Genomic DNA, 57,671 nt, shown 5'->3' with positions numbered 1-57,671 from the left:
AGCATTACCCGAACATCGAAGTCATCGCCATCAACGACGGCTCGAAGGACAACACCGCCCAGATGCTTGATCGACTGGCGGCTGAAGACCCGCGCCTGCGCGTGTTGCACCTGGCAGAAAACCAGGGCAAGGCCGTGGCCCTGCGTATGGGCGCCATCGCGGCGCGCAGCGAATACCTGGTGTGCATCGACGGTGACGCGCTGCTGGCGCCGAACACCTGCGCCTATCTGGTGGCGCCGATGCTGGACAACGCCCGCCTCGGCGCGGTGACCGGCAACCCGCGCATCCGTACCCGCTCGACTCTGATAGGCCGGGTCCAGGTTGGCGAGTTCTCCTCGATCATCGGCCTGATCAAGCGCACCCAACGAGTGTTCGGACGGATCTTCACCGTGTCCGGCGTGATCGTCGCGTTCCGTCGCACCGCCCTGCACCGGGTTGGCTACTGGAGCCCGGACATGATCACCGAAGACATCGACATCAGTTGGAAGCTGCAACTGGATCACTGGAGCATCTTCTACGAGCCGCGCGCGCTGTGCTGGATCCTCATGCCCGAAACCCTGCGCGGCCTTTGGCGGCAACGGCTGCGCTGGGCCCAGGGTGGCGCGGAAGTGCTGTTCAAGAACATCCGTGGCATCTGGCAATACCGCCACCGCTACCTGTGGCCGCTGTTGTTCGAATATTGCCTGTCCACCGGCTGGGCGTTCACGTTCCTGCTGTCGGTGATTTTCTGGGGCGCCGGTAAGTTCGTCGAGATGCCAGCGGCCATCGCGGTCGATCACCTCATGCCGCCGGCCTTCACCGGGTTGTTGCTGGCGGTGGTATGCCTGCTGCAATTCGCGGTGAGCATCCTGATTGATCGGCGTTACGAAAAAGGCCTGTGGCACATCATGTTCTGGGTGGTCTGGTACCCGTTGGTGTTCTGGCTGATCAGCCTCTTCACCACCCTGGTGAGTTTTCCCAAAGTGCTGTTCGGGCAGCATCAGAAGCGTGCGCGCTGGATCAGTCCGGATCGCGGTATCAAACCGTTCGATGATCAGGAAGAGGAAGTGATCCGATGAAAATTATCAGGACCCGGCAACGGCCTTTTCTGGTGGTCATCGATGCGTTTTTCACCGTGCTGGCGTGGGTGGGGCTGTTGTACCTGCTGGTCAATGGGCTGTGGCCGCTGTTCGCGAGCCAGGCCGGTCCGCGCCCGGGAGGGTCTCTGTTCGATACCCTGGGGACCTTGCAGGTCTATGGCTGGATCGCCTTGGTCAACGCGGTGCTGTTGATTACCTGGGCGCGTTACCAACAGCGTAAAAGCCGCAGCTTCGCCCAGCGCCGGTCGACAGCCCCGGTCGTGAATGACCAGGGCTTGAGCGCCAGTTTCAAGTTGACCGACGAGCGCCTGGACACGCTGCGCCAGCCCGGCTCGAAGACTATTCACAACAACCAGGACGGCGACATCAGCCACGTCGTGCCGCACTTCCACTTGCTCAGCCCCGACTTGCAGCCACCGCCCCTGGCGCCAATGGAGCGGCCACGGGTTATCCATTTGCCGGCTGATCAGTCCGTGCATTGATGCAAGCCGCGCTGGCGCTTTCGCGAGCAAGCTCGCTCCCACAGGGGGATTGGGGTTGTGGCGGATATTTCGGTCAACACAAAACAAAACTGTGGGATGTGGGACAGATCTACGACGAGAAGTCCCGGATCAGCCGCCATGCCTCGTCCACCGGCAACGGTTGTTTCATGCGCTGGGCCAACGCCGCCATGGCCCGGCCTTCATCACAGGCCACCGCGGCGGCAACGAGACCGTCCTTGCCCAGCAGGGCAATAAAGGGCGGATGCTCGGGCGTGCCCTTGAATTCCACTTCGTCCCAGTGCTCGGCGTGGCCAAGATAGTCGTAGCGTTTGCCGAAGTGATAGGTCCAGAAAAACGGCACGTCCAGATAGTGCTCCTCGCCGCCGAGCATGTTCGCGGCGGCAATGCGCGCCTGTTGCTGGGCCAGGCGCCAATGCTCGATGCGCTGGGGCTGGCCGTTCAGGGGGAAGGTGGCGATATCGCCGACGGCCCATAAGCCATCGGTTACTCGCATGCCCGCGTCAACGGACAGTGACTGGTCCTGTTCCCGTGGCAATCCGGCGAAGGGCTCGGTGGCCGGGCGCACGCCGATGCCGATGATCACCAGGTCCGCGGCAACGCGCTGGCCGTTGTCCAGCACCACGGCTTCGACCTTGCCCGTGCCCTCGATCTGCACCGCTTCGCTGTCGGTGCGGTACACCACACCACTGGCCCGGTGTCGGGCCAGGATGGCCTGGCCAACGCTCTCGCTCAATTGTGCGGCGAACGGCACCGGATGCCGGGCCAGGACGGTGACGTTCAGCTCGCGCTTGCGCAGGGACGAGGCGACCTCCATGGCGATGAAACTGTCGCCGATGATCACCGCCTGTTGCCCGGGCCGGACCGTGTCGAGAATCTGCCGGGCGTGGGCGATCGAACGCAGCACGAAGACTTGCGGCAAATCGATGCCGGGCAACGCTGGCATCTTGGGTACGCCGCCAGTGGCGATGAGCGCGGCGTCGTAGTCCAGGCTTCGGCCATCGGCGAGTTGGATGTGCCGAGTATCGGGGGCCAAATGGGTGACCTCGCCGTGAAGCCTTTCGATGCGTTGCTGGGTGAAATAAGTTTCATCGCGCAGCGGCGACGTCTCGTTGACCGCCATGTCGCCGGCCAACACATACTTGCTCAGCACCGTACGGTCGTAGCCGGCTTCGGCTTCGCGGTCGATCATCAGGATTCGCCCGCCAAAACCTTTCTCGCGCAGCGCCGCCGCGCAAGCCGTGCCGGCAGCACCGGCGCCGATGATGACAAACGTGCGCGCGTCATCGGCCGGCGGGACTTTATCGGTTGGCAGTGGTTGATCGTCGACCCAGACGTCACCGTCCCGGACCTCGACGTGATAACGCGCCAGGCTGTCGAGGGCCGGTGGTTCGCACAGGGCGCCGTCCTCAGCCCGGAACGCGGCCTTGTGCCAGGGGCAAATCAGCCTTCCGTGGCACACCGCGCCCTTGGCCAGTGGTGCGCCGGCATGCGGGCATTTGCCCTGGAAGGCGCGCACCTGATCGCCGGAGCGCAACAGCAGGATGGACGTGTCGTCGATTTTGACTTCGAGGCCGCGGTCTTCACGAACGTCGACGAAACGGGCGACTTGATGCAGAGACATGGTCATTCTCCGGCAGGCGTTTTCCTTTGGAGTCGCAGGACCGGAACGAGTTTCAGCATAATTGTCACTGCAACCTTGGCAAAGCTGCGGCTATAGTTCGCAGGCCGTCCATGGCCAGACACGCACAAGGTGCCCCGGTATGACCCGATTGAACTCTCTCTCCCCTTGGCTGGCGGCCGTCGCCCTGGTGCTGTGCGCACAAGGGGCTGTCCAGGCCGAGGAGCGTTTTACCCTCAGCATCCCCGGTGTGTCGGACGACCGCCTCTTCACGGCGGCAGCAGCCAGTGATGCCAACACCTGTGGTGGCAAGAACATTTCTCCGGCCTTGAGCTGGAACGCCGGCCCGCCCGGCACCCTCAGCTATGCCATCGTCATGTTGGATCCGGACGGCCAAAGGGGCCAAGGTGTCGACCACTGGATCCACTACGGCATCAAGGCCACCACGCGGCAGATTCCGGCGGGCGCCGGCACCAAGTCCTCGTTGGAGGGCAAGAGCGGTATCAACAGCAAGAACACCCACGGCTACATCGGTCCTTGCCCGCCTGTCGGCGACAGCGCTCACCACTATCTGATTCAGCTTTTCGCCCTGGACCTGCCGCCGGAAGCCCTGCCCGCCGACCTCACACGGGCTCAACTGATGGAAAAAATCAAAGGTCACGTCCTGCGCAACAGCAGCGTAGTGCGCCGCTACCACCGCTAAACAACGCAATCCCCTGTGGCGAGGGGATTTATCCCCGTTGGGGCGTGACGCAGCCCCCTCACAATGGCGTCGCCAAGACACAAAATTGGCATCACGCGCCAAAAGCGAGCACTATCGAGCCCCTGTTCACTCATGCCGGAGGATGGCGATGACGCAGAAACCCGACGGCATCGCCCGCCTCCTGAACTGCCCCACCAAGGGCGACGAGATGCGCCGGGCCATCGCCCAGAGCCGCAAGGATTTCCTGCCTGTCGACGAGGCCGAAGACGCCGAGCCAGGCCAGCCACCGGTTGAACCGGTGATTAATGATCGCGACGACTGAGCCGTCGCCCTCTCTCAAACTTATTGTTCAAATCTGCCTATGATTGCCACCCCTGTTCTACCCGGTGACCGATTCAGCCGATCCGATTACAAGACCCTGGGCCTGGCCGCCTTGGGAGGCGCGCTGGAAATCTACGATTTCATCATCTTCGTCTTCTTCGCCCTGACCCTCAGCCAGTTGTTCTTCCCGCCGGAAATGCCCGATTGGCTGCGCTTGCTGCAAAGCTTCGGGATTTTCGCCACCGGCTACCTGGCCCGGCCCCTGGGCGGCATTCTCATGGCGCACTTTGCCGATCGGCTGGGGCGCAAGCGCGTGTTCAGCCTGAGCATCCTGATGATGGCCTTGCCGTGCCTGCTCATCGGCGTGATGCCGACCTACGCGCAAATCGGTTATTTCGCACCGTTGCTGTTGCTGGCGCTGCGTATCCTCCAGGGTGCGGCGGTGGGCGGCGAGGTGCCCAGCGCCTGGGTGTTCGTGGCTGAACATGCGCCGCTGCATCATCGCGGCTATGCCCTGGGTTTCCTCCAGGCCGGCCTGACTTTCGGCTACTTGCTGGGCGCCTTGACCGCAACAGCGCTGGCGCGGATCTACACACCGGCTGAGATTCTCGATTACGCCTGGCGCCTGCCGTTCCTGCTGGGGGGCGTTTTTGGCGTGATCGGCGTCTGGCTGCGTCGTTGGCTGAGCGAAACGCCGATTTTCATGGCCCTGCAAGCCAATCGCGAAGGCGCAGCGGAACTGCCGTTGCGCACGGTCCTGCGCGACCATCGCCAGGCCTTATTGCCTGCCGCGATCCTGACCTGTGTGCTGACCTCGGCCGTGGTGGTGTTCGTGGTCATCACCCCGACCGTGATGCAGAAAAGCTTCGGCATGACCCCCAGCCACACCTTCGCCCTGAGCAGCCTGGGCATCGTGTTCCTGAACATCGGCTGCGTCCTGGCCGGCCTCATCGTCGACCGCATCGGCGCCTGGCGCACCGTCATGCTCTACAGCCTGCTGCTGCCCGTGGGCATCGCCGTGCTCTACGCCAGCCTGATCAGCGGTGGCGCCTGGCTGGGCCTGGCCTACGCCGTGGCCGGGCTGGGTTGCGGTGTGGTCGGCGCGGTGCCTTCGGTGATGGTCAGCTTGTTCCCGCCGAAGATCCGCGTGTCCGGCATTTCGCTCACCTACAACATCGCCTATGCCCTGTGGGCCAGCATGACGCCGCTGATGCTGATCGCCCTGGTGCCGTGGAGCCCATGGGTGTGCGTAGCCTATTGCGGTGTGATGGGCGCGGTGGGTGTGGCTGCAGCGGCGTATTTTCCTGGGCGGCATGGGAAGGCTGCACAGCCGTCATTGGCCTGTGAGTCCTGATCCGGCTGTTCAAAGACGCTCGCGCAAAAAATCCACAAAGGCCCGGGTGCGTGCCGAGCGGCGTCGATCGTGACTGAACACGGCGCTGATGGGCAGCGCCAGTGGCTGGTAATCGGCAAGCACGGTGCAGACGCTTCCCTGGCGAATATCGGCCGCGAACAACCACTGCGGTGACAGCGAAACGCCCAGCCCCGACAGCACCATTTCCCGGATTGCCTCGCTGCTGTTGCAGGTAACGTTGCCCTTGATCGTGACGCTGTGCTGTCGGCCATCCTGGTCGAACCGCCAGACGTCGTAGTGCTCCAGCAGCGTGAACGCCAAACAGTTATGGCCGGCCAGATTAGCCGGTGCGAGGGGCGTGCCATGCTGTTGCAGATAGGCGGGGGAGGCGTACACCCGGCGCGGGCTGTCGCCGAGGGAAATCGCTACCAGCCCTTCGCTTTTTACCACGCCGATGCGAATGGCCAGGTCGATGTTCTCCTTCAACACATCCTCGTTCTGATCGCTTAGCCTCAAGTCGATCCGAAGCTGTGGGTGACGCGCGAGGAACTCGCCCACCAACGGCGCAATGCACAAGCGGCCGAAACTGACGGGCGCCGCCACGCGCAGAAGGCCGGCGATCTGTTCCTGCCCGCTGGCGAAACTGAGCCGTGCCGCGTCCAGGCTGGCGAGTATGTCCTTGCTTTCGGCGTAGAAGCGCTGCCCCTGATCGGTCAGCGCGAGATGGCGGGTGCTGCGGGCAAACAGCGCCCCGCCCAGGTGTTGCTCCAACGCGCGGATCTGCTTGCTCACCGCCGGTTGGCCCAGGTTCAGTTCCCTGGCGACGGCCGAGAACGAGCCGCGCTCCACCACCCGCACGAACACCTGCATTGCGTCGAACAGATCCATCAGGATTTAGCCTCTGCCTGGAATAAATCCTATCCATTGTTGCTCACTTATCGGAATGCGTCTTCCCTCGCACTATGAACCTGCCCACTCATTGGAGGTTTACCGTCATGAACAACACCATGTCCGCCGCCGTTGCCGAAACCGCTCAGGCTGCGCTGATTGTCCGTTCCATCTCCCGGCCCATTCCCGGCAAAGGCCAGGTATTAATCAAGGTGCATGCCGCCGGAATCAACCCGCTGGACACCAAGATCGCGGCGGGAGGCGGTACCCATGCACGCCAGCCGCTGCCTGCGGTATTGGGGATTGACCTGGCCGGGACGGTGGTTGAACGGGGAGAGGGCGTGAATGACTTTGCGCCTGGCGACGAGGTGTTCGGTATGGCCGGCGGGATCGGCGGGGCCCAAGGCGCGCTGGCCGAATACATCGCGGTCGATGCCCGCCTGATTGCGCCCAAGCCCCGCTCACTGAGCATGCGCGAAGCGGCCGCCTTGCCGCTGGCCTTCATCACGGCCTGGGAAGGCTTGGTCGATCGCGCCAACGTCCGGGCCGGGCAACAGGTGTTGATACATGGTGGGGCGGGCGGTGTCGGTCAAATGGCCGTGCAAATCGCCAAGGCCCGGGGCGCCGAGGTCTACGCCACGGGCTCGGCCAACAGCCAGGCTTTCATCCGCGAACTGTGCGCGTCAGCCATCGACTATCGAACCCAGGACACTGACAGCTACGTGCGCCAGTACACCGATGGCGAAGGCTTCGACATCGTCTACGACACCGTGGGCGGCCCGACCCTGGATGCGTCCTTCAACGCGGTAAAGACCTACACCGGCCATGTGCTCAGTTGCCTCGGCTGGGGCCAACACAGCCTCGCGCCGTTGTCATTCCGCGGGGCGAGCTATTCCGGGGTGTTTACGTTGATGCCGCTGCTGACTGGCAAGGGGCGCGAGCATCATGGTCAGATCTTGCGGGAGGCCGCCGCTCTGGTTGAGTCAGGGCAACTGCGGATCAAGCTGGATCAGCGCCGGTTTGGCCTGGAGCAAGTCAATGAGGCCTTTGCCCAGGTGGCCGAGGGGCGTGGGGCGGGGAAAACGGTAGTGGACATTGGGATCGAGTGAGACGGGACCGCACTCCGTCAGGGCCAGACAACTTGAGCGCGTGTCCAAACGCCGTAGAATGCAGCCGCCACTATGCCGCTACCTCTCAAGGACGAATTCAAACATGCGAGTTTTTACCCTGTTGCTGGCCCTCTGCCTTATGGCAGGTTGTGCTTCCAAGCCTGATTACTACATTTCCCCAGCGCCGGTGGCGATCCCCGAGACCGCCACCTATTGGATCGATACGTTCAACGTCGAAGTCGTCGGCAAAAACGAACGCTTTCTGCCCGACGAAAAGGTCCGTGACCAGTTGCACACCGACCTGATCGTCCGCCTGCTCGACGGCAATCGCTATGCCTCCAGCAAGGAAACCGCTGACTATCTGCTGGACGTCAACGCCGTCTATGCGCGCCGTATTCAAGACACCCAAGGTGGTTTCATGAACAAAATCGTCGCCGACGGTACGTACCTGGCCAGTGTCGATTTCAATTATCAGGTCAAGGTAAAGAGGGCCGGTGTCGAAGTGCTGCACTTTGCCCAGGCCCGCCAGGGGTTGATGCCGGGTGGGGCGATCGGGCAACTTGAGGTCCTGAAAGGCATGACGGGGGCGCTGACGAACAGAGGCAACTCCGATGTCGAAGACTATTACACCAGTCATTTGAGCGGATTCATCGCCGATGATCTGCGGGGCATTCCGTCCCGCTGACAATGCCTGCTGCAACGTGCTGGCGATGGGTCCGATCGCGGTAACGGCCTGGCCACTTTGGGGGTGCCGGCCCGGTTTTTTCAGCGCGTAAAAAATTTCCTGGTCGTTAACCCGAACCTCGTGTGCCTTGCGTCTGAGCTTGTGTACGAATCATTCATTCACGAGGTTCAGCCCATGTCCCGTCCACTTCCCTTTATGCGTCCTGCTGCCCAAGGCTTCGCCGTGACTTTGCTGGTGGCGTTGGCCGGTTGTGGGTTGTCCTCCCGGGAGGCTGCCAAGCCCTCCGAACCGGTAGCCGTGGCGCCCAGTGTCGTGCCGCAGGGCGAGATCGCCGAAGTGCGCCAGTCGACGGTCAAGCGCACGCTCATGAAGCCGGCATCGATGCCCGCCCCGAGCGTGGCGAACGATGCCATCGCCGGGGGGTACCGCGCCGAGCCGCGTGAACAGTACGAAAAGCTTCCGGAGAACCCGATTCACAGCGTGGCCGAAACGCCGGTCTCGACCTTCAGCGTGGATGTCGACACCGGCAGCTATGCCAATGTGCGACGTTTGCTCAATCAAGGCAGCCTGCCGCCCGAAGGTGCCGTGCGGCTGGAGGAAATGGTCAATTATTTTCCGTATAACTATGCCCTGCCCACTGACGGCTCACCCTTTGGCGTGACCACCGAGGTGGCCCCATCGCCGTGGAACCCCCACACCCGCTTGTTGCGCATTGGCATCAAGGCCAGCGACCGCGCCGTGGCGGACCTGGCGCCGGCCAACCTGGTGTTCCTGGTGGACGTTTCCGGTTCCATGGACCGTCGCGAAGGCCTGCCGCTGGTCAAGAGCACGCTGAAATTGTTGGTGGATCAATTGCGCGATCAGGACCGGGTATCCCTGGTGGTCTATGCCGGCGAATCCAGGGTGGTGCTCAAGCCTACTTCGGGGCGCGACAAGGTGACCATCCGCAACGCCATCGATCAACTCGACGCCGGTGGTTCCACCGCGGGCGCCTCGGGTATCGAACTGGCCTACCAGATGGCTCGGGAGAGCTTTATCGACAAGGGCATCAACCGCATCCTGCTGGCCACCGATGGCGACTTCAACGTCGGCGTCAGTGATTTCGACAGCCTCAAGCAGATGGCGGTGGACCAGCGTAAAAGCGGCGTTTCCCTGACGACGCTGGGCTTCGGTGTGGATAACTACAATGAACACCTGATGGAGCAATTGGCTGACGCCGGTGACGGTAACTACGCCTACATCGACAACCTGCTCGAAGCGCGCAAAGTCCTGGTCGACCAGCTCAGCTCCACCCTGGCGGTGGTGGCGCGGGATGTGAAGTTGCAGGTGGAGTTCAACCCCACCCAGGTCAGCGAATATCGCCTGTTGGGTTATGAGAACCGTGCGCTCAAGCGTGAGGATTTCAACAACGACAAGGTCGATGCGGGCGAGATCGGTGCCGGGCATACGGTGACGGCCTTGTATGAAATTGTCCCGAAAGGCCAACCGGGCTGGTTGGAGCCGTTGCGCTATGCCAGTACACCCCAGCCGGAAGGTAAGTCAGGCGAATTGGCGATGTTGCGCGTACGCTACAAACCCGCTGAGGGCGGTAGCAGTCGATTGATCGAGCATCCGATTGCGGTCGCGCAGGACGAATACAAGGCCAGCGATGACCTGCGCTTCTCGGCCGCCGTGGCGGCCTTCGCCCAACAGCTCAAGGGGGACGGGCGCTACACTGGGACGATGAGCTTGAAGGACACCGCGCAATTGGCACGCTCGGCCCGCGGCGATGATCCGTTTGGGCTGCGTGCCGAGTTTGTGCAGTTGGTGGAACTGGCCCAGAGCCTCGAGCCCGCGGCCAAGCGCTGATCCCGAGCGCAACGGGGATCAAAATGTGGGAGCGAGCTTGCTCGCGATAGCGGTGGATCGATCAGCATCATCATTGACTGAGCCGACGTCATCGTCGGATCGCCGCCCGGAGCAAGCTCGCTCCCACAGTATTCTCTTGTCGCCTGCCAGAACTGTGTTGACCGCAAAGGAGTTCGTCACCCACATGCCCGCTGCGCTTGATTCTCCCAGCGACGAATCGCTGCTGGCCCGCTACCGCGATGGCGATGGGGCCTCTTTCGAAGTCCTCTACGCCCGCCATCGGCAAGGGCTCTACCGTTTCCTGGTGTCCTTGAGCAACAAGGCCGAACTGGCCGAAGAAGTGTTTCAGGACACCTGGCTCAGCCTGATTCGCAGCACCACCCAGCCACAAGGCCGGGCGAGTTTTCGCACCTGGCTGTTCCAGATTGCCCGCAACCGCTTGATCGACCACTGGCGCAAGCATGGTGTCCACAACCCTTTGCACGACAGCTATGACGAGCAGCTTCACGTCCAACCCGACGACACCAGCAGCCCTGAGCGACAGTTGACCCTGAGTCGAGACCAGGCGCGTCTCGACGCTGCATTGCAGGCTTTGCCCGAAGATCAGCGGGAAGTCTTCCTGCTGCGCCTGCACGGCGACCTGGAGCTGCCACAGATTGCCGCCTTGACCGGCGCCCCGCTGGAAACGGTCAAGAGCCGCTTGCGTTACGCCCAGCAGAAACTGCATCGCCTGCTGGCCGAGGAGGTACCCGCATGATCGACCCCAAAAACACCCCGGCCCCCGACGATGAAATGCTGATCGAGCATTTCCGCCAACACGCCAGCGCCGAGCCGCCGGCCTCCCTGGACGCCTTCATCCTGGCCGCCGCCCGCCGTGAAGCCCCGACGCCCGCGCCAAGCCTGTGGCAGCGCTGGCTACAGGCCTGCCAACGGCCGCGCTGGCAAATGGCATTCGCCACGGTCGCCGGCGTGGCGCTGATGATCGGCCTGGTACTGCGTTCGCCCGTGACCCACGACGAACTGTCCGCACCCGCCTCGATGGAGTTTTCCGCCGATCGGCAAGCGCCCGCCGTTGCCGCCGCACCGCCGCCGGCCGTGCCCGCCCCCGCACCGATCACCGGCATGGCGCCTCAAGGCGAATTGGCCCGAGCCCCGGCAAGCCCGATGCAATCGTTGGCGGAAAAACCTGCGGCGAAAATGAGCAAGTCGGCGCCAGCTGCACTGCCATCGCTGGAGCAAGGCTTGCTGGAGATATTGCGCTTGCGTGAGGCGGGTGAGAGCAAGGCGGCTGATGAGAAGCTGCTGGCGCTGCATCAGCGCTTTCCCGAGGAGGACTTGCCGGCGCGGTTGGAGGCGTTGCGCAAGCGTTGAGTAAGATCAGCGCCCACAAAAAAGCCCCAGGCCTTGCGACCTGGGGCTTTTGATTTTCCATGTATGGTGCACCAGGCGGGATTCGAACCCACGACCCCTGCCTTCGGAGGGCAGTACTCTATCCAGCTGAGCTACTGGTGCGACGCGGGCGCCATGATACTCATATGCATCGCGGGCGTCCATGCTGCTGATTTGCCGGTGTTTTCATAAGGCTGGGCGGGCATCGGCTACGCTGATCAGAAAAAACGGGCAAATTCGGTTTTTTCGTTCTTTTTTTCGAACAGCCTATTGTCCTTCACCCCTATCGGCCCTAGGATTCGTTTGAGATTTCAAACGCTCTTGTCTGGGTGCTGAACCGCACGTCTGTGCTTTTGTGCGTTATTTCTGTGCTTCAGCCCGGTGAATGATTTCCCTGACGGCAGCCCCCGAGGCGCCTTTCTACAAATCTAATTCGCTCCGCGCGTGCGCGGTGCTGTTAAGGAAAGCCGACATGCAGCTTAAAGACACCCAGTTGTTCCGCCAGCAAGCCTTCATCGATGGCGCTTGGGTCGATGCGGACAATGGTCAGACAATCAAGGTCACCAACCCGGCGACGGGCGAAGTGCTGGGCACTGTGCCGAAGATGGGCGCCGCCGAAACCCGTCGGGCGATTGAAGCCGCCGACAAGGCGCTGCCTGCCTGGCGTGCACTGACCGCCAAGGAGCGCGCCAACAAGCTGCGCCGCTGGTACGAATTGCTGATCGAAAACCAGGACGACCTCGGTCGCCTGATGACCCTGGAACAAGGCAAGCCACTGGCCGAAGCCAAGGGCGAAATCGTCTACGCCGCCTCGTTCATTGAATGGTTCGCCGAAGAAGCCAAGCGCATCTACGGTGACGTGATTCCCGGCCACCAACCCGACAAGCGCCTGATCGTGATCAAGCAGCCGATCGGCGTGACCGCAGCCATTACCCCGTGGAACTTCCCGGCCGCGATGATCACCCGCAAGGCCGGCCCAGCCCTGGCTGCCGGTTGCACCATGGTCATCAAGCCAGCGTCGCAAACCCCGTTCTCGGCCTTGGCCCTGGTGGAACTGGCGCACCGTGCCGGCATTCCGCAAGGCGTGTTGAGCGTCGTTACCGGCAGCGCCGGCGACATCGGTGGCGAGCTGACCAGCAACCCGATCGTGCGTAAGCTGTCGTTCACCGGCTCGACCGAGATCGGTCGCCAGTTGATGGCCGAATGTGCCAAGGACATCAAGAAAGTCTCCCTGGAACTGGGCGGCAACGCGCCGTTCATCGTGTTCGACGACGCGGACCTGGATAAGGCCGTCGAAGGCGCGATCATTTCCAAATACCGCAACAACGGCCAGACCTGCGTCTGCGCCAACCGCCTGTACATCCAGGATTCGGTGTACGACGCGTTCGCCGAAAAACTGAAAGTGGCGGTCGCCAAGCTCAAGATCGGCAACGGTCTGGACGATGGCACCACCACCGGTCCGTTGATCGACGGCAAAGCGGTCGCCAAGGTGCAGGAGCACATCGCTGATGCCGTCAGCAAAGGCGCGACCGTGCTGTCGGGCGGCAAGGCGATGGAAGGCAATTTCTTCGAGCCGACCATCCTGACCAACGTACCGAAGAACGCTGCAGTGGCGAAGGAAGAAACCTTCGGCCCGCTGGCACCGCTGTTCCGCTTCAAAGACGAAGCCGAAGTGATCGCGATGTCCAACGACACCGAGTTCGGCCTGGCCTCGTACTTCTATGCCCGCGACCTGGGCCGTGTGTTCCGTGTGGCCGAAGCCCTGGAATACGGCATGGTCGGCGTCAACACCGGGTTGATTTCCAACGAAGTCGCGCCATTCGGTGGTATCAAGGCGTCGGGCCTGGGCCGTGAAGGCTCCAAGTACGGCATCGAGGATTACCTGGAAATCAAATACCTCTGCCTGGGTATCTGATCTGCTTCAAGCGCAAAGGGCACGAGAGCGCTGTCCCTTTGCGTGTTTCACCCGTTCTGTTTCTTGTGGCCGGAACGCTGCGGCAGTCGATCATCGCATGCTGTCGCAGTTGCCTCCCCGCCATGTATTCCTTGAGCCACGCCGACCGATGAGCGGCGAATGAGGACTGTAATGAGCAAGACTAACGCTGACTTGATGGCCCGCCGTACCGCCGCTGTTCCACGCGGTGTTGGCCAGATTCACCCGATCTTTGCCGAATCGGCGAAGAACGCCACGGTAACCGACGTTGAAGGTCGTGAATTCATCGACTTCGCCGGCGGCATCGCCGTGCTGAACACCGGCCACGTGCACCCGAAAATCATCGCGGCCGTGACCGAACAGCTGAACAAGCTGACCCACACCTGCTTCCAGGTCCTGGCCTACGAGCCATACGTGGAACTGTGCGAAAAAATCAACGCCAAGGTGCCGGGTGATTTCGCCAAGAAAACCCTGCTGGTGACCACCGGTTCGGAAGCGGTGGAAAACGCCGTGAAAATCGCCCGCGCCGCCACGGGCCGTGCCGGTGTGATCGCCTTCACCGGCGCTTACCACGGTCGCACCATGATGACCCTGGGCCTGACCGGTAAAGTCGTGCCGTACTCGGCCGGCATGGGCCTGATGCCCGGCGGCATCTTCCGCGCGCTGTACCCGAACGAACTGCACGGCGTGAGCATCGACGACTCCATCGCCAGCATCGAGCGTATCTTCAAGAACGACGCCGAGCCGCGTGACATCGCGGCAATCATCATCGAGCCGGTACAGGGCGAAGGTGGTTTCTACGTAGCGCCCAAGGAATTCATGAAGCGCCTGCGCGCTTTGTGCGACCAGCACGGCATCCTGCTGATCGCTGACGAAGTGCAGACCGGCGCCGGCCGTACCGGCACTTTCTTCGCCATGGAGCAGATGGGCGTTGCCGCCGACCTGACCACCTTCGCCAAATCCATCGCTGGCGGCTTCCCGTTGGCCGGTGTGTGCGGTAAGGCCGAGTACATGGATGCCATCGCGCCGGGTGGCCTGGGTGGCACCTACGCCGGTAGCCCGATCGCCTGTGCGGCGGCGCTGGCGGTAATGGAAGTGTTCGAAGAAGAGCACCTGCTGGACCGCTGCAAGGCTGTGGGCGAGCGTCTGGTGACCGGCCTCAAGGCGATCCAGAAGAAGTACCCGGTCATCGGTGACGTGCGTGCCCTGGGCGCGATGATCGCCGTGGAGCTGTTCGAAAACGGCGACTCCCATAAGCCGAACGCGGCAGCGGTAGCCCAAATCGTGGCAAAGGCGCGCGACAAGGGCCTGATCCTGCTGTCCTGCGGCACCTATGGCAACGTTCTGCGGGTGCTGGTGCCGCTGACCGCGCCGGACGAGCAACTGGACAAAGGCCTGGCGATCCTCGAAGAGTGCTTCTCTGAACTCTGAGTGACGGTTGTGCGCTGATCCACAAAAACCCGCCTTCTGGCGGGTTTTTCATATCTGCGGACCTGCCCGGTGGATTTTGAGCTGTCTGGAGCGGCCACCAAGGTCTAAGGTGCAAGTATGGCAAGGGAGCATGCTGCATGACTGCTGTGGTTTTACCCGCTGTACCGCGTGTGTTGATCGCCGAGGCCGATCCGGCGTTCCGTGAGCTGCTTGAGCAGGTGTTGTCGGGTGTGCGCTGCGATGCTCGGGTGGACACTTGTGGCGACGGCAAAGAGGCTTTGGATTTGCTGGCGAAGCATCCCTACGATCTGGTAATCGCCGATTGGGAGCTGCCGGGGGTTGATGGCCTGGCGATTTTGCGTGGCCTTCGCCAGCAGCATCGCACGCCGCCGTTGCCGTTCATCCTGATGAGTCGGCGCAACGACAGCGCCAGCGTGCGTGAGGTCTTGCCGCTGGCGCCGACCGCGTATCTGACCAAGCCCTTGAACCGGGAAAACCTGACCCAGCGTTTGCAGGGGTTGTTGGTGGGCGGTGAAGAAACCTCCAACGATGCGCCGGTTCCGGGGCCGGGGTTGACCCTGATAACTTTTCTGGAGCGTCGGCGTGATCTGTCCGAAGGCGCGCCGCTGATGACCGATGTGCAGGTGGCGGTCAAGCGCTGTCTCAACCCCACAGGCCTGGATCTGAAACTGCTGGAAGAAGAGATCCGCACCGACCCGCAAATCGCTGGGGTACTGATTGCGGCGGCCAACAGCGCTGCCCAGCATCAGGGCGGCGGCCCGGTGCAGACCGTGGCCCAGGCGCTGCACCAGCTCGGCACCGGGCAAAGCATGAACCTGATCCTCGGCCTGACCCTCAAGCGCTGCGCCCGGCTCACCGTTCCCTGTCTGGCGGACTATGCCAAGCGCTACTGGGAATTATCGCTGCACACCGCCGAGTACGCCCGGATCCTGGCGCGGCTGCTGGATCTGGAACCGGAGCGTTGTTACTGCGCGGGGCTGTTGCATCGCCTGGGCGACCTGGCGCTGCTGCGTTGCCTGGAAGAATGGACGCAGGCGGGTGGCGAACTGGATGAGTTGGAGGAAGTCGGGAACGCCCTCGATCAATACGGCGCCGGCTTCGGCTCGGCGCTGCGCACTCGCTGGCGCCTGCCGCTGGAGTTGCGTGAGTTGATCGCGGCGGCCTATAGCCTGGGGGGCGGGGTGTATTCCCGTGAAGCCTTGGTGATGAACATGGCGGCGCAGATGGCGCACCTGCCCGCGCATGAGGGCCTCGAAGAACTGGCCCGTAGCCGTACGGCGCGGTTGCTGAAGATCGGCTTGCCGGAGTTGACGCGGTTGCGCCGTAAGTAGCACCAGCACCTAACCCCTGTGGGAGCGGGCTTTGTGGGAGCAAAGCTTGCTCGCGATGCAGGCAACTTGGGTTCAAGTGGACACCGAGGCGCTGCTATCGCGGGCAAGTCTTGCTCCCACAGTTGATCAGTGGCGGGACAACTCACTCAAGCCGCGATGATGCGGTTCTTGCCCTTGCGCTTGGCTTCGTACATGGCTGCGTCGGCGCGGGCGAACAGGCTGTCAAGGGACTGGTCTTCGGGGGTAATGCCAGTCAGGCCCTGGCTGACGGTAATGCCGAAGCTCTGTTCACCGCAGCGGAACATCAGGCGCTGGATTTCCCGTTGCAACCGCTCGGCCACTTGCAGCGCCATGTCCGGGGGGCAGCCGGGGAACACCGCGGCGAACTCTTCGCCGCCGATCCGCCCGAACAGGTCACCGCGCCGGAGCACGGACCGCCCGCTTTCGGCGATTCTCTGCAACACGGTATCGCCTTCCTGGTGGCCGTAGGTGTCGTTGATCACCTTGAAGTCATCGATGTCCAGCAACAGGAACGCCATGGGCATGCCTTGTAGCCGTGCCTGCTCGAACTCACGGTGGGCACATTCGAAAAAATGCCGGCGATTGCTGCTTTGGGTCAGCACGTCGGTGGTCGCCAGGCGCTGCAGTTCGCTTTCCAGTAGTTTCTTTTCGGTAATGTCTTCGGCAATGCCCACCACAATCACCGGTTGCCCTGGCTCGGCCTTGCGGTTGATGAAGCATTTGTCGCTCAGCCAGCGGATCTGGCCGTTGCCGGCGATGATGCGGTATTCACGGTCTTCGACGGCGCCTTTGACCAATACCTCGGCCAGGCTGCGCTCGGCGTACTCCAGGTCGTCGGGGTAGATTGCGTCGCGCCATTCGTTGAAGTCAGCCAGGACCAGGCCGGCGGGGCGGCCGAAGATCCGCTCGTAGGCGGGGCTGACATACAGCACTTGGCGGGTTTCCCAGTTGAACGCCCACAGCACGGCATTGACGCTGACCAGCAACGAGCTGAACAACTGCTCACGCTCGCTCAGGCGCGCCACTTCGCCCTGGGCATGCATCAGCGCCATGAGCGTCTGGGCTGCCTCGGGCCAATGAGGTAGGGAGTAATCCTGTAGGTTCTTGTCGACCATCGGCACAAATCTCAAAGAGCATGCACTGCTGTTGGTTCGCACGCGCTTTCTCCAAAACCCGCCTGGATGGCGAAGTGCTCTTTGAGATAGGGGATTTGGGGCGAAGTTCCTTTTCAGGCGACGAAGGGCGGGGGATTTAGCCGGTCAGTTTATGGGGGCTGAGCTTGTGGCCAGAGATTGCCCCCGCTGGGCCTGTAGGAGCTGTCGAGCGGAGCGAGGCTGCGATCTTTTCCCTGACACTTGAATCTCAAGCGAAAGATCAAAAGATCGCAGCCTTCGGCAGCTCCTACAGGGCCGTGGCAGGCCGTAGCGAGTAGGTCTTGAGCTGGTCGGCGAAGTCGCGCAGGGACTGGATGCCGCTGGCCTCGGCCTCGTGGACCCATTCCTTGATGGCGGCGAGCATGTCGTGGCCGTTGCTGCTGGTCTTGACCCAGATCTGCTGCAAGGCCAGGCGTTTCTCGTAGATCACCTTCAGCGCCTGGCTGTGTTCGAGCATGTTCTGGATGCGCACGTGGTGACGGTCGTCCAGCAGGCTGGTTTCCCGCGACAGCAGGCGTTTGGCCCGGTGGAACTGGTGACGCACCGAGTGATCGACCTTTTCCAGTTCCTGCTTGACCAGCGGCGCGATGACCAGCCGGCGGTACTGCGCCATGATCTGGAAACGGTTGTTGAGAATCGCCATGGCCGTGTCCATGTCCAGGTGGCCCTTGCCTTCGACCCGGTGGGCGATCGGCGCAACCCGCTGGACCTTGGCCAGGCGCAGGAAACTGAACACCCGGATCCAGGCCCAGCCCAGGTCGAACTCCCATTTGCGTACCGACAGCTTGGCCGAGTTGGGGTAGGTGTGGTGGTTGTTGTGCAGCTCTTCACCGCCGATCAGGATGCCCCAGGGCACCAGGTTGGTCGCCGCGTCGCGGCATTCGAAGTTGCGGTAGCCCACGGCATGGCCCAGGCCGTTGACCACGCCGGCGGCCCACACGGGAATCCACATCATCTGGATGGCCCAGATGGTGATACCGATGGTGCCGAACAGCAGCAGGTCGATGATGCCCATGATCGCCACGCCCAGCAGCGGGAAGCGGCTGTAGAGGTTGCGCTCGATCCAGTCGTCGGGGCAGTTCTTGCCGTAGATGCGCAGGGTTTCCGGGTTTTCCGCCTCGGCGCGATACAGCTCGGCGCCTTTGCGCAGCACGGTGGACAAGCCTTTTATGACCGGGCTGTGGGGGTCGTCGACGGTTTCGCATTTGGCGTGGTGCTTGCGGTGGATGGCGGTCCACTCGCGGGTGTTCTGTGCCGTGGTCAGCCACAGCCAGAAACGGAAGAAATGTTTGAGACCGGCGTTGAGCTCCAGGGAGCGGTGCGCCGAATAACGGTGCAGGTAGACCGTGACGGCAATGATCGTGACGTGGGTCATCAGCAGGGTGACTGCCACCAGTGACCAGGCCGACAAGCCAAGAAAACCTTCGTACCACATAGGCTGTAGGGCCCTCATAAAGATAGAAACAGCCGTTGCATTATCACCGGCCCGACAGATAAAACCAGTCGGCCTTTCAGATAAGAGTGGCTGGATGTTTCTTCCTCTATAATCCACCTCTTTGTAGGGACATGGATGGCCGAATGACTGTCTATCAACGCAGTGCCATGCGCGTAGCGCTGCTTTATCTCGTGCTGTCAGTCATCTGGCTGCAACTGACTGGTTATTTATCGACCAGTTTCTTCGATCAATTCGCCGACAGACAACGCTGGCTACTGATCAACGGCTATGCCTGGGCTCTGTTCAGCGCCGGCTTGGTGTTCCTGGCGCGGGCGCGGATCTCGCGTTTTTTCGCCAAGGGCGAGCACGGCGCCGATCGAGAGCGCCTGCGCCAGGCTGCCGCCGTCTTCGATTGCACCCGCGAAGGGGTGTTAGTGACCGACCGCAACGGCCTGATCGTGCACGTGAACCGGGCCTTCATGGCGATCACCGGTTATGTGCGGGACGAAGTGCTGGGCCAGCGCCCCAGCCTGTTCAAGTCCGGTCGCCATGGGCCGGAGTTCTATCGCGACATGTTTGCTTCCCTGAGCAGCCAGGGCGAATGGAGCGGCGAGATCTGGAATCGGCGTAAAAGCGGTGAGATCTACCCGCAATGGCAGACGATCCGCGTCATTCGCGACGACAGCGGCGAGGTCAGCCATTATGTCGCGGTGTTTTCTGACATCAGCGCCATCAAGGATTCCGAGCACGAACTGGCCTACCTGGCCCATCACGACCCGCTGACAGGCTTGCCCAACCGCCTGCTGTTTTCCGATCGCACCGAGCAGGCCCTGGCGTCGGCGCAGTTGCACAAGCGAGGCTGTGCCCTGTTGCTGCTGGACCTGGATCACTTCAAGAACATCAATGACAGCCTGGGTCACAACGTGGGCGATGAATTGCTCAAAGGCGTGGCCGAGCGGTTTCGCGGGCTTTTTGCGCCGGGGGTGACCCTGGCCCGGCTCGGGGGCGACGAATTTGCGGTGCTGGTGGAAAACTGCTCGCAGCCAGGCCAGGCAGCGGCGCTGGCCCGGCGCATCCTCGACGCCTTGAAAGAGCCCCTGCGGTTCGATGACCACGCATTGTTCATCAATGCCAGCATCGGCATCAGTCTGTTTCCCGGCGATGCCCTGAGCGCCGGGCAGCTGCTGCGCAATGCCGACTCGGCGTTGTTCAAGGCCAAGAGCGCCGGACGCGACGGCTACGCCTTGTACACGGAAGAACTCACGGCCCACGCTCAGCAGCGGGTCGAGATTGCCTTCGAATTGCGGCGCGCGCTGCAGCAACAGGAGTTGCGCGTTCACTACCAGCCGGTCCACGAGTTGGCGACCAGTCGTCTGATCGGTGTCGAGGCGCTGGTGCGATGGGAGCACCCCACGCGTGGATTGGTGTCGCCGGCCGAGTTCATTCCCATCGCTGAGCGTACCGGCCTGATTGCCCAGGTCGATGCCTGGGTCATGGACCAGGCTTGCCGGCAGATGTGCCAGTGGCAGCAGGCCGGCGTGGCGCTGTCGTTTGTCGCCGTCAACGTATCGAGTCGGTTGTTTGCCCGTCGTGAGTTGTATGACCAGGTCGCCCAGGTGTTGCATGACACGGGCCTGGATCCGGGCTGCCTGGAACTGGAAGTGACGGAAAGTGCGGTGATGGAAGACCCCGAGGTGGCGCTGGAGCAGATGCATCGCCTGCGGGAGCTGGGCGTGCGCCTGGCCATCGACGATTTTGGCACTGGGTATTCGTCGCTGCTGCGGCTCAAGCGTTTGCCGGTGCAGAAACTGAAGATCGATCAGGGTTTTGTCGCGGGGTTGCCGTGGGATGAGGATGACGCGGCGATTGTCCGGGTGATCATCGCGCTGGCCCACAGCATGGGCATGCAGGTGCACGCCGAGGGCATCGAGCAGCGTGAGCAGGCGGCATTTTTGCTTGGCCAGGCGTGTGAGTTGGGGCAGGGTTACTGGTTTGGCCGGCCCGTGGCGGCGGCGCAGTTGGATTGGGATCGGGTGCCGGTTATTGCTTGATCGTCAGGGGTATTGGTCGAGTACATATCCGTTGCTGCGGTAACGGCTGCTGACGGTTCCGCCCTTACGGCGGCTCACTTTTGAAGAGCGCAAAAGTAAGCAAAACGCTCTTGCCCCACCACTCGGTGCCTCGCTAGGGCTCGGCATGCCCTCACTCCGGCATTGCTCCGGGGGCCCACTCCACAATGCCTGCGTTCGGCCAGCGTGGTTAACGGGGCGCCCGAGATCAACGTCCACCACGAGGCGGCCTAGTAGCCGACCTGGTTCTCCCGGTCGTACACCCCTCAGATCTGTTTGAGCAGGACCTGTGGGAGCAAAGCTTGCTCGCGAAGGCGGCCTGACAGCCGACCTGGCTCTCCTGATCGTACACCCCTCAGATCTGTTTGAGCAGGACCTGTGGGAGCAAAGCTTGCTCGCGAAGGCGGCCTGACAGCCGACCTATCTCTCCAGCCGTATCCCAATCCAACTGTGGGAGCGAGCCTGCTCGCGAAGGCGTCTGTTCAGTTGGCATTGATAAGGACTGATGCACCGCTATCGCGAGCAGGCTCGCTCCCACAATGGATTGGCGTTGAACTTGAGATTCGGTTCGACGCAGAACCCTGTGGGAGCGAGCTTGCTCGCGATGGCGTCGGCTCAGCTTGCATCAATGCAAGCGCTACCCCTTGGCCCCAGACGCCGCCATCTCCTTGGTTTCCAGATGATCCAACGCCCGCTCAACCAACAACTGCACCCCATCGGCCATGCGGCTGATCGCCAGGGCGACGCAGCGGCGTGAGTCATCCACGTCGTCAACCAGGTCGGCGGCGATGGTGCTGATGGAGAGCAGGTCTTCGGAGGCGTTGGCGAGCAGGGTTTCGGTGTCGATGTGAGGGGCGACGATGAACAGCTTGGTGTTGTCGGGTTCAGGCGGTAAGGCGGGCTTGGGCTTGAGGTAGTAGTCGAGGGCGCGGGTGGCGGCGTCATCGAGCTTTTTTCTTCCTGCGCTTGGACGCGGGATTTGTGGCTGTTTTGCGGAGGATTCGGCGTAGGTTTGAACATGGGTAGGTTCCCTATAGAGAACCGCCCTGGATCGCTTGCACGCAATGAAGGGTGGCAGCTGTGTGCGAGTGTGCAAGACCGAGCAACCGTACCCAAAACTCGGCAGATCCGAAGATCTCCCGAACACAGCCGCCATAAAACACGGGCGCGAATGCGCCACGAATGGCTAGAAGCATTAAGGGTTGGTGTTTACCCGGACTTGCACGTCCGTGTCACCGTTTTTTGCGATGACGAATCAAGGTTAGCGGTGCAAAACCAGGGTGCCTAGTTCATGAACAGCCCGGCGTTTTGGAGGAAATATCCGAGGGTTTGGCAGGGAAACGCCCCCAATCACCCCTGCTGTAGGACGTCGGCTACTTTCTGTAATTTTGGTTATATAAAAATTCTTAAATAGTCTTTTTAAGAATATCTGCACTTATCTAGTATTGCTCCCACGCCGCAAGCAGTGCCGCCCACTGCCAGGCATTCATTCAAAGGAGCAGCAGCATGAGCGCATCTCTACGTAGCGTTGACGGCCAGGACGAAGCAACCATCTTGCGCGAGATCCAGAGCGCATTGCGCGATCTGCGTTTTGGGGCGGTGGAAATCACCGTGCACAACGCCCAGGTGGTCCAGATCGAGCGCAAGGAAAAATTCCGGCTGCAGCAGCCGAGTCATAAGCCGTCTTGAAGAAAGCCAAAAGATCGCAGCCTTCGGCAGCTCCTACGGGGGCTAGGTGTAGGAGCTGCCGAAGGCTGCGATCTTTTTACAAGCCACTCGATTTCCAGAAGCCATAAAAACCAGAATTCCAGGAGCTTTCACCATGTCGTCCATTCGTCGTTATGCCCTGGCCGCGCTGGCCAGTGCTGTTTTTGCAGGTTCCGCCGTCGCCAAGGATTACGAGCTGCTCAACGTGTCCTACGACCCGACGCGTGAGCTTTATCAGGATTACAACGCCGAATTCGCCAGTTTCTGGAAGAAAGCGCACCCGGACGACAGCGTGAAGATCCAGCAGTCCCACGGTGGTTCGGGCAAGCAAGGCCGGGCGGTGATCGATGGTCTGCGGGCCGACGTGGTGACTCTGGCCCTGGCTGGTGACATCGATGAAATCGCCAAGCTGGGCAAATCCCTGCCGGCGGACTGGCAAACACGCCTGCCGGAAGCCAGCACCCCCTACACGTCCACCATTGTGTTCCTGGTGCGCAAGGGCAACCCCAAGGGCATCAAGGATTGGGGCGACCTGATCAAGAACGACGTGTCGGTCATCACCCCGAACCCGAAGACCTCCGGCGGTGCGCGCTGGAACTTCCTCGCCGCCTGGGCCTATGGCCTGAAGGCCAACGGGGGTGACGAAGCCAAGGCCAAGGAATACGTGCAGGCGCTGTTCAAGCATGTGCCGATCCTCGACACCGGTGCCCGTGGCTCGACCATTACCTTCGTCAACAACGGTCAGGGCGACGTGTTGCTGGCCTGGGAAAACGAAGCCTTCCTGGCGTTGAAAGAGGACGGTGGTGCGGACAAGTTCGACATTGTCGTGCCGTCGCTGTCGATCCTCGCCGAACCGCCCGTGGCGGTGGTGGACAAGAATGCCGAGAAAAAGGGCAATGCCGAGATCGCCGAGGCGTACCTCAAGCACCTGTACAGCCCGGCTGGCCAGGAAATCGCCGCGAAAAACTACTATCGCCCGCGTGACAAGGATGTGGCCGCCAAGTACACCCGGCAATTTCCGAAGGTGGAACTGGTGACCATCGACAAGGACTTCGGCGGCTGGAAAAGAGCCCAACCGAAATTCTTCAACGATGGCGGCGTGTTCGACCAGATCTATCAGGCGCAGTAAGCTGAAACAAAGCTAAAGCCAGACACCGAATTTGTGGTGAGGGGATTTTGTGGGAGCAAGGCTTGCCCGCGATGGATGCGATGCGGTCCTTCAGAAACCGAGTCGCCTCTATCGCGGGCAAGCCTTGCTCCCACCCAGTCTTGCTTCCATGTTTAGTGTTTTTAACCAAGGACCTTTATGTCGCGTCGCATATCCCCCGTCATACCCGGCTTCGGGCTGACGCTGGGCTACACCCTGGTGTACCTCAGTCTGATTGTGCTCATACCCCTGGCGGCGATGTTCGTGCATGCCGCCCAACTCACCTGGGAACAGTTCTGGGCGATCATTTCGGCGCCGCGTGTGCTGGCGGCCTTGAAACTCAGTTTCGGCACCGCGCTGTACGCCGCGATCATCAACGGCGTGATCGGTACGCTGCTGGCCTGGGTGCTGGTGCGCTACACCTTCCCCGGCCGCAAGATCATCGACGCGATGATCGACCTGCCGTTCGCGTTGCCCACCGCCGTGGCCGGTATTGCCCTGACGGCGTTGTATGCGCCGACGGGCCTGGTCGGCCAGTTCGCCACCGACCTGGGCTTCAAGATCGCCTATACGCCGCTGGGCATCACCCTGGCGCTGACCTTCGTGACGTTGCCGTTCGTGGTGCGCACGGTGCAGCCGGTGCTCGCCGATATTCCCCGTGAAGTCGAAGAAGCCGCCGCCTGCCTCGGCGCCAAGCCATGGCAGGTGTTCCGCCACATCCTCGTGCCGGCGTTGTTGCCGGCCTGGTTGACCGGCTTCGCCCTGGCCTTTGCCCGTGGCGTGGGCGAGTACGGTTCGGTGATTTTCATCGCCGGCAACATGCCGATGAAAACCGAGATCCTGCCGCTGCTGATCATGGTCAAGCTCGACCAATACGACTACACCGGCGCCACCTCCATCGGCGTGCTGATGCTGGTGGTTTCCTTCGTCCTGTTGCTGCTGATCAACCTGCTGCAGCGGCGCATTGAAACCCCTTAAGGAGGCGCGAACATGTCCCAATCGTCTATTTCCGCAGCCTCCACCAATGCCGCTCGCCGTGGCAGTGCAGCGTCGCGGCGCGTGCTGATCGGCCTCGGCTGGCTGATTTTTGCGCTGTTTCTGCTGTTGCCGCTGTTCATCGTGGTGTCCCAGGGCCTGAAGCTCGGGCTGGGGGCGTTCTTCACGGCGATCTTCGAACCCGACGCACTGTCGGCGTTGAAACTCACGGTGGTTGCGGTGCTGATCTCGGTGCCGCTGAACCTGGTGTTCGGCGTCAGTGCCGCGTGGTGCGTGAGCAAATATTCATTCCGTGGCAAGAGCATGCTGGTGACGCTGATCGACCTGCCGTTCTCGGTGTCGCCGGTGATCGCGGGCCTGGTTTACGTGCTGATGTTCGGCGCCCAGGGCCTGTTCGGGCCGTGGCTGTCGGATCACGACATCCAGATCGTGTTTGCGCTGCCGGGGATCGTCCTGGCGACCATCTTCGTCACCGTACCGTTCGTGGCCCGTGAGCTGATCCCGCTGATGCAGGAGCAGGGCACCCAGGAAGAAGAGGCCGCGCGCTTGCTCGGCGCCAATGGCTGGCAGATGTTCTGGCATGTCACCGTGCCGAACATCAAGTGGGGCCTGATCTATGGCGTGGTGCTGTGTACCGCCCGGGCCATGGGCGAGTTTGGCGCGGTGTCGGTGGTGTCCGGGCACATTCGCGGGGTGACCAACACCCTGCCGCTGCACGTCGAGATCCTCTACAACGAATACAACCACGTGGCCGCGTTCGCTGTGGCGAGCCTGTTGCTGATCCTGGCGCTCTTCATCCTGCTGCTCAAGCAGTGGAGCGAAAACCGAATCAACCGCCTGCGCGCCAGCGCCGCGGAGGAATAAGTCATGTCGATCGAAGTCCGTAACGTTAGCAAGAATTTCCACGCCTTCAAGGCCCTGGATGAGATCAGCCTGGATATCCAGAGCGGCGAGCTGGTGGCGCTGCTGGGCCCGTCGGGGTGCGGCAAGACCACTCTGCTGCGGATCATCGCCGGCCTCGAAACCCCGGACCAAGGCAGCATCGTGTTCCACGGCGAGGACGTGTCCGGCCACGACGTGCGTGATCGCAACGTCGGTTTCGTGTTCCAGCACTACGCCTTGTTCCGTCACATGACGGTGTTCGACAACGTTGCCTTTGGCCTGCGCATGAAGCCCAAGAACCAGCGCCCGAACGAAAGCCAGATCGCGACCAAAGTCCACGAGCTGTTGAACATGGTGCAACTGGACTGGCTCGCCGACCGTTACCCCGAGCAGTTGTCCGGCGGCCAGCGCCAGCGTATCGCCCTGGCCCGCGCCCTGGCGGTGGAGCCCAAGGTGTTGCTGCTGGATGAACCGTTCGGCGCCCTCGACGCCAAGGTCCGCAAGGAACTGCGCCGCTGGCTGGCGCGGCTGCACGAGGACATCAACCTGACCTCGGTGTTCGTGACCCACGACCAGGAAGAAGCCATGGAAGTCGCCGACCGGATCGTGGTGATGAACAAAGGCGTGATCGAGCAGATCGGCTCGCCGGGCGACGTCTACGAAAACCCGGCCAGCGACTTTGTGTACCACTTCCTCGGCGACTCGAACCGCCTGCACTTGGGTGAGGACCGGCATGTGCTGTTCCGCCCTCACGAAGTGTCGCTGTCGCGCTCGGAGCTGGAAGACCACCACGCCGCGGAAGTGCGCGACATTCGTCCGCTCGGCGCCACCACTCGGGTGACCCTGAAGGTGGAAGGCCAGAGTGAACTGATCGAAGCGGAAGTGGTGAAGGATCACGACAGCCTGGTGGGCCTGGCGAAGGGCGAGACGCTGTTCTTCAAGCCGAAGGTCTGGCAGAAAGTCGCCAACCTATAAAGCAAAAAAGCATCGTCGGAACGCCGCCCGGAGCAAGCTCGCTCCCACAGGGGATTTGTGTGTGACGCAGATCCATTGTGGGAGCGAGCCTGCTCGCGATGGCGTCCTCACTGGCCCCTGATCAGAATCTGAATAACCCCGTCCACCCTTGTTTCGATTGGTTCTACGCCAATGCCTTTTCCCCGCCCAAACCCTACCTAGACTCTGACTTGCCAGGAGGCAGTGAGAGTCCAATGACGGACCGGTGTTATCTCCTGGCGCCTGATGCCAAGGAGATGAGTATGAGAGTGGAAGTCAGTCGGCATGGCCCGCTTGGCTGTGCATTGTTAGGCGTCTTGCTGGCCCCGGCCGCCAGCGCCGCCCCCTCGTTGTCCCCCCAGATACCCTTCGATGTCACAGTGACCAACCCCGTTTCGCTGATCAGCCTGCAAGCCAATTTCGATGAGCTGTCGTGGCAGACCTTCATTGCCCTGAACTGGCCGGCGCTGGATAACGGCGACCCGAATACCGGCACTTCCATCGGCAAGCAGGATGGCGCCACGGTGTGGGAAAGCTGGAAAGAGAGCTACCAGATTTTCCGCGCCAAGGGCCAGACGCCGTTGCCCTGGAATGCCCCGGCGACCCTGCCCGAAGCGTGCAAGTCGCTCAAGCCCGGTCGCCTGTTGCAGCAAATGGGCAAGGTGCCCGATGTGCTGGATGAATTTATCCAGCCCTTCGAGAGCGGCCCGCTGGTGGACCAGAACGGCACCTACACGCGCAACGAAATCGTGGTCAACCAATCGATGTTCAACGGCATCGTCGACAACGGCCTGTACAGCATCGAAGGCCAGCAGAAGTTCTTCGCCGCCAATGCGAACAACACCGTGGCCTTCAGCTGCGGGTCCACCGAGACCAAACAGGTCGGCGCGGTGATGGTGAAGGCGTCGTGGAAAGTGCTGGGCCCCAACGACAATCGCCAGGACTTTCACACCGTCGATGCGCTGGTCTACACCCCCGGGAACAACGACCCGAGCCATGGGCCGATTGTCGCGCAGTCGTGCGTGTCCGAGCCGGTCGGGTTGGTGGGATTGCACATGGTCCATAAGACAACCAGCGCCGCGCAATGGGTCTGGTCAACCTTCGAGCATGTGAAAAACGTGCCGGAAAAAACCACGCCCGTTGCCCAGCGGACGGGGCCTTATCTGTTCTACAACGCAGCCAGCACAAGCGACATCAACCAGCCGCCGCCACGGCCATGGAACCCGGCGGTCAAGGCTACGCCCTCGCAGATCGTGCGCGACGTGCCGCTCACCGAGGCCACCAAAAAACTGAACGCTACGTATCAAGACCTGTTGCGTACGGTGAACCCGAAGAGCGTCTGGGCGAACTATCAACTGATCAGTACCCAATGGCCGTCAGACCCGCCCAAGAACTGCCAGATATCGGCGGCCAATCCGCTGGGCAGTCCTGCGCCCTCGTTCCTGGCCAACGCCACGCTGGAGACCTACATCCAGGGCACCGTGCCCCAGGCGTCTTCCAGTTGCATGGCTTGCCACGGCAATGCAGCCACCCATGTCACCGAGTCGCCGCGTACCAGCTTCGCGGATTTCACCTATTTGCTCGAACGCGCACAGTCCACCAGTGGACAAGGAGCCAAGCAATGAGCAGCAATCTGGATAATTTCGTAGGCCTGTCATCAGCCCTTATTGGCATCTCGACGGACCGTTTGGCACCGCAGATCGACCCGGTCGGTTTGCCGCCGATCTTTCTCGATTACGTCACTGCGCGAGTTCCTTCCGACGTGCTCAACGCGCTCTTGACTCAATACTCCACGCTGGTGGCGGACCATGTACCGCCCGACCAGATCGCCCAGCAGATACTGAAGTTCAACATGCAACCGACGATTCCACACACGGTACTCGCCGCGCGCTCGATCATGAAACTGTGGTTGTTGGGCGTCTGGTATCAACCGTTCGATATGGCGCCTTTCAAGAAAGATGATTCGGCGGTGGTGTCCGATCAGGCCTACATCCACAGCTGGGCCTGGAAAATCGCCCAGGCTCACCCGATGGGCTACAGCGAATCGTTTTTTGGGTATTGGAACAGCGCGCCTTCCAGCCTTGAAGATTTGACCGGTGTATCCGCCAACGGACAGCAAGGAGCGTTGTCATGAGTACCGAACAAGCCGAAGTGGTGATCGTTGGCGCAGGCCTGGCCGGTAGCATCATTGCCTATCAGTTGGCTATGGCCGGTATTGATGTACTGGTACTCGAATCGGGGCCGGAGATACCGGTCAATCGTGCCCAGTATCTGGAGCGTTTCTATACCGCGACGCTGAAAACCCCTGAGTCCCCTTATCCCCCAAGCACGACACTGGACCCACATCTCAAGGGGCCGGCCGAACTGAACGCTCCACGGGCGACCATTGCCGATCTGCTCAATGGCAACTGGAACAACCCGGCGGTCAGCTACTTGGTCCAGAAAGGCCCGCTGCCCTTTACGAGCACTTACGAACGGGTGGGTGGCGGCACGACATGGCATTGGGTCGGAACCTGTCTGCGCATGGTGCCGAACGATTTTCGCCTGCGGTCCAAGTATGGCGTCGGGGTGGATTGGCCGATAGGTTATGACGATCTGCAAAGCGCCTATTGCCGGGCGGAAGCGGAAATCGGTGTGTCGGCCAACGTCGCCGACCAAGGCTATCTGGGCATGACCTTTCCCGAGGGTTATGCATTCCCGATGCGCAGCATTCCGTTGTCGCTGGTCGATGGCAGCTTTGTCACGGCTGTCACGGGACAGACGTTCGATAGCCTGCCGCTGGTAGTCAGCCCGACGCCGGCTGGGCGCAACTCCCAACCTTATGCCGGTCGCCGGGTATGCGCCGGCAATACCAACTGCACGCCGATCTGCCCGATCCAGGCCAAGTACGACGCCACCGTGACCATGAACAAGGCGTTGAACACTGGCAAGGTCCGCGTGCTTTATCGAACCGTGGCCAGCAGAGTAACCGTTGGCACTGACAGCAATATCAATGGCATCGAGTTCAAGCAATATCAATTGGAAGATGGCCCCGTCACTGGAACCGGCGTGGCAATAGGACAACGTTATGTGATCGCCGCCCATGCGATCGAAACACCGAAACTGCTACTGCACTCCGGCGTGGCCAACAGCAGCGGGCAAGTGGGGCGCGGCCTGGCTGACCATCCCATTTATCTGGCGTGGGGGTTGATGCCCGAGGGCAAGGCGATTTTCCCCTACCGGGGGCCGCTATCGACGGCCGGCATCGAAAGCCTGCGCGACGGTGCCTTTCGCAGCGATCGTGCGGCGTGGCGTATCGAGATTGGCAACGAAGGTTGGAACTGGCCGGCCGGTGATCCCTACACCACGGTCGCTGACTTTATCGATGGGAAGAACAATGGCGGCGCCAACCCGAGCAATAAATTGCTATCTGGAACGGCGTTGGTACAAAAGCTCAACGACGTCTTCACCCGCCAGTTCCGGATCGGTTTCCTGGTCGAGCAGGTCGAGGACGATCCCGACCATGCCCAATGCTACATCGTGCCCTCGACCCAGTACACGGACCGGCTCGGCATCCCTCGGCCGGAAATCCACTACAACCTGTCCGAGTACACCATGAAGGGTTTCCAGCAGGCGAAAGTACTGGCGACACGCATCATCGAGGAGCTGCTCGGTGCCCAGGAGTTGACGGGCATCATCGGACCTGGATGTTTTACGTACGACAAGGTGCCCTACAGCTTCCAGGGCGCCGGCCACCTGATGGGGACTTATCGCATGGGCGATGACCCCACCAAGTCTGTGGTGGACAAGTACCAGCGCAGTTGGGACCACAAGAACCTGTTCCTGGTGGGCGATGGCGTGTTCCCCAGCACCGGCACCTCAAACCCGAGCCTGACGATTGCGGCGCTGTCGTTCCAGGCCGGGGATACGCTGGCCAATGACCTGCGGGCGGTGACGATGCAGGTCCAATCCAACGTCGCCTGGCAGGGCACTGGCGTGCAGGTCAACGGGTTGGTACCGCGACTGGTGCGCTATGTCAGTGGGCGATGGTGTGCCAGTCCGCAAGGCGGCAATGTCGATGGAAATGGGGGTTCGAGGCACATCGACTACAGCAGCTATGCCTTGCCCGGTGCCGCCGAAGGCGCCTTGATCGGTCGCGTGGGCAATGATGGCAAGCCGTTCCTGGTGGGTGACCTGGGGCAGGTTCCGGGCGACCAGCAAGGGGAACTGCAACTGTGCATCAACGATGACCTGACCGGGCAGCACGGGTCTGGCTTGAAAGATAACACCGGCGCACTGACGATACGGGTCGAGTTTGGTGCGCTGTAAGGCTTGAGCGGTAACGGTCCAACTCCTGCGGGAGCGAACCTGTGGGAGCAAGGCTTGCCCGCGATGGTATCGCCTCGGTCTATCAGTTACACCGAGGTGTTTGCATCGCGGGCAAGCCTTGCTCCCACAGGTTCGCTCCCACAAGGAGGGCAGGCGGGGTATGGCGTTGTTTTCAGGCGGCCGAGCGCTGGTTGCGCAACGCCACCGGCCCGACACGCTCTTCGATGGCCCGTTTCAGGTCGTCGCGAAGCCCCAGCAGAAAACCCGCTTCCACCACCACAAACAGCGGCCCGACAATCAGCCCGGTGAGGTCGTCGACGAACGCCGGCTTGCGGCCTTCGTAATAGTGACCGACGAACTGGATCACCCAACCCACCACGAACATCCCCAGGCCACTGCCCAGCCACACCAGGGTGCTTTGCGCGGCGAGCACCTGGCCCAGCCATAGCGCCAGGCCCAGCAGCACCGTCATCAACACCCCCAGGCGCAATTCCAGGCGCAGGTAGAACCAGGCACTGGCCACCGCTACCAGCAGCGCCGGCGACACCAGGATCGCGCCCACTGGCCAGCCGGGCCGTGACAGCAGCACGGCGACGGCGACGAAGATCAGCGGGATACCGATGAAATGGCTGGCGATGTTGCGCGGGTCGCGATGATAGGCAGCGTATTGACTGAGATGATCGACGAGGCTTTTCATTGTTGTTCCTCCTGAGGTGATGCCTGCATGATGCCCAGGTACCACAAGGCGTTCTGTCAGTTAGCCGACACTTGTCCCGGAGTTTTCCATGAGTTCGCATCCCTGGCACTCACACTTGATGGCCGGCCACTGGTACCGCCATTTGCCTGCTGAGTTACAGAATAGTCTGCTGGGCATGGCGCGGGTGCGCCGCCTGCCGCCGGGCCATCGTCTGTTCCAGCGCGGCGATCCACCGTGCGGCCTGTATGCCGTGCTGGAAGGCGCGGTGCGCGTCGGTGCGGTGAACGAGCAGGGCAAGGAGGCCTTGCTGAGCGTGGTGGAGGCGCCCCACTGGTTCGGTGAAATCTGCCTGTTCGATGGCCAGCCGCGCACTCATGATGCGGTGGTTGTCGGTCAATGTACGCTGCTGTACGTGCCCCAGGCGTCGTTGCTGGCATTGCTGCAAGAGCAGCCGATCCACTGGCGGCATCTGGCATTGTTGATGAGCCACAAACTGCGCCTGACCTTCATCAACCTCGAACACCTGAGCCTGATGCCCGCGCCAGCCCGCCTGGCCCACCGCCTGCTGATGATCGCCGAAGGCTACGGCGAAATCGAACCGCCGCGACGGCTCCTGCAACTGCCCCAGGAACAACTGGCGCTGATGCTCGCGCTGTCACGCCAGACCACCAACCAGATCCTCAAGGACCTGCAGGCCCAGGGCATCCTGCACCTGGGTTACGGCGAGATCGAAATCCTCGACATCGAGCGGTTGCGGGCCCTGACCAAGCTCTGAAACCGACCTGAACCCTGTGGGAGCGAGCTTGCTCGCGATAGGGCCAGCCCAGGCACCGCAAGCCCCTAGCGCAACCCATCCCGAAACTGCCCCGGCGTCATCCCGGTCCAGCGCTTGAATGCGCGGCTGAAGCTGCTGGCATCGGCAAAACCCAACAGGTAGCTGACTTCACTCAGCGAGCAATTCGGATCACGCAGGTGCAGCAGCGCCAGATTCTCCCGGCACTCGTTGAGCAATGCGTCGAAGCGACAGCCTTCGTCGGCCAGGTGCCGTTGCAGGCTGCGCAGGCTCAGGTGCATGGCCTGGGCGATGCGTTCGGCGCTGGGCTCGCCTTCGGGCAATTGGGCTTCGATGGCCGCGCGTACCTTGCGTTCCCAGGTCAGTGGCTTGAGCTGGGTGAGGGTGCGCTCGAGCACGGTTTCGTTGTGTTCGGCCAGCTCCGGGTTGGCGTCGTCCAGATGGCTGTCGAAGTCGCTGAGGTTGAACTCCAGGCAATCCTGCCTGGCGCCGAAATGCACTGGCGAGCGGAATACCTTGTGCCAGGGGCTGGGGTCCGCCGGTTCCGGGCGCCGCAGGTACACCGCCAGCGGTGCGTAATCACGGCCGAGGCGGTTGCGACAGGTGCGCACGTAAATCGCCGTGAACGCGTCGATCGCTTCAAAGGCTGGCGCCGGTCGGCCCGGCGGCACCTCGAGGCTAAAGCGATAGCGGTCCTCTACGCGGATCAGTTGGAGGGTCAGGGCATCGCTGACCACCGGGTGATAGCGCACGATCCGCTCGAACACTTCCCGCAGGCTGCCGCTCGCCACCAGGGCATAACCCAGCGCGTGAAACGTGGTGGGGCTGACGAAGCGCGACACCCGCAGGCCAATGGCCGGGTCGCCGCTGGCCTGCACGGCCAATGCCCACAGACGCGTGGTGGCCGAGAGCGGGTAACGGGCGTTCGGGTCGTCCATCCATTGCGGGTCGAGGCCGGCCTCGACGCACAAGGCATGGCTGTCCAGGCCCAGCGCATCGAGCTGTTTGCGCAGGGCGCGGGTCCAGCTGGCGAGGGAAGTCGGTTCAGTCATGACGATTGGCGCTTGCGGTCAACAGGTTGGCGTTTACGGCTACCACCCGAGGGGACAACGCCCGGCAGGATGAGCACATCTCTAACAGAGGATGTAAGCCATGCACGGCACTTGCGCAAGCCCCGAGCGATTGAATGCACAACAACGATCGGCCCATATTCGCCAGGTGGTCTTGGCCCGGGGCGAAGAATTGCGCCAGCGCTATCCGATCCTGCGCCACCAGGATGCGTTGGGCGCGGGCATCCTGGCGTTCGCCCTGGCTGGGATGATCGGTTCGGCGCTGCTCTACATCAACGGTCACCTGGCCGGGTGGGCGTGCCTGTTGCTCAACGCGTTTTTCGCGTCACTGACCCACGAGCTGGAACACGACCTGATCCACAGCATGTATTTTCGCAAGCAGCGTCTGCCCCACAATTTGATGATGGGCCTGGTGTGGCTGGCGCGGCCGAGCACGATCAATCCGTGGATCCGTCGCCACCTGCACCTCAACCATCACAAGGTGTCCGGCAGCGAAGCCGACATGGAGGAGCGGGCCATCACCAACGGCGAACCCTGGGGACTGGCGCGGTTGCTGATGGTCGGCGATAACGTGATGTCGGCCTTCATCCGCCTGCTGCGGGCCAAGACCTGGGCGCACAAGCGCAGCATTCTCAAGCGCACGCTGAAGGTGTATTTCCCGCTGGCGTTGCTGCACTGGGGGGCCTGGTATGTGTTTCTCGGTTTCCACGGGGCCAACGGCATCGCCAGTCTGCTGGGGACTTCAATTGATTGGTCGTCCACCACGCTGGCGGTTATGCACGTGATCGACATCGCCGCGGTGGTGATCATCGGCCCGAACGTGTTGCGCACCTTTTGCCTGCATTTCGTCAGCTCGAACATGCACTACTACGGCGACATCGAGCCGGGCAATGTCATCCAGCAGACCCAGGTGCTCAACCCCTGGTGGCTGTGGCCGTTGCAGGCATTCTGCTTCAACTTCGGCAGCAGCCATGGCATTCATCATTTCGTGGTGAAGGAGCCGTTCTACATTCGCCAACTGACGGTGCCGGTGGCGCATAAGGTGATGCGCGAGATGGGTGTGCGGTTCAATGATTTTGGCACGTTTGAACGGGCGAACCGGTTTGTGCGGGAAGAGGGGGTGGTGCGGGAGAAAGGGGATACGGTTCGGGTCTGATCGTCCCCACGCTCTGCGTGGGAACGCATCCCGTGACGCTCCGCGTCACACTCCAGAAGCGGAACGCGGAGCGTCCCTGGCGACGTTCCCACGCGGGAGCGTGGGAACGATCGATCTGAGGAACAGGTTAGAACTGATAGCTCACCGTCGCCGCCACATTGCGTTCTTCACCCATGTAGCAATAGCTCAGGCTGGCGCACGAAGCGACGTAGGTTTCGTTGGTCAGGTTGTTCGCGTTCAGGCGCACGTCCACGCCCTTCAAGCCGACCTTGCCCAGGTCATACCCCACCGAGGCATCGAACAACGTGTAGGACGGCACCTTCATGGTGTTCTCCGCATCGGCCCAGCTATAGCCGACATAGCGCACGCCGCCACCGAGGCGCAGGCCATCGAGGGCGCCGCTGTCGAACTTGTAGTCAGCCCAGACCGAAGCCATGTGGCGCGGCGCCTGGGTCGGTGAGTTGCCCTTGTTTTCGATGATGTCGGTGGCGGTGCTCAAGGTGCTGATCATCGATTTCGAGTATTCGATGTCGGTGAAGGTGTAGCTGCCCAGCACTTTGAATTGTTCGGTCAACTGCAGGTGCGCTTCCAGTTCCAGGCCCTGGGAGCGCACGGCCCCGACGGCGCGGTAGAAGTTTTCCTGGGGCAGTTTGGTCGCCAGGTTTTCCTGGTCGATGCGGAACAGCGAGGCCGTGTACAAATCATCGGTGCCCGGCGGTTGGTACTTCAGGCCCAGTTCCCATTGCTTGCCATCGGTGGGCGGCAGCGGATTGCCGGCACTGTCGGCGTAGGAGTTCGGGTTGAACGACTCGGAGTAGCTGATGTATGGCGCCAGGCCGTTGTCGAACAGGTACAGCGCCCCGGCGCGGCCCGTGAGTTTGGTGCGTTTGTCGTTGATCTCGGTGCCTTCCGGGCGGCCGAATTCGGCGATGCGGTTTTCATCCGAGGTTTGAACCCAGTCCTGACGCAGGCCGAGGGAGAACCGCCATTTGTCCATTTCCACCAGGTCTTGCAGGTACACGCCGGTCTGCTCCAGGCGTCGCAGGTAGCTGGTGGGGCTGAAGTAGGTGATGGCCGAGTTGCCGTAGACCGGGTCAAAGGCGTTGATTGGCGCCAGGCTGCCGCTGGTCCAGTCGACCACGGTTTTGCGCCGCTGATAGTCAGCGCCCATCAGTACGGTGTGCTTGGTCGCGCCGGTAAAGAATTCGGCTTGCAGCATGTTGTCGACGATGAAGGAGTGGAGCTTTTCTTCGGCGCCGGTGTAGTAGCGGTTCAGCTCGTTGCTGGTGGGCGTGGTCCAGCCATAGGCGTAGACCTGATCGTTGGTGACCTGGGAGTCCAGGTAACGGAAGTTCTGCCGGGCGGTGAAGACATCGTTGAAACGGTGCTCGAACTGGTAACCGAACGACTGCTGGTCGCGCTCGTAACCGTCGACGCCAGGCTCGCCTTCGAAGAAGTTTTCGGAGATCCGCCGGCCGTTGCGCTGATGCAAGGTGCCGTCGGCCGGCATGCCACCGTGGTAGCCGCCGTCGGGGTCATGCTGCAGGTAGGCTTGCAGGGTCAGCGAGGTGTCCTCGCTGAAGTCGATGTTCACCGTGGGCGCGAGGGCGAAGCGTTTTTCCTTGTTATGGTCGAACTGGGTGTCGGAGGTGTCCGCCAGGCCGATCAGGCGATAGGTGATGCGTTTGTCGTCATCCACGGGGCCGGTGAAGTCAAAGCCCATGCCGCGTTGGCCCTGGGTGCCGACCGTGGCCTGGATTTGGTGATAGGCCTCGTACTGCGGCTTCTTGCTGGTGAGCGCCACCAGGCCGCCGGGCGAACTGCGACCGTAGAGTACCGAGGACGGGCCCTTGAGAATGTCGACCCGCTCCAGGAAGTACGGATCGACCTGCATGGAGCTGTAGGTGCCGCTGTCGCCCATGGACTTGAGGCCGTCGAGGTAGATGTTATCCACCGAGCCGTCGTTGAAGCCGCGCATCGCCACGTAGTCGTAGCGGTGGGTCGCGCCGTAGGGGTTGGTCAGCACGCCGGGGGTGTAGCGCATGGCCTGGGACACGGTTTGCGCGCCTTGGTCGTCCATTTGTTCGCGGGTGACCACGGACACGCTCTGGGAGGTTTCGCGCAGGGCCGTACTGGTTTTGGTGGCGACCTGGCTGTGGGTGGCGTTGTAGCCTTCCATGCTGCCCAGGGCGTTACCCAATGCGAAGCCCTTGATGTCGGTGGTCGGCAGTTCCAGCGTGCTGCCAGTGGTCTGGGTTTGCAGCACGTAGCTGCTGCCATCCTGGCTGACGGCAACCAGCCCCGAGCCGCTGAGCAGTTGGCTCAGGGCCTGGTCCGGCGAGTACTCACCCTTGAGCCCCGGGGACTGGACGCCACTGGTTTGCGCCGGCGTGCTTGCCAGGGTGATCCCGGCCTGGCGGGCGAACTGATTCAGTACGTCGCTCAGTTGGCCGGGCGCGATGTTGTAGCTCTGACGGCTGGCGGTCACGCCGCTTTGTGCGGCGAGCGCGAACATCGGCACGACGCTGACCCCCAGCGCAGTGGAGAACAGCGCGGCATGAATCGCCTGGCGCAACCGGCCCGGTTGCGCAGAGAAGCCGAAGGGGTTCTTGAGAAGCAAGCGCTCAGTCATTGTAGGTTCCGTTGGAGTCGCTGAAGGCAGATAAGGGGTGCTTACTGTCCTAGCCGGACGCCGGCCTGAAACCCGCCAAAAAAAATCAAGCCAGGCGCTGCACCGTGATCCACCAACGGGTTCGATAACGGATCTGCACGGGGAGCGTGCGTGGCAGGACGGCGAGCAATTTGTCGGTGTCTTCCAAGCGGAAAACCCCCGACAAACGCAGGTCGGCAACCGACGCCGCGCAGTTCAAATAACCTGGGCGGTAGCGTCCTACTTCGTTGAGAAAGTCTGCCAGGCGCATGTTGCGCGTGACGATCAAGCCGTCGGCCCAGGCGCCTGCGTCCATGTCCAGCGGCGGCGCCAGGGTCGCTGTCGATGCGCTGATCAGGTAGCTTTGCCCGGCCTCGACCTGGAGGGGGGTGCCATCGCTGTTTGGGTGCGAACGGATAACCACCCGGCCGCGGGTGACGCTCAAGCGTGTGCAGTCGCTGTCCTGGCGCACGACGAAGCGTCCTTCCAGGCCTTCGAACAGGCCATGCCGGCTTTGTACCCGCAGCGGGCGCCCCGGGTCGCGGCCACAGGTGACCATGATTTCGCCGCGGGCCAGGGTAATCAGGCGCTGCCCGGCGCGGAAATCCAGGTTGGCGGCACTGTGGGTATTGAGCTCGAGCCGCGTGCCGTCCGGCAGTTGGAAACCCCGGCGTTCACCGGTGGCGGTGGCGAAATCGGCACGCCACGGCTGCCAGCCCAGGTCCTTGCCCAGCCATGCCGCGCCGCCCACCAGTGCGACGCCCGACAACAACTTCAGGGCCTGACGCCGACTGAGGCGCTGGGCGCTGTTTTCCAGGGTGTCCAGGGCGATATGGGCACCGGGCACGGCCCGCAGGTTCGAGGTCAATTCACTGTGCAGCGATTGCACCCGTTGCCAGGCCAGTTCGTGTTCCGGGTGAGCGGCGCGCCAGGTGTCGCACTGTTGGCGCAGTGTCGGGTGGGTGGTGTGATTGCGCAGGCGCAGCAGCCAGTTGATCGCCTGCCTGACCACCTGTTGCGACGGGCCGTTGCGTCGGCTCTGCAAGTGCTCCGCCGGCTCAGCTTTCATAGCGCAACACATAGCAGTGGTACAGCGCATCGGCGACGTAGCGCTCCACCGAGCGCAACGAGATGCCCATTTGTTCGGCAATCTGCTTGTACGTCAGGCCTTCGCACTGGGCCAACAGAAAGGCCCTGCGCACTTTCGGCTTGAGGCCTTCAAGCATTCTGGCAATCGCTTCGAGCAGTTCCAGGATCAAGGCCTGGGCTTCAGCACCAGGGGTTTCGGCTTCCGGCAAGTGAGCTATGGTTTCCAGGTAGGCGCGTTCGATTTCCGCTCGACGCCAATGGTCGATCACCAGGCCTTGGGCGATGGTGCGCAAAAAGGCGCGTGGGGCTCGAAGTTCCAGGCGTTCGCTACGCTGCAACAGGCGCACGAAGGTGTCTTGGGCCAGGTCCGCCGCATCGGCGGCGTTGCCCAGGCGGGTGCGCAGCCACGTATTGAGCCAGCCGTGATGACGGCTGTAGAGCGCCTGTACTGCAAACTCGGGAGATGACATGGACGCAACGGCCTGGATGTTACAAATGATAATAGGTCGCATTGTCATCAGGCGTTGGCGAATTTGCAACCACCGTTCGCCCGCCGTGTCCTCCCGTCGGCTATTTCTTCGCATCCCTAATTATTTGTACAGGTTTGCCGACAGACTTGTACGTGTGCACCAAAGTGGAGCGGATTGATAACCGCTCGCACTGTTACATCGAACGTTGCAAACCTGGAATGCACCCCCACTCCTTGCATAAGAAGCCTCATCAATGAATCTAAAGTTCAGCCACAAAATCCTTCTTGCCGCCTCTGGTGTGGTGGTCCTGGCTTTTGCCCTGTTCACGCTCTACAACGATTATTTGCAGCGCAACACCATTGGCAGCAGCCTTGAGTCGTCCATCGAGCAATCCGGCGACCTGACGGCCAGCAGCATCCAGAACTGGATGAGTGGCCGGATACTGGTGCTGGAAAACCTGGCGCAAAACATCGCGCACCAGGGCGCTACTGCCGATCTGCCGGGGCTGGTCGATCAGCCGGCGCTGACCTCGAACTTCCAGTTCACTTATGTGGGCCAGGCCAACGGTGTCTTCACCCAACGTCCGGACGCCAAAATGCCTGACGGCTACGACCCGCGTCAGCGCCCTTGGTACAAACAGGCGGTGACCGCCGATAAAACCATGCTGACCCCGCCTTATCTGGCGGCGGTGGGTGGCCTGGTGGTGACCGTTGCCCTGCCGGTCAAGCACAACGGCCAATTGCTCGGCGTGGTGGGCGGCGACTTGAGCCTGGAAACTCTGGTGAAAATCATCAACTCCGTGGACTTCGGTGGTATCGGCCATGCGTTCCTGGTCAGCGGCGACGGTCAGGTGATCGTCAGTCCGGATAAAGACCAGGTGATGAAGAACCTCAAGGACATCTACCCAGGTACCCCGGTGCGTATTGGCAAGGGTATCCAGGAGGTTGAGCTGAACGGGCAGGACCGTATCCTTTCGTTCACTCCCGTTACTGGCTTGCCGAACGCCGAGTGGTACATCGGCCTGTCGATCGACAAGGCCAAGGCCTACGCGCCGTTGAGCCAGTTCCGTACGTCTGCGCTGATTGCGATGTTTGTCGCGGTGGCGGCCATTGCGTTGCTGCTGAGCCTGCTGATCCAGGTGCTGATGCGTCCGTTGACCACCATGGGCCGTGCCATGCAGGACATCGCCCAGGGCGAAGGTGACCTGACCCGGCGCCTGGTGGTGCAGGGCAAGGATGAGTTCGCGGTGCTGGGTGGTTCGTTCAACCAGTTCGTGGAGCGGATTCACGCGTCGATCTCGGAAGTGTCTTCCGCCACCCGCCAGGTGCATGACCTGTCGCAGCGGGTGATGACCTCATCCAATGCGTCGCTTGTCGGCTCGGATGAGCAGAGCGCTCGCACCAACAGCGTGGCTGCGGCTATCAACGAGTTGGGCGCCGCGACCCAGGAAATCGCCCGCAATGCCGCCGATGCCTCGCAACATGCCAGCGGTGCCAGCGAACAGGCCGATGACGGTCGCCAAGTGGTGGAAAAAACCATCCAGGCCATGACTGAGTTGTCGCAGAAGATCAGTCTTTCGTGCACCCAGATCGAAACCCTGAACGCCAGCACCGACAACATCGGCCACATCCTGGACGTGATCAAGGGCATCTCCCAGCAAACCAACCTGCTGGCCCTGAATGCGGCCATCGAAGCGGCCCGTGCCGGTGAAGCCGGCCGTGGTTTTGCGGTGGTGGCCGATGAAGTGCGCAACCTGGCGCACCGCACCCAGGAGTCGGCGGAAGAAATCCACAAGATGATCACCTCGCTTCAAGTCGGTTCCCGTGAAGCGGTGACCACGATGAACGCCAGCCAGACGTCCAGCGAAGAAAGCGTGGAAGTGGCCAACCAGGCCGGTCTGCGACTGGTCAGCGTGACGCAGCGCATCGGTGAGATCGACGGCATGAACCAGTCGGTGGCCGCTGCGACCGAAGAACAGACCGCCGTGGTTGAAACCCTCAACATGGACGTCAGCCACATCAACCTGCTGAACCAGCAAAGCGTGGCCAACCTCAATGAAACCCTGAAGGATTGCGATGCCTTGTCGCAACAGGCCAATCGACTGAAGCAACTGGTGGACAGCTTCAAGATCTGACCCAGTCGCAAGCCGACCCACCGCCATCGCGAGCAAGGGGACTGGCGGTGGGTCGGTATTTCGATCGTTCCCACGCTCCTGCGTGGGAATGTTGCCAGGGACGCTCCGCGTTCCGCTTCTGGAAGGTGACGCAGAGCGTCACGGGATACATCCCCACGCAGAGCGTGGGGACGATCAGCTTCAAGCCAATCCATGGGTTGTCTGGGCTGACGCTTTCGCGAGCAAGCCCGCTCCCACAAGGGGGTGGCGCTTACTTGAACATCCCCTGCACATTCCCCATCGCCTCATCGGCGAAGCCCTGGAGGAAGTCCCGGAAGCCCGACGGCGTGTGGGCGTCGGTGTGGTCGGCGATGATGGTCCAGGTGGCGCGGCAGCGGTTGTCTGCCAGGGGTTCGACGCGCATGGCCGCCCACAGGTTGTCGATGCCCAGGGTGTTGTAGATCAGCGTCCAGGTCATGTGCATGGCCTGGTCGTCACGGCTGTTGAGCTGTTCCACCACCAGGTTCTGCCCATCGCGGAAGAATTTCTTGCGCAGGGACCTCACTCCCTCGCCGGTCATTTCGATGTGCTCCAGTGCCGGGATGAAACGGTTGAATCCGCCAAAATCACCCACCACGTCCCAGACGCGCGCCGCGTCGGCCGCAACCTCCACCGAGGTTTCGACCTGGCAGGCTTGGGGGTTTTTGATCAGGGTGTCGGGTTGAAATGCACTCATGGTCTTGCTCCTTGCTTTGGGTTGAGGGTGTTTCAGATGAAGTCGATGGCCTTGAGATACTCGGCGCCGCGACGCAGCAGGGCCGGGGATTTTTCCGGGTAGCTGGCGCCCATCTGCCGCACGCCGGCGCGGGCGTTGTCATGGCTGATCAGCGAGATGTCGCCGATGTCTTCTTCGAAGCCGTTGAGGTAGAAACCCAGCACGCCAAACAACGCGTTGTCGGCATCGACCCGAGCCAATTGCCGTTGCCACTCGGCGACGCTGACCAGCGAAAACTCCCGGCCGCTGTCGCGAAACGAGGCGACGTAAGCGTCCCAGCTCAAAGGCTGTGGGTTGTGCAGGTTGAACACCGCTTGCGTCGGCTGGTAACGGCTGGCGTGGAAGGCGATGAAGCGGGCCAGGAAATCCACCGGCATCAGGTCGAAATTGAGGGACAACTCCGGCACCTGGCCGAGCTGAATCGAGCCTTTGAGCATCAGCATCAAGCGATTCTTGTGGGGCTGGCAGACCCCGGTCAGGCTGTTGAAACTGATGTTGCCGGGACGGAACAGATTGACCCACACCCCGCGATCCCGGGCCCGTTGCAGGATCCGTTCGCCGACCCATTTGGACAGGTTGTAGCCGTTCTTGATGTAAATCGGCGGCGTCCTGGCGGCCGGCTGTTCCAGCACCTGGCCGTCGGCGTCCAGGGCACTGGAGGCGGAAAGCGTGGAGACGAAGTTGAAGATTTTCTTGCTGCGCCCTTCACACAGGCGCAGGCATTCGAAGATCGGCTCCACGTTGTCCCGCGCCAGGGACTCGTAGTCGAGCACATGGTTGACGTGGGCGGCGTTGTGCACCAGCGCGCCGAAGGTACGGTCGATGCGGGCGTAGACGTCATCCGGCAAACCCAATTGCGGTTGGGTGATGTCGGCGGCGTACACACTGACGCGGTCCAGGTCCAGGTGGGTCAGGTGGTTGTCCTGAAGGGCCTGGGAGAAGCGCTCGGCCGCGCTTTGCTCAGCGCTCGCACGCACCAGGCACGCGACTTCGGTGGCGCCCCAGGCCAGCAGCGCTTCGACGATGTGCACGCCGAGAAAACTGTTGGCGCCGGTCACCACCACCTTGTGCACATCGCCGCATTGGCTGACGGGCAATGGATTGAGGTTGAGCTCGGCCTCGGCATCGATGAAGGCCTGGGGGCTGAGGATCGATGCACTGTTTTGATCAGGATCGTCCAGCAACTTGGCCAAGGTCATCAGTGTTGGCGCTTCGATGAAGCGATTGATCGACAGGCTGCGGCCGAACGTCTGGCGGATGCTCAGCAGCAGTCGCGACAACAGGATCGAGTGCCCGCCGAGGTTGAAGAAACTTTCGTCGGTGGCGATGTCCTCGACCGGCAGTTCAAGCAGTTCGGCCCACAGTTGCTGCAATTGTGTCTCGAGGGCGTTCTGTGGCTGCCGGCGCTGGCCGTCGACCTGCACCTGCACCGCCATGGCGAGCAAGGCCCGGCGATCGACCTTGCCGTTGCCGGTGTACGGCAGGCTCGGCAGTTCGACGTAGGCGGCCGGGTGCATGTAGCTGGGCAAGCTGTTCTGCACATGCTCGCGCAACGCCTGGAGGGCGTCACCGGAGCGCTCGGGATGAACCAGGAACGCCAGGATCCGCCGCCGTTCATCGACCCCCACCGCCACTTGGCGAAACAACTGGCTATCGCGCAGGCAGTGCTCGATTTCCTCGGGCTCGACCCGAAAACCGCGGATCTTCACCTGGTTATCGCGCCGGCCACACAGTTCGATGCCGTTGTCGGTCCACTGGCCGATATCACCCGTGCGATAGACCCGCAGCGCTTGCCCGGTGGGCAGCGCCAGGTCGAGGTAGCGCGTCGCGGTCAGCGTCGGGTCGTTCAGATAGCCCAGCCCGACGCCCGGACCGGCGATGTACAGCTCGCCGGGAACACCCTGGGGAACCGGTTGCAACTGTTCGTCCAGGATCAGCACCCGGCCATTGGCGATGGGCATGCCGAGGTTGCGGTTGTTGTCGCCGACGCCGAACTGTCGTGTGGTCGCCAGCACCGTGGTTTCGGTGGGGCCGTAGATGTTGTGGAACTGGCATTGTGGCGCGAGCTGTTCGATCACGAACGGTTCGCAGACATCGCCACCGGTGATCAGGTGCGCCAGGCCCAACGGTGTATCAAGGGGCATGACGCTCAGCAGTGCAGGCGGCAGAAAGGCGTGGCTGATGTGCTGCTGGTGAATCAACGCGACCAGTTGCTGCGGATCGCGGCGCTGGTCTTCGCTGGGCACCACCAGCAGTGCACCGTGGATGAAGGTCGGGAGGATATCCAGCAGCGACGCATCAAAGTTGATGGTGGAAAACTGCAACGCCCGGCTGTCGCGCTGCAACCCGACGTAGTCGCCGTACCAGGCACAGAAGTGACTGAGGTTGCGGTGGCTGAGCAACACGCCCTTGGGCTGGCCGGTGGTGCCGGAGGTGTAGATCGCCACGGCTGGTTCGTCGCTGTCCACTGTGCGGCGGATCAACGAGGCCGGGATGCCGGGCTTGGGCGATGGCAGTTGATGGACATTGAGCGTTGGCAACGACAGGTCGCCCAGGTCGCTGTCGCCGTCGTGCAGCAGCAGGTCGGCCTGGGCATTTTCCAGGATGAAGCGCCGACGTTGCGCCGGGTGCTGCGGGTCCAGCGGCAGGTACACCGCCCCACAGCCCAGCACCGCCAGGATCGCCGCATACAGGTGCGAGGACTTGGGCAGGCAGACACCGATCACCTTGTGGGAGGAAGGCCTGTGGGAGGAAGGCTTGCCCCCGATGAACGATGACGCGGTTGGGTTGAGAACCTCGGTGTCCTCATCGCGGGCAAGCCTTGCTCCCACAGGTTCTCCAGCAGATCCTTTCTCATGTTCTGCTCGGTGCAGTATTTCCAGCATCGGTTGCTGCAACCTCAGCGCCAGGCGGCGCAAGGATTTGTAGTCGATGAGTTGTCCATCGACCCACAGGGCCGGTTGTGTCGCGTCGTCGAGCATGCGCTGTTCGATGCTGTGCATCACCGGCACATCGGCGGCGGCCAGCAGCCAGGGTACTGGCGGCCGATTGAGGCCGTGCTCGAACGCCAGCGGTTCCAGCGCATCGAGCCCGAGCAGAGGCTGGTCGACAGCGTCAGCGTGCACCGTCGGCCAGTGATCGAAGCAGCTGTCATCCCGGGATAACTGGCTGACCAGCTGTGCGCCGGTCTCGACCACGGTCGCCAGGGTACGCAACCGCAGGGACTGACCGTTGCCATCGCTTTGCGGCGTAATCACTTCCCGGCATAACAGCCGCTGCGCGCCGTCGCGGAATATCACCACCGGTTGCGGCAATACCTCGCCGGGTCGCGTGTTCAGCGCCACGCGCACCTGGAGGCATGAGCGGGCTTCAATGGCCCGCGGTGTCGTACCGTCGTCGATCAACAGGTCGACCGCGCCGTGGTTGGCCGGCGATTGCCGATCCACGATGCCGTGGCCGTGCAGCTCCAGTTCCCGGGCCAGTTCGGCCATGGCCTGGCTGGTGCCAGGCACTGCAATTTCGAGGCGTTTCATCGAAAGGTCCTCATGGAGTCAGGTAATCAGCGAGGGCGTCGCCTACGCAGGGGGACGCGAGCATCGAACTGCTGCGGAAAAAGCGCGTGATGTTGCCCACCAACGGGTGAAAACGATTGATGGGGTAGGCCAGCGCACTGGCCTCTTCACGCAGCGACTGGCGTACCGATTCGTCGACGGGCAGGTGCGCGATCAGCTCGAAATCGAACGCTTGCTGCAGGTCGCTCGCCAGGTACTGGACGATGAAGCCGGGCATCAAGCGTGCAATCGCCGCGCGGTCCTCTTCGGGCGCGGTGCGCCAGTAAATCTGCACCAGTCGCGTCCAGAAACCGGAGTGCCGGCCCTCGTCGAGCAAGTGATCGGCCATCAGCCCCTTGATCGAGGCCTTGACCGAGTCGTCCCGGGCGAAGGCCGCCACTTCGTTGGTGACGGTGTTCTCGGCGATGGCGATGCAGATCAGTTCCACGGCGCTGAGCAGATGTTCCGGCGCCTGGGCCAGGGTCGCCGGTATCGCGCGGCTGAGTTCGATCTGCCCCGGCAACGGGATAGGTGCGATGCCGGTCATGTCGATGGTCTGCTGCATGAAGTCCATCGCCACCAACGCGTGGTAATCCTCGTCCACCACCACCGTCATCGCGTCGTAGCGGCAGGCGAACGGGAATTCGATGCCGAAGCGGTTCTTGGCGATGCGGCGGGCGGTGTGGTCCACCAGTTCGGTCTCGAAAATCACCACATCGTTGATGAACTTGTAGAGGCTCTGCACCAGCACAAAGTCGCGCAATTGCGGACAGTGGCTGAGGAAGGTCTGGCTGTGCACCAGCGGCTGGCGGCTCATGGGGAAGATCAACTTGTCGTCGTCTTCGACCCGCCGCCGTGGCCGGGTACGGATCGTGGCGCGGCTTTCCCAGGCGTCCGCGAAGGATTGGTATTCGACAGCGTTCATGGTGTCACCTGTGCAACCGGCTGGGCCATGCTCTGGCGCAATCCATCCCACAAGGCCGCGCGGCTGTGGACAGCGGCGAGCGCGGCGACCAGTACTTCGGTTTCGCGCTGCGGGTCGCCATCGATCAGCCGGGCCAACAACTTTTCTGCCGCCGGGCCATGGTCTTCGGAATCGACTTCGATGTGCCGTTGCAGGTAATAACGAAAGGTCGGCGCCTGATCCAGGCCAATGCCCCAAGCGTCGAGCATGCGCTGGAACATCTGCGGGATGACACTCTCGCGACCATGCACGAAGGCCGCTGCCACGCTGTGGGCCGGGGCGTGCAGGGCGGTGTGCAAGGTCTGGCGGACAAACCGTGCCGCCGCTGGTTCGACCTCGACGCTGTCCAGCGCAGTCTCGGGGCTGACGCCTTCCTGTTGCAGGGTGATGAATTGCTCGATCGCGCGAGTATCGGCACCGATTTCCCGCATGGCGTCCAGGTACAGTTCGAAGTGGCTGCAATAGCCTGCGCCGGGGCGGTCATCCGACTCTTCCCCCAGCACGATTTCATTGATCAAGCGTGCCGCGTGCGGGTCGGCCGGCGGCAGCCAGGGCAGGTGGACGCAGGTGAGTTCGCGTTGCAGCCGCTTGGTCAGCGACATGAAGTCCCAGACGGCAAAGACATGGCTTTCCATAAAGCGGCGTAACAGATCGATTGATGTAATCTCGGAAAAAACCGGGTGTTGGCCAAGTTCGTGCTTTTTCAAAGATAGTTGTTCTTTGGATGGCTGCATTGGAACGTCCTCATCAATGATGTTTTGTCCGGAAGGTTGCTCGTTATTTAATTGAGGCGAGCGGGTGCCTGAACCGGAATCCATGAATTACCCAAGGGGCTTAAGTATTCTCTTTTAATCGTGATTTCGGCTTCAGATGCCAGTATTTGCTTGGCTTGTCGCAAGTCGAAAAGGTCGCCAGTAACGCGACGAATAAAAAACTAATACATGAAACAAGTAAGCGGCAAGGACTTTTTTAATTATTTAAAGTTGTGGTTTTATTGGGCACGAAGAGGGCTGTTAAAACTTTTTATATAAGTTTTATTGGGGCGAAGAAGCTCCTTCCGATTTAGGAGTATCAGAATCGAATAGTTCGAGTGAATGCCTCACTCGGAGCACTTCAGGGATCGGGGAGTTAAGAAGTTTTGTTATGGGCAGGACGTCGGTCGGACATCCGATCATCCCGCCGGTTGGACGACGCTCCTTGCGTATTGGCTTCGATTCGTCTGGCCTCAGCCAGGCGTTGACTTCTTCAGGTCTGTTTTGAATCGACAAGCGCAAGAGTGAGCCCAAATCGATGGCAGTGCCATTGAACTGATGGGACGACGAGTCGCGGCCACGGCCAGGCCGCGCCGCGCAGGCGACAAGTGAGTCGGAAGGATATGTAAGAAGTTTTTACGCCGGCCGGACCGTCGAGGCGGGATCAAAGACTCGACGACTGTTCCAGGTACCGGCGCATGGTGACAGAGGCTTTTTCCAGGTGCCGCTCCAGCAATACGACGGCATTATCGATGTCCTTGGCACGCGCGGCGTCGAGCAGCGCACGATGATCGTCCTGGCTCAACTTGCCCAGCCCCATGGATGACAGATGAAAACGCAGGAAGCGCTCTTCTTCATTGAGCTCGCGCTCGATCAGGTCCAGCAGCTTGCTGTTGGGTGCCTTGTGATAAAGCGACATGTGGAACAGCCGGTTGAGCTTGCCGATCTGGGCGTGATCGGTTTCCGTTTCCAGCTGTTCGATGTACTGGGCGGCCAGTGCCAGGTCGTTGTCATCGAGCAGCGGAATGGACAGGCGCAAGGCGAACGATTCCAGGACCGAGCGCAGGGCGTAGGTTTCTACCGCATTGTTGGTGATCAACGGCGCCACCACGGCGCCCTTGTGCTGAACCACGTTGAGCAGTGACTGCGCTTCGAGCTGGCGCAATGCCTCGCGTACCGGCATGCGGCTCACGCCGAACAGGTCGGCCAGTTCCTGCTGGCGCAGGGCGGTGCCGCAAGGCAGGCGTCCATCGAGGATGGCCTCGCGCAGAGACTCTTCGATGATCGAGCGAGCCTGGTCAGCCGGGATGGGTCCGTTGACCTGGATAGTGCTGAGTGGTTTGGGCTTCTGTGTCACGACAACACCTGACTGATAGTAACGACAATTGGATCCAAGCCAACGTTAGTTACAGATTGCCAAGCCGTCAAAATCTCGCGGCCCCAGTTCCTGAACTAAAGTTTAGTCTGCTTGCGGTGATTGCAACCTGCCATTGTTTTTTACCCGGCCAGGCTTCACCATCCAACGAATTTCCAACGGCCCTTTTCGGACGTATTCCCTTGGCTGCACCTTTCCCTGTTCTCAGGTCCTTGCGCTGGCTGTGTTCGGCATTGTTGCTGGCCGGCCTGATGCTGGGTGGCTTGCAGGCTGACTGGGACTTTGCGCAGATCAGCCGACGGGCGCAAGCGTTATATGGTCCCTTGGGCGAAGGTCAGCAACGGATCGACGCATGGCAGCAACTGTTGGCGACCCAGAAACAGATCCCGGAACTGGAACAGCTCAAGGTGGTGAACCTGTTTTTCAACAAACAGGTGCGCTACGTGGAAGACATCGACCTGTGGCGCGAGGTCGACTACTGGGAGACCCCGATCCAGGCCCTGTGGAAGGGCGCTGGCGATTGTGAAGACTACGCCATCGCCAAGTATTTCAGCCTGCGTCATCTCGGGGTCTCCAGTGACAAGCTGCGCATCACCTACGTCAAGGCCTTGCGGCAGAACCGTGCGCACATGGTGCTCACCTACTACGCCACGCCCGAGGCGATGCCGCTGGTACTCGACAGCCTGATCGACGGCATCCTGCCGGCCAGCCAGCGAACCGACTTGCTCCCGGTCTACTCTTTCAATGCCGAAGGGCTGTGGCTGCCGGGCGCCAAGGGCAACAAGAAAGTGGGTGACACCAAGCGCCTGTCCCGGTGGCAGGATGTGTTGAAGAAAATGCAGGCCGAAGGTTTTCCGGTCGAGACGACTAACTAGGAGCGCGCGCTCAGATGTCCTTGTTCAAACAGCTGTTGATCGCTATCTGTCTGTTCCTGGTGGTTGCCTTCAGCGGCAGCTTCATGGTCAGCCTGGAGAGCTCGCGGGCCCAGTACGTCAACCAGTTGCGCTCCCATGCCCAGGACGCGGCCACGGCGCTGGCGCTGTCGTTGACGCCGAACATCGACGACCCGGCGATGGTGGAGCTGATGGTCAGCTCGATCTTCGACAGCGGCTACTACGCGACCATCCGCGTGGTCGACGTGGCCACCGACAAGACCCTGGTCGAGCGCACCGGCACGCCGGACGCCGGCAGCGTGCCGCAATGGTTCGTCAAGCTGATCGGCCTGGAACCGGCCGGAGGCGATGCCATCGTCAGCCGCGGCTGGGAACAGGCAGCGCGGGTCGAAGTGGTCAGCCACCCGATGTTCGCCCTCGCCAAGCTGTGGCAGAGCGCGTTGGGCAGCCTGGGTTGGCTTTTGCTGTGCGGCGCCGTGAGCGCGGTGCTGGGGGCCTTGCTGCTGCGTCGCCAGCTCAAGCCGCTGGACTACATGGTGCATCAATCCCATGCCATCGCCCGTCGCGAGTTCCTGAGCCTGCCGGAGTTGCCACGCACGCCTGAACTGCGCCGCGTGGTGCAGGCGATGAACCAGATGGTCGAGAAGCTCAAGGCGCTGTTCCAGGAGCAGGCCGAGCGCAGCGAGAAACTGCGGGTCGAGTCCTACCAGGACAACCTCACGGGCCTGGCCAACCGGCGCTACTTCGAAATGCAGCTCAATGCCCGGGTAAGCAACCCGGAGCAGGCCAGCTCCGGTTATCTGCTGTTGCTGCGGGTCAAGGACCTGGCAGGTTTGAACCAGCGGCTGGGCGGGCAGCGCACCGACCAGTTGCTCCAGGCCGTAGGTGAGCAATTGCTGCGTGAATGCGCGCGGTATCCGGAAACCCACAACCTGGTCACACGTATTCGCGGCGGGGAATTCGCGGTGCTGGCGCCTGGGTTGGTGCGCGAGGAAGCGCTGCAACTGGCGCAGAACCTTGAGGCTGCATTGGCGAGCCTGCATGCGACCGGCGCGACGGATGTGGCGTCGGTGGCCTCCATCGGGCTGGCGCCGTTCGTCCATGGCGACTCGCCGCAAGCGGTGCTCCAGCTCGGCGACCAGGCCCTGGCCCAGGCCGAAAGCCAGGGCGAACCGGGTTGGGCCTGCCTGGACCACAGTGCCTCGGCCAGCGTCGGTGACGATCACCATGCCTGGCACACGCTGCTCGACCAGGCTTTGAACCATCAGCGCTTCGAGCTGTACTTCCAACCGGTGGTGGCCGCCCAGGATACCCAGGTGGTGCTGCATTACAAAGTGCTGTCGCGGCTGTTGGACGAGCAGGGCCAGACCATCCCCGCCGGGCGGTTCCTGCCCTGGCTGGAGCGCTTTGGCTGGACCGCGCGCCTGGACCGTTTGATGCTTGAACAGGTGCTCAGGCAAATGGCCGGGCATGATCAATCCCTGGCGTTGAACCTGTCTTCGGCGACCTTGGCCGATCCGCAGGCGCTGAACAAGATCTTTGAGATCCTGCGGGCGCATTCCAACCTTGGGGCGCGCCTGACCCTGGAGATTGGTGAAGAGCAACTGCCGGAGCAAGCGGTGCTGGAGCAGTTGACTCGGCGTCTGCGTGAGTTGGGCTTCTCTTTGAGCCTGCAGCGTTTTGGTGGGCGGTTCAGCATGATCGGTAACTTGTCGCGGTTGGGGTTGGCTTACCTGAAGATTGATGGCAGCTATATCCGTGCGATTGATCAGGAGAGCGATAAGCGCTTGTTCATCGAGGCGATTCAGCGGGCGGCTCACAGTATTGACCTGCCGTTGATTGCTGAGCGGGTTGAGACGGAGGGGGAGTTGGCGGTGATTCGGGAGATGGGGTTGTTTGGGGTTCAGGGGCAACTGGTGGGTGAGCCTAAGCGTTGGGGGTGAGGCTGGCTGGTGAGGCGGCCTATGCCCTTCTGACCGTGTACATATCCATTCCTGCGGTAACGGCCACTTAGGGTTCCGCCCTGACGGCGGCTCACTTTTGAAAAGCGCAAAAGTAAGCAAAACGCTTCTGCCCCACCACTTGGCACCTCGCTTAGGCTCGGTGTGCCCTCACTCCGGCATTGCTCCGTGGGCCCGCCGCGAAGGGCCATCCATGGCCCAGCGCGGCTATCCCGGCATCCATGCCGGGATGCTTGGTAAGACCGCGTTCCTCCTGTGGGAGCGAGCTTGCTCGCGAAGGCGGAGGGTCAGTTTGCGGTAATGTCTTGGGAGCAGCACGGTCCTGTGGCGAGGGAGCTTGCTCCCGCTGGGTCGCGCAGCGGCCCCAAAAAAGCGATGAGCGCTGCGCACTCAAGCGGGAGCAAGCTCCCTCGCCACAAAAGCTTTCCAGCCATCACGCCACAGTTTGATCAACGGCAAACATTGTGGGAGCGAGCTTGCTCGCGATAGCGCCAGGTCAGACACGTAATCTGTCGCTGACACACCCTCATCGCGAGCAAGCTCGCTCCCACAGGAAAAACGCGGTCCCACCAAGAACCAGGTCGGCTATAAGGCCGCCTCGTGGTGGACGTTGATCTCGGACGCCCCATTAACCACGCTGGCCGAACGCAGGCATTGCGCAGTGGGCACCTCGGCATGGATGCCGAGGTAGCCGCGCTGGGCCATGGATGGCCCTTCGCGGCGGCCCACGGAGCAATGCCGGAGTGAGGGCACACCGAGCCTAGGCGAGGTGCCCCGTTACCGCAGAAACGGATATACACCCCCCTCTAAAAGTAACGTCCTAGGAGATTTCCTTCGAGTTGTGGCGAACTTGGTGAACTTGTCCGGCGTCTGCCTCGTGGCTAGTCTGGGTTTGTCACTGAAAAAACGGTGACAAGGACGTGCAAGTCCGAAGAAACTGTTTGGGATGCGACGCTACATCGCTCAGGGGCTTTCTTCTGCCCACTGGCTTTATGGCGGCTGCACGCAGGAGATCCTTGGATCTGCTGGGTGTCCTAAACAGGCCCGGTCTTGCACACCTGCGTACGGCCGCCACCCTAATTCGCGTGCAAGCGAACGGTGACGGTCCCCAACTAATTACTGTTTAGGGTATTTCTCATGTTCAAGGTCACACCAAATCCGCCAGGAAGCCCTGGCAACGCCTCTGACAAATCCTCGAAATCCAAAAAACTCGACGAGGCCGCCGAACGCGTCCTCGACTATTACCTCAATCCCAAACCAACCGACGAAGCCTCGGGAAAACCCCAAACCGCCCAGCTTTTCATGGTTTCCCCAGACATCGACACCGAAACCCTCCTGGCCAATGCCTCCGAAGACCTGCTGTCCATCAGCGCCATCGCCGCCGACCTGGCTGACGACGTCGACGGCTCGCGCCGCAGCGTGATCCTGGCGATCAGCCGAATGGCCGATGGGGTGCATCTGTTGGTGGAGCGGGCGATGGATCGGCTGGAGGTTCAAGCGGCGGGCTGACAGGCCTGCGGTGGATTGACGATTGTCATCGCGAGCAGGCTCGCTCCCACACTGGATCTGTGTCGAACCGAAATATCGATCAACACCAATCAACTGTGGGAGCGAGCTTGCTCGCGATGGCGTCCGCCCAGACAACCCCAAACCCTGTGACCAGAGATTGGTCCCGTTCGGCTGATGCCCTGTAGGAGCTGCCGAAGGCTGCGATCTTTTGATCTTTCACTTGGGGCTCAAGTGTCTGGGGAAAGATCGCAGCCTCGTTGCACTCGACAGCTCCTACACAGCTCCTACATGCAGACCTGCGGGAGCAATCTCTGGCCACAGGTGCTGTGTATTGCCTGGAATGGTGTGGGCAGCCTAGATCAACCCCTTCTCATCATCATCGATCAACCGGCTCAACCCACCCAAGGCTTCCCGGGCCTGGGTGCGGTCCATCAGCTTGGCCTGGGCCGCCGCTGGCAGGTCGGTGACGCGGATGACGCCTTTGCTGGTCAGCACCTGGATCAAGTCATCGAGTACCCGGATCATCTCCAGGTCGCTTTGCTTGAGCTGCTTGAGGCTGTTTTCCACCGCCTGGTTGGCGAACCAGTCCTGGATCTCGTGGTTGTCGGCCGGCAAGGTTTCGGTGGCCTCGGCGTAAGCGGTGGCTTCTACGCGCACCAGCAGGCCTTGTGCATCGCGTTGCACATAAAACATCGGGCATCCCTCATGTATGAAGCGGCGTCATGCTGGGCAGCATAGGCCAACTGTGGGGGGAGTATGGAGGGTGGCGACGAAATCGTCATCCTGGGAGCAGCCATGCACGACCGCCCTGTGAAGGGCGGCCGTGAGGGCCCGGTCAGCTGTTGTTGTGATCGACCTTGATGGTCGGGTCGCTGCCGGCGATCAACGAGTTCAGGTTCACGTTCGACCAGTTGTTGCCTTCGAGCTTGATCGTCACGTCCGGGGTCGCGGCGCCGCCGTTGGCCCCATTGAACTGACCGGAGGTGCTGACCTGCAGCGACGACACGCCATCGACCGTGCTGATTTTCAGGAAGTGGTCGATGGTGCTGCCGCTTTCGCCCTGCAACAGATCCCGCAGGTCGATCCGGTCGCCTTCGCTTGCCTTGAAGTCCTTGATCACGTCGGTGCCGGTGTCGCCGGACTTCCAGACAAAGGTATCGCCGCCCAGGCCGCCGATCAGGGTGTCATTGCCCTGGCCGCCGATCAGTGTGTCGTTACCTGTGCCACCGAGCAGGATGTCATTGCCCTTGCCACCGTCGAGCGTGTCGTTGCCGCCCTGGCCGAAAATGATGTCGTTGCCGGCACCGCCCAGCAGGGTGTCATTGCCATCATGGGCACCGGACACATCGAACGCGGTGTAGTGTTCGGTGATGTACTGGTGCACGTTGCTGGTGGTGACCTTGCTGACGTCCACGCCGTTCTGCTGGGCGACGAAAGCCTGGATGGCCTGGTAGCCCTCGCCGGCAACGCCGTTGAAGCTCACCAGGTCGCCGAACAGGATGTCGTTGCCGTTGCCGCCGTTGCCGCCGTTGACCGTATCGGAGCCCGGCAGGGTCGCTTCGGTGTGGCCGATGATCGAGTTGGCCAGGTTGTTCGGGTCGATGTTGGTCTGCGGCGTCGAGTCCGAATCGTAGGGCTTGAGGTCGTTCAGGGTCACATCGCTGTTCAGGCCGATGGCCTCGACGGTACTCAAGCCTTTGAGCAGTGTGAAGCTGGCGGATGAGCCCGCTGCCGCGTCGAGGTAGTTCCAGTAATCGGAATAACCGTTGCCACCCAGGTAAGACAGCTCGAAAGTGCCATTACCCTCGGCGTGCACCGTGCCGACATAACTGTCGTTCCAGTTCCTTCCGCTTTTGGTCGACAGGTACATCTCACCGTTTTCGTAAATGGTGTATTTGTGCGTGCTGTCGATCGTCTGGGTGTAGTACTTGCCGACGGTGTAGTTGGCTGCGCTCAGCACATCATCGAGCTTGACGTTGCCGTACAAGGTCGGGTTGGTCTGTTCGCCGGTCTGGTAGAAGGTCGGTTTGCCGTCGGTAATGAAATACGTCAGGTTTTTCGCGCCGGTATTGTTCAAGGCCTGGGTGCTGTTGAAGAAGTTCGCCGTGGTCTTGAACACGTCTTCGTAGTTGGTGCCGCCACCGGACACCATCGAGTCGAGCACGCCTTTGAGCAGGGTCAAGGCGTTCGTGTCGTTGAGGTTGACCGCGACGGTCTTGTTCACCTGGTTATCAAAGTCCGCCAGGAAGATATTCACCGTCCCGGAGTTGCTGCCCAGGCTCTGCTTGAGGGTGTTGAACACCGAGGTCAGCGAGGCCTTGGCCGCTGCGATGGACGAGTCGCTCATGCTGCCGGAGCTGTCGACCATGAAGGCGATGTTGTAGTTGACGCCCGGCACTACGGTCAACCCGCCAATGTCGGCGACGACGATATCGTTGCCGTCGGTGCCGGTGACGTTGTCACTGCCCGACGTGGCGGTGATGGCGTTGTAGGTCGCCGGGTACACGGTGACTGGGATCTGCGCCGTGGTAGTCGCCGATCCTCCGAGGGCTTCGGTGGAGGTGGAGGTCACGGTCAGATTGAGCTGGCCATTGTAATAGGTCGGTGGGGTCAGGGTCAGGCTGCCCAGGTTCCAGCCACTGACCGATGCTTCGCCGTTGCTGCCCACTGTCGCGAAGTGGCCCGCGCCGTCGCTCAGCACACTCCCTTCCGGCATGCCGCCAATCTTCACGCTCAGGCTTTCGGAGCCGTCGGTGTCGGTCAGGGCGGTGGTGATTTTCGACAGGTGCACGCTGGTGCCTTCGGCGCCTTCGTTGAGCTTGAAGCCGTCGTAGTAGCCTTCGCCGTTGGTGCCGTGCAGGTCGGAGACGGTCACGCCAGAGTTCGCCAGGTCGGTCACGCCGGTATAGAGCGGCACGCCGGCACTGCTCAGGTCGACCGGTGTGCTGCCGTTGACCGACAGGTTCACGTCATAGCTGCCCGGGCCGGTCTGGTTGTGGTGGTAGATGTCCAGGGTGTAGTAGCCGCTGGTGGTCGGGGTGAACGAACCGTTCAACTGGCCGCCCGCGCCCCAAGTGGTGGCCGCGGCGGTTTTGCCGCCGATGGTCACCAGCAGGCTGTCATCGCCCGTGCCGCTGAAGGTGTAGGTCTTGCCGGCTTCGAGGAAGATCAGGCCCGAGGTTTTCGACGCGGTGCCCGGGTTGACGTTGCTGTCGGACTGCACGTTGGTCACGTTGGTGCTGCTGTTCGGCGTGCCGGCGGCATCGATCACCGACTTGAGCGTGCCGGACGGCGCGCCGCTGCCATCGGTGCCCAGGCCCGACAGGCCGGTCCAGACTTCCTTGATCAAACCGGTTGAGGTCACGTTGTTGCCGGCCACGTTGAGGGTCGGTGCATCGGCGACTGGGGTGATGTCGATCTTCACGGTGCTGGTATTGCCCAGCGCCTGGCCGTCGGTTGGCTGGAACTTGACCTGTGCGTAGTCGGCCTGGTTGTTGCCCGTGCTGCTGCCAACATAACCATTGGCGCCGGATTCGTTGGCGTCCGGAGTGAAGCGCAGCTTGCCGGCGTCGATGTCAGCCTTGGTGAAGGTCTGGTTGTTGGCCACGTCTTTCCAGGTTGCACCGTCCAGATACTGCAACTTGCCATCGGCCGGCAGCTCGGTGATTTTCACACCCAGGCTGGTGGCGGAACTGTCCACGTCGCTGATGCCGAACGTCGACCAGCCGAGGACCAGTGAAGTGTCTTCGGTACCGGTCACCGCGCCGCCAGTGGCCACTGGCGCGTCGTTGACCCCGACCACGTTCACGGTGGTGGTGGCGGTGTTGGAGTAGCTGCTGCCGTCGGTCACCGTCACGGTGATGATGCGCGGTACGGTGCTCGGATCTTCGCTGTTGTTAATGAAGCTGATGTTCTTGATCTGCTGCATGTAGTCGGCCAGCGTCGCGTTGCCCGACAGCGTCAGGACGACCTTGCCGTCAGTGCTGTTGGCGTTGATGCTGATGCCGTTGACGCTGTTGCCCAGGTTCAGCGCATCGCCAGGCTGACGGTTGGTCAGCACGATGGTGGCGCCAGTCAGCATGGTGCTGTCCGGGTCGGTGATGGTCAGGTCGGTGTCGGCGATGGACACGCCCGAGCCGGTGGTGCCTTCGGTGAAGGTCACTTGGTAATCGGCGCCGGTCTTGCCGCTGGAGTTGTTGGCGTCCAGGTCGAGTGCCGGTGGCGCATCGTTGTCGATGATCGAGGTGCTGACGCTGCCGTTGGTGCCGCTGACCGCCAGGTGCTCGAAGTTGCCACCGGTGGCCGAGTCGATCTTGACCACGAAGTTCTCGGTACCTTCGGTGATCTTGTCGTCCAGCGTCGCCACGTTGAAGGTGGCGCTGGTGGCGTTGGCCGGGATCTTCACGGTGTAGACACCGGTGAAGTCCGTGCCATCGGCGGCGGTGCCGCTGTAGACGATCTTGAGCGTCACCTCGGTTTGCGCCGGGTTCGTCAGGCTGACGGTATAGATGGCCGCCTGGCCTTCGGTGACCGACGTGCTGCCGGTGATGCTGACGGTGGTGTTGTCGATGGTGTCGGTAACGTCAGTCACCGCTGGSGTGGTGCTCGGAACCAGGTTCTCGAAGTTACCGCCAGTGGCTTTATCGATGCTGACTTCWACTTTRCCGGCGTCTTTGTAGACGTCGTCTTTTGGCGCATCGACAGTGACGGTGCCGGTGGTGGCGCCTGCTGCGATGTTGATCACAGCGCCGTTGCTCAGGGTCACRGTSACWGGYGAGCCRGCKGCGTTGGTCARKGTKGCGGTGTAGACGATCGAGCCGCCTTCGGCTACTTCGGTAGACGCGGACAGGCTCAGGCCAGTGGTGTCCTGAGTGTCTGTGACGGTGGTTTCGGCAGGCTTGCCGTCGATGTCCAGTTTTTCGTAGTTG

44 protein-coding genes, 1 tRNA gene and 1 pseudogene (1 of these 46 cut by a window edge) are annotated in these 57,671 nt (G+C 61.8%); 28 read left to right on the top strand and 18 right to left on the bottom strand.

What is annotated here, in order from left to right; genetic code table 11:
* Positions 1–1,058 carry the 3' portion of a poly-beta-1,6-N-acetyl-D-glucosamine synthase gene (gene pgaC / locus ASC85_RS17115; RefSeq protein ID WP_057450599.1) on the top strand. Its footprint begins 298 nt before the window's first position, so only the last 1,058 of its 1,356 coding nucleotides appear in the window; the start codon falls outside the window, past its left edge; its stop codon occupies positions 1,056–1,058.
* The gene (gene pgaD, locus ASC85_RS17110; RefSeq protein WP_057450598.1) at positions 1,055–1,561 is read left to right on the top strand and encodes a poly-beta-1,6-N-acetyl-D-glucosamine biosynthesis protein PgaD; all 507 of its coding nucleotides are present in this window, start codon (positions 1,055–1,057) and stop codon (positions 1,559–1,561) included. Before pgaC ends, pgaD begins: the two co-directional genes overlap by 4 nt.
* A 109-nt stretch (positions 1,562–1,670) precedes the next feature.
* Here pgaD and ASC85_RS17105 read toward each other — a convergent pair whose 3' ends face one another.
* Entirely contained in the window at positions 1,671–3,203 is a 1,533-nt protein-coding gene (locus tag ASC85_RS17105; protein WP_057450607.1) for an apoptosis inducing factor family protein, read from the bottom strand.
* 139 nt (positions 3,204–3,342) lie between these two features.
* On the opposite strand from ASC85_RS17105, the gene ASC85_RS17100 reads away from it, so the two are divergent.
* From ASC85_RS17100 to ASC85_RS17095, 3 genes are all read left to right on the top strand, one after another.
* Complete coding sequence (locus tag ASC85_RS17100; RefSeq protein ID WP_057450597.1) at positions 3,343–3,903, top strand: YbhB/YbcL family Raf kinase inhibitor-like protein; 561 nt, start codon at positions 3,343–3,345, stop codon at positions 3,901–3,903.
* A gap of 148 nt (positions 3,904–4,051) precedes the next feature.
* Positions 4,052–4,225, top strand: a complete 174-nt coding sequence (locus ASC85_RS32640; RefSeq protein ID WP_164488486.1) for a hypothetical protein — start codon at positions 4,052–4,054, stop codon at positions 4,223–4,225.
* 39 nt (positions 4,226–4,264) lie between these two features.
* Entirely contained in the window at positions 4,265–5,578 is a 1,314-nt protein-coding gene (locus tag ASC85_RS17095) for an MFS transporter (RefSeq protein ID WP_057450596.1), read from the top strand.
* Between the two features lie 9 nt (positions 5,579–5,587).
* On the opposite strand, the gene ASC85_RS17090 is transcribed toward ASC85_RS17095, so the two are convergent.
* Positions 5,588–6,466 carry a LysR family transcriptional regulator gene (locus ASC85_RS17090; protein WP_057450595.1) on the bottom strand — a complete coding sequence of 293 codons (879 nt, stop codon included), beginning with the start codon at positions 6,464–6,466 and terminating at the stop codon, positions 5,588–5,590.
* Positions 6,467–6,573: 107 nt separating this feature from the next.
* Here ASC85_RS17090 and ASC85_RS17085 point away from each other — a divergent pair, with 107 nt between their 5' ends.
* From ASC85_RS17085 to ASC85_RS17065, 5 genes are all read left to right on the top strand, one after another.
* Positions 6,574–7,575, top strand: coding sequence for a zinc-dependent alcohol dehydrogenase family protein (locus ASC85_RS17085; protein WP_057450594.1), 1,002 nt, complete (start codon positions 6,574–6,576; stop codon positions 7,573–7,575).
* A 103-nt stretch (positions 7,576–7,678) separates the two neighbouring features.
* A complete protein-coding gene (locus tag ASC85_RS17080; RefSeq protein WP_057450593.1) occupies positions 7,679–8,260 on the top strand; it encodes a hypothetical protein in 582 nt (193 codons plus the stop codon).
* A 174-nt stretch (positions 8,261–8,434) separates the two neighbouring features.
* Entirely contained in the window at positions 8,435–10,108 is a 1,674-nt protein-coding gene (locus ASC85_RS17075; protein ID WP_057450592.1) for a vWA domain-containing protein, read from the top strand.
* Positions 10,109–10,292: 184 nt separating this feature from the next.
* Complete coding sequence (locus ASC85_RS17070) at positions 10,293–10,865, top strand: RNA polymerase sigma factor (protein ID WP_057450591.1); 573 nt, start codon at positions 10,293–10,295, stop codon at positions 10,863–10,865.
* Positions 10,862–11,479, top strand: a complete 618-nt coding sequence (locus tag ASC85_RS17065; RefSeq protein WP_057450590.1) for a hypothetical protein — start codon at positions 10,862–10,864, stop codon at positions 11,477–11,479. Before ASC85_RS17070 ends, ASC85_RS17065 begins: the two co-directional genes overlap by 4 nt.
* 64 nt (positions 11,480–11,543) lie before the next feature.
* On the opposite strand, the gene ASC85_RS17060 is transcribed toward ASC85_RS17065, so the two are convergent.
* Positions 11,544–11,620: transfer RNA gene (locus tag ASC85_RS17060), tRNA-Arg, on the bottom strand.
* 349 nt (positions 11,621–11,969) lie between these two features.
* Here ASC85_RS17060 and gabD point away from each other — a divergent pair.
* From gabD to ASC85_RS17045, 3 genes are all read left to right on the top strand, one after another.
* Positions 11,970–13,412: an NADP-dependent succinate-semialdehyde dehydrogenase gene (gene gabD, locus ASC85_RS17055; RefSeq protein ID WP_003196484.1), complete on the top strand. Its 1,443-nt coding sequence runs from the start codon at positions 11,970–11,972 to the stop codon at positions 13,410–13,412.
* 171 nt (positions 13,413–13,583) lie between these two features.
* The gene (gene gabT / locus ASC85_RS17050) at positions 13,584–14,861 is read left to right on the top strand and encodes a 4-aminobutyrate--2-oxoglutarate transaminase (protein ID WP_057450589.1); all 1,278 of its coding nucleotides are present in this window, start codon (positions 13,584–13,586) and stop codon (positions 14,859–14,861) included.
* Positions 14,862–14,998: 137 nt separating this feature from the next.
* Entirely contained in the window at positions 14,999–16,213 is a 1,215-nt protein-coding gene (locus ASC85_RS17045; RefSeq protein ID WP_057450588.1) for an HDOD domain-containing protein, read from the top strand.
* Positions 16,214–16,359: 146 nt separating this feature from the next.
* Here the strand turns inward: ASC85_RS17045 and ASC85_RS17040 are convergent, their stop codons facing one another.
* Entirely contained in the window at positions 16,360–17,349 is a 990-nt protein-coding gene (locus ASC85_RS17040; RefSeq protein WP_057450587.1) for a GGDEF domain-containing protein, read from the bottom strand.
* A 286-nt stretch (positions 17,350–17,635) separates the two neighbouring features.
* The gene (desA, locus tag ASC85_RS17035) at positions 17,636–18,823 is read right to left on the bottom strand and encodes a delta-9 fatty acid desaturase DesA (RefSeq protein WP_057450586.1); all 1,188 of its coding nucleotides are present in this window, start codon (positions 18,821–18,823) and stop codon (positions 17,636–17,638) included.
* A gap of 143 nt (positions 18,824–18,966) precedes the next feature.
* Here desA and dibA point away from each other — a divergent pair, with 143 nt between their 5' ends.
* Complete coding sequence (dibA, locus tag ASC85_RS17030; RefSeq protein WP_057450585.1) at positions 18,967–20,874, top strand: phosphodiesterase DibA; 1,908 nt, start codon at positions 18,967–18,969, stop codon at positions 20,872–20,874.
* A gap of 655 nt (positions 20,875–21,529) precedes the next feature.
* Here dibA and ASC85_RS17025 read toward each other — a convergent pair.
* Positions 21,530–21,988 (bottom strand): DUF6124 family protein, encoded by a 459-nt coding sequence (locus tag ASC85_RS17025; protein WP_236712372.1) that lies wholly within the window; start codon positions 21,986–21,988, stop codon positions 21,530–21,532.
* 410 nt (positions 21,989–22,398) lie between these two features.
* On the opposite strand from ASC85_RS17025, the gene oscA reads away from it, so the two are divergent.
* The 8 genes from oscA (at position 22,399) to ASC85_RS16985 (ending at position 30,925) form a co-directional block, all read left to right on the top strand.
* The gene (gene oscA / locus ASC85_RS17020) at positions 22,399–22,581 is read left to right on the top strand and encodes a sulfur starvation response protein OscA (protein ID WP_003186967.1); all 183 of its coding nucleotides are present in this window, start codon (positions 22,399–22,401) and stop codon (positions 22,579–22,581) included.
* Positions 22,582–22,714: 133 nt separating this feature from the next.
* A complete protein-coding gene (locus tag ASC85_RS17015) occupies positions 22,715–23,728 on the top strand; it encodes a sulfate ABC transporter substrate-binding protein (protein WP_057450584.1) in 1,014 nt (337 codons plus the stop codon).
* Between the two features lie 177 nt (positions 23,729–23,905).
* Entirely contained in the window at positions 23,906–24,724 is an 819-nt protein-coding gene (gene cysT, locus ASC85_RS17010; RefSeq protein WP_013692011.1) for a sulfate ABC transporter permease subunit CysT, read from the top strand.
* A 12-nt stretch (positions 24,725–24,736) separates the two neighbouring features.
* Positions 24,737–25,606, top strand: coding sequence for a sulfate ABC transporter permease subunit CysW (gene cysW, locus ASC85_RS17005; RefSeq protein WP_057450583.1), 870 nt, complete (start codon positions 24,737–24,739; stop codon positions 25,604–25,606).
* A 3-nt stretch (positions 25,607–25,609) separates the two neighbouring features.
* Positions 25,610–26,599: a sulfate/molybdate ABC transporter ATP-binding protein gene (locus ASC85_RS17000; protein WP_014335946.1), complete on the top strand. Its 990-nt coding sequence runs from the start codon at positions 25,610–25,612 to the stop codon at positions 26,597–26,599.
* Between the two features lie 281 nt (positions 26,600–26,880).
* Positions 26,881–28,242: a hypothetical protein gene (locus tag ASC85_RS16995; protein WP_057450582.1), complete on the top strand. Its 1,362-nt coding sequence runs from the start codon at positions 26,881–26,883 to the stop codon at positions 28,240–28,242.
* Positions 28,239–28,751: a hypothetical protein gene (locus tag ASC85_RS16990; RefSeq protein ID WP_057450581.1), complete on the top strand. Its 513-nt coding sequence runs from the start codon at positions 28,239–28,241 to the stop codon at positions 28,749–28,751. Before ASC85_RS16995 ends, ASC85_RS16990 begins: the two co-directional genes overlap by 4 nt.
* The gene (locus ASC85_RS16985) at positions 28,748–30,925 is read left to right on the top strand and encodes a GMC family oxidoreductase (protein WP_057450580.1); all 2,178 of its coding nucleotides are present in this window, start codon (positions 28,748–28,750) and stop codon (positions 30,923–30,925) included. Before ASC85_RS16990 ends, ASC85_RS16985 begins: the two co-directional genes overlap by 4 nt.
* Before the next feature lie 172 nt (positions 30,926–31,097).
* On the opposite strand, the gene ASC85_RS16980 is transcribed toward ASC85_RS16985, so the two are convergent.
* Positions 31,098–31,622, bottom strand: coding sequence for an Mpo1 family 2-hydroxy fatty acid dioxygenase (locus tag ASC85_RS16980; RefSeq protein ID WP_057450579.1), 525 nt, complete (start codon positions 31,620–31,622; stop codon positions 31,098–31,100).
* Between the two features lie 88 nt (positions 31,623–31,710).
* Here ASC85_RS16980 and ASC85_RS16975 point away from each other — a divergent pair, with 88 nt between their 5' ends.
* Complete coding sequence (locus ASC85_RS16975; RefSeq protein WP_057450578.1) at positions 31,711–32,397, top strand: Crp/Fnr family transcriptional regulator; 687 nt, start codon at positions 31,711–31,713, stop codon at positions 32,395–32,397.
* Between the two features lie 65 nt (positions 32,398–32,462).
* On the opposite strand, the gene ASC85_RS16970 is transcribed toward ASC85_RS16975, so the two are convergent.
* Positions 32,463–33,467, bottom strand: coding sequence for an AraC family transcriptional regulator (locus ASC85_RS16970; protein ID WP_057450577.1), 1,005 nt, complete (start codon positions 33,465–33,467; stop codon positions 32,463–32,465).
* A gap of 100 nt (positions 33,468–33,567) precedes the next feature.
* On the opposite strand from ASC85_RS16970, the gene ASC85_RS16965 reads away from it, so the two are divergent.
* Positions 33,568–34,641, top strand: coding sequence for a fatty acid desaturase (locus tag ASC85_RS16965; RefSeq protein WP_057450576.1), 1,074 nt, complete (start codon positions 33,568–33,570; stop codon positions 34,639–34,641).
* 127 nt (positions 34,642–34,768) lie between these two features.
* Here ASC85_RS16965 and ASC85_RS16960 read toward each other — a convergent pair whose 3' ends face one another.
* From ASC85_RS16960 to ASC85_RS16950, 3 genes are all read right to left on the bottom strand, one after another.
* Positions 34,769–37,273 carry a TonB-dependent siderophore receptor gene (locus tag ASC85_RS16960; RefSeq protein WP_057450575.1) on the bottom strand — a complete coding sequence of 835 codons (2,505 nt, stop codon included), beginning with the start codon at positions 37,271–37,273 and terminating at the stop codon, positions 34,769–34,771.
* A gap of 85 nt (positions 37,274–37,358) precedes the next feature.
* A complete protein-coding gene (locus ASC85_RS16955) occupies positions 37,359–38,360 on the bottom strand; it encodes a FecR domain-containing protein (protein WP_057450574.1) in 1,002 nt (333 codons plus the stop codon).
* A complete protein-coding gene (locus ASC85_RS16950) occupies positions 38,350–38,850 on the bottom strand; it encodes a sigma-70 family RNA polymerase sigma factor (protein WP_057450573.1) in 501 nt (166 codons plus the stop codon). The genes ASC85_RS16955 and ASC85_RS16950 overlap by 11 nt, the downstream gene beginning before the upstream one ends.
* Before the next feature lie 253 nt (positions 38,851–39,103).
* Here ASC85_RS16950 and ASC85_RS16945 point away from each other — a divergent pair, with 253 nt between their 5' ends.
* Complete coding sequence (locus ASC85_RS16945; protein WP_057450572.1) at positions 39,104–40,984, top strand: methyl-accepting chemotaxis protein; 1,881 nt, start codon at positions 39,104–39,106, stop codon at positions 40,982–40,984.
* Positions 40,985–41,234: 250 nt separating this feature from the next.
* On the opposite strand, the gene ASC85_RS16940 is transcribed toward ASC85_RS16945, so the two are convergent.
* The 5 genes from ASC85_RS16940 to ASC85_RS16920 form a co-directional block, all read right to left on the bottom strand.
* Positions 41,235–41,699, bottom strand: coding sequence for an SRPBCC family protein (locus ASC85_RS16940; RefSeq protein WP_018613225.1), 465 nt, complete (start codon positions 41,697–41,699; stop codon positions 41,235–41,237).
* A gap of 32 nt (positions 41,700–41,731) precedes the next feature.
* On the bottom strand, positions 41,732–45,271 hold the full coding sequence (locus tag ASC85_RS16935; RefSeq protein ID WP_057450571.1) for a non-ribosomal peptide synthetase: 3,540 nt from the start codon (positions 45,269–45,271) through the stop codon (positions 41,732–41,734).
* 10 nt (positions 45,272–45,281) lie between these two features.
* Positions 45,282–46,214, bottom strand: a complete 933-nt coding sequence (locus ASC85_RS16930) for a diiron oxygenase (RefSeq protein WP_057450570.1) — start codon at positions 46,212–46,214, stop codon at positions 45,282–45,284.
* On the bottom strand, positions 46,211–46,987 hold the full coding sequence (locus tag ASC85_RS16925; protein ID WP_057450569.1) for a DUF3050 domain-containing protein: 777 nt from the start codon (positions 46,985–46,987) through the stop codon (positions 46,211–46,213). The genes ASC85_RS16930 and ASC85_RS16925 overlap by 4 nt, the downstream gene beginning before the upstream one ends.
* A gap of 682 nt (positions 46,988–47,669) precedes the next feature.
* Complete coding sequence (locus ASC85_RS16920) at positions 47,670–48,362, bottom strand: GntR family transcriptional regulator (protein WP_057450568.1); 693 nt, start codon at positions 48,360–48,362, stop codon at positions 47,670–47,672.
* Positions 48,363–48,631: 269 nt separating this feature from the next.
* Between ASC85_RS16920 and lapG the strand changes: the two genes are divergently transcribed.
* From lapG to ASC85_RS16900, 3 genes are all read left to right on the top strand, one after another.
* A complete protein-coding gene (lapG, locus tag ASC85_RS16915) occupies positions 48,632–49,255 on the top strand; it encodes a cysteine protease LapG (protein ID WP_371856198.1) in 624 nt (207 codons plus the stop codon).
* Positions 49,256–49,269: 14 nt separating this feature from the next.
* Positions 49,270–51,216, top strand: a complete 1,947-nt coding sequence (gene lapD, locus ASC85_RS16910) for a cyclic di-GMP receptor LapD (protein ID WP_057450567.1) — start codon at positions 49,270–49,272, stop codon at positions 51,214–51,216.
* 1,155 nt (positions 51,217–52,371) lie between these two features.
* Positions 52,372–52,743, top strand: a complete 372-nt coding sequence (locus ASC85_RS16900) for a DUF6124 family protein (protein WP_057450565.1) — start codon at positions 52,372–52,374, stop codon at positions 52,741–52,743.
* A gap of 354 nt (positions 52,744–53,097) precedes the next feature.
* On the opposite strand, the gene ASC85_RS16895 is transcribed toward ASC85_RS16900, so the two are convergent.
* Positions 53,098–53,436 (bottom strand): hypothetical protein, encoded by a 339-nt coding sequence (locus ASC85_RS16895; RefSeq protein ID WP_053161687.1) that lies wholly within the window; start codon positions 53,434–53,436, stop codon positions 53,098–53,100.
* A gap of 142 nt (positions 53,437–53,578) precedes the next feature.
* A pseudogene (locus ASC85_RS33190) lies at positions 53,579–57,671 on the bottom strand (LapA family giant adhesin); the annotation flags it as partial.

Source organism: Pseudomonas sp. Root401, from assembly GCF_001425105.1.
In the GTDB taxonomy this organism is placed as follows: Bacteria; Pseudomonadota; Gammaproteobacteria; order Pseudomonadales; family Pseudomonadaceae; genus Aquipseudomonas; species Aquipseudomonas brassicacearum.
Note: the sequence above shows the minus strand (reverse complement) of the source record. Positions and strands in the feature narration are given on the sequence as shown.

Coding starts and splice junctions, on each gene's coding strand:
- pgaD (WP_057450598.1), top strand. CDS start 1,055: ATGAAAATTATCAGGACCCGGCAACGGCCTTTTCTGGTGGTCATCGAT.
- ASC85_RS17105 (WP_057450607.1), bottom strand. CDS start 3,203: ATGTCTCTGCATCAAGTCGCCCGTTTCGTCGACGTTCGTGAAGACCGC.
- ASC85_RS17100 (WP_057450597.1), top strand. CDS start 3,343: ATGACCCGATTGAACTCTCTCTCCCCTTGGCTGGCGGCCGTCGCCCTG.
- ASC85_RS32640 (WP_164488486.1), top strand. CDS start 4,052: ATGACGCAGAAACCCGACGGCATCGCCCGCCTCCTGAACTGCCCCACC.
- ASC85_RS17095 (WP_057450596.1), top strand. CDS start 4,265: ATGATTGCCACCCCTGTTCTACCCGGTGACCGATTCAGCCGATCCGAT.
- ASC85_RS17090 (WP_057450595.1), bottom strand. CDS start 6,466: ATGGATCTGTTCGACGCAATGCAGGTGTTCGTGCGGGTGGTGGAGCGC.
- ASC85_RS17085 (WP_057450594.1), top strand. CDS start 6,574: ATGAACAACACCATGTCCGCCGCCGTTGCCGAAACCGCTCAGGCTGCG.
- ASC85_RS17080 (WP_057450593.1), top strand. CDS start 7,679: ATGCGAGTTTTTACCCTGTTGCTGGCCCTCTGCCTTATGGCAGGTTGT.
- ASC85_RS17075 (WP_057450592.1), top strand. CDS start 8,435: ATGTCCCGTCCACTTCCCTTTATGCGTCCTGCTGCCCAAGGCTTCGCC.
- ASC85_RS17070 (WP_057450591.1), top strand. CDS start 10,293: ATGCCCGCTGCGCTTGATTCTCCCAGCGACGAATCGCTGCTGGCCCGC.
- ASC85_RS17065 (WP_057450590.1), top strand. CDS start 10,862: ATGATCGACCCCAAAAACACCCCGGCCCCCGACGATGAAATGCTGATC.
- gabD (WP_003196484.1), top strand. CDS start 11,970: ATGCAGCTTAAAGACACCCAGTTGTTCCGCCAGCAAGCCTTCATCGAT.
- gabT (WP_057450589.1), top strand. CDS start 13,584: ATGAGCAAGACTAACGCTGACTTGATGGCCCGCCGTACCGCCGCTGTT.
- ASC85_RS17045 (WP_057450588.1), top strand. CDS start 14,999: ATGACTGCTGTGGTTTTACCCGCTGTACCGCGTGTGTTGATCGCCGAG.
- ASC85_RS17040 (WP_057450587.1), bottom strand. CDS start 17,349: ATGGTCGACAAGAACCTACAGGATTACTCCCTACCTCATTGGCCCGAG.
- desA (WP_057450586.1), bottom strand. CDS start 18,823: ATGTGGTACGAAGGTTTTCTTGGCTTGTCGGCCTGGTCACTGGTGGCA.
- dibA (WP_057450585.1), top strand. CDS start 18,967: ATGACTGTCTATCAACGCAGTGCCATGCGCGTAGCGCTGCTTTATCTC.
- oscA (WP_003186967.1), top strand. CDS start 22,399: ATGAGCGCATCTCTACGTAGCGTTGACGGCCAGGACGAAGCAACCATC.
- ASC85_RS17015 (WP_057450584.1), top strand. CDS start 22,715: ATGTCGTCCATTCGTCGTTATGCCCTGGCCGCGCTGGCCAGTGCTGTT.
- cysT (WP_013692011.1), top strand. CDS start 23,906: ATGTCGCGTCGCATATCCCCCGTCATACCCGGCTTCGGGCTGACGCTG.
- cysW (WP_057450583.1), top strand. CDS start 24,737: ATGTCCCAATCGTCTATTTCCGCAGCCTCCACCAATGCCGCTCGCCGT.
- ASC85_RS17000 (WP_014335946.1), top strand. CDS start 25,610: ATGTCGATCGAAGTCCGTAACGTTAGCAAGAATTTCCACGCCTTCAAG.
- ASC85_RS16995 (WP_057450582.1), top strand. CDS start 26,881: ATGAGAGTGGAAGTCAGTCGGCATGGCCCGCTTGGCTGTGCATTGTTA.
- ASC85_RS16990 (WP_057450581.1), top strand. CDS start 28,239: ATGAGCAGCAATCTGGATAATTTCGTAGGCCTGTCATCAGCCCTTATT.
- ASC85_RS16985 (WP_057450580.1), top strand. CDS start 28,748: ATGAGTACCGAACAAGCCGAAGTGGTGATCGTTGGCGCAGGCCTGGCC.
- ASC85_RS16980 (WP_057450579.1), bottom strand. CDS start 31,622: ATGAAAAGCCTCGTCGATCATCTCAGTCAATACGCTGCCTATCATCGC.
- ASC85_RS16975 (WP_057450578.1), top strand. CDS start 31,711: ATGAGTTCGCATCCCTGGCACTCACACTTGATGGCCGGCCACTGGTAC.
- ASC85_RS16970 (WP_057450577.1), bottom strand. CDS start 33,467: ATGACTGAACCGACTTCCCTCGCCAGCTGGACCCGCGCCCTGCGCAAA.
- ASC85_RS16965 (WP_057450576.1), top strand. CDS start 33,568: ATGCACGGCACTTGCGCAAGCCCCGAGCGATTGAATGCACAACAACGA.
- ASC85_RS16960 (WP_057450575.1), bottom strand. CDS start 37,273: ATGACTGAGCGCTTGCTTCTCAAGAACCCCTTCGGCTTCTCTGCGCAA.
- ASC85_RS16955 (WP_057450574.1), bottom strand. CDS start 38,360: ATGAAAGCTGAGCCGGCGGAGCACTTGCAGAGCCGACGCAACGGCCCG.
- ASC85_RS16950 (WP_057450573.1), bottom strand. CDS start 38,850: ATGTCATCTCCCGAGTTTGCAGTACAGGCGCTCTACAGCCGTCATCAC.
- ASC85_RS16945 (WP_057450572.1), top strand. CDS start 39,104: ATGAATCTAAAGTTCAGCCACAAAATCCTTCTTGCCGCCTCTGGTGTG.
- ASC85_RS16940 (WP_018613225.1), bottom strand. CDS start 41,699: ATGAGTGCATTTCAACCCGACACCCTGATCAAAAACCCCCAAGCCTGC.
- ASC85_RS16935 (WP_057450571.1), bottom strand. CDS start 45,271: ATGAAACGCCTCGAAATTGCAGTGCCTGGCACCAGCCAGGCCATGGCC.
- ASC85_RS16930 (WP_057450570.1), bottom strand. CDS start 46,214: ATGAACGCTGTCGAATACCAATCCTTCGCGGACGCCTGGGAAAGCCGC.
- ASC85_RS16925 (WP_057450569.1), bottom strand. CDS start 46,987: ATGCAGCCATCCAAAGAACAACTATCTTTGAAAAAGCACGAACTTGGC.
- lapG (WP_371856198.1), top strand. CDS start 48,632: ATGCTGGGTGGCTTGCAGGCTGACTGGGACTTTGCGCAGATCAGCCGA.
- lapD (WP_057450567.1), top strand. CDS start 49,270: ATGTCCTTGTTCAAACAGCTGTTGATCGCTATCTGTCTGTTCCTGGTG.
- ASC85_RS16900 (WP_057450565.1), top strand. CDS start 52,372: ATGTTCAAGGTCACACCAAATCCGCCAGGAAGCCCTGGCAACGCCTCT.
- ASC85_RS16895 (WP_053161687.1), bottom strand. CDS start 53,436: ATGTTTTATGTGCAACGCGATGCACAAGGCCTGCTGGTGCGCGTAGAA.